At 46.8% G+C, this 57,671-nt stretch carries 58 protein-coding genes, 1 riboswitch and 1 other annotated feature (2 of these 60 running past the window's edge); of the genes, 47 read left to right on the top strand and 11 right to left on the bottom strand.

Annotation, left to right across the window (positions count from 1 at the left end; translation table 11 throughout):
- The 7 genes from M1D59_RS16525 to M1D59_RS16495 all read left to right on the top strand — a co-directional run.
- Positions 1-258 carry the 3' portion of a YtzC family protein gene (locus M1D59_RS16525; RefSeq protein WP_003184568.1) on the top strand. 15 nt of this gene lie to the left of the window's left edge, so only the last 258 of its 273 coding nucleotides appear in the window; the start codon falls outside the window, past its left edge; it ends in the stop codon at positions 256-258.
- 125 nt (positions 259-383) lie between these two features.
- Positions 384-512: a hypothetical protein gene (locus M1D59_RS16520; RefSeq protein WP_458117538.1), complete on the top strand. Its 129-nt coding sequence runs from the start codon at positions 384-386 to the stop codon at positions 510-512.
- A gap of 41 nt (positions 513-553) precedes the next feature.
- Positions 554-946, top strand: a complete 393-nt coding sequence (locus M1D59_RS16515) for a GntR family transcriptional regulator (protein ID WP_079289567.1) — start codon at positions 554-556, stop codon at positions 944-946.
- Positions 939-1,817: an ATP-binding cassette domain-containing protein gene (locus M1D59_RS16510; RefSeq protein WP_023855837.1), complete on the top strand. Its 879-nt coding sequence runs from the start codon at positions 939-941 to the stop codon at positions 1,815-1,817. Before M1D59_RS16515 ends, M1D59_RS16510 begins: the two co-directional genes overlap by 8 nt.
- Positions 1,811-2,791 carry an ABC transporter permease subunit gene (locus M1D59_RS16505; RefSeq protein WP_128823570.1) on the top strand — a complete coding sequence of 327 codons (981 nt, stop codon included), beginning with the start codon at positions 1,811-1,813 and terminating at the stop codon, positions 2,789-2,791. Before M1D59_RS16510 ends, M1D59_RS16505 begins: the two co-directional genes overlap by 7 nt.
- 25 nt (positions 2,792-2,816) lie before the next feature.
- Entirely contained in the window at positions 2,817-3,515 is a 699-nt protein-coding gene (locus tag M1D59_RS16500; protein WP_035338160.1) for an ABC transporter ATP-binding protein, read from the top strand.
- Complete coding sequence (locus M1D59_RS16495) at positions 3,505-4,836, top strand: ABC transporter permease (protein ID WP_224066683.1); 1,332 nt, start codon at positions 3,505-3,507, stop codon at positions 4,834-4,836. The genes M1D59_RS16500 and M1D59_RS16495 overlap by 11 nt, the downstream gene beginning before the upstream one ends.
- A gap of 28 nt (positions 4,837-4,864) precedes the next feature.
- On the opposite strand, the gene M1D59_RS16490 is transcribed toward M1D59_RS16495, so the two are convergent.
- Positions 4,865-5,545: a sunset domain-containing protein gene (locus tag M1D59_RS16490; RefSeq protein WP_458117537.1), complete on the bottom strand. Its 681-nt coding sequence runs from the start codon at positions 5,543-5,545 to the stop codon at positions 4,865-4,867.
- A 131-nt stretch (positions 5,546-5,676) separates the two neighbouring features.
- Positions 5,677-5,784, top strand: a riboswitch (SAM riboswitch).
- Positions 5,785-5,840: 56 nt separating this feature from the next.
- On the opposite strand from M1D59_RS16490, the gene M1D59_RS16485 reads away from it, so the two are divergent.
- From M1D59_RS16485 to M1D59_RS16465, 5 genes are all read left to right on the top strand, one after another.
- Positions 5,841-6,665, top strand: coding sequence for a MetQ/NlpA family ABC transporter substrate-binding protein (locus tag M1D59_RS16485; RefSeq protein ID WP_458117536.1), 825 nt, complete (start codon positions 5,841-5,843; stop codon positions 6,663-6,665).
- Positions 6,666-6,785: 120 nt separating this feature from the next.
- On the top strand, positions 6,786-7,967 hold the full coding sequence (locus M1D59_RS16480; protein WP_020452654.1) for an MDR family MFS transporter: 1,182 nt from the start codon (positions 6,786-6,788) through the stop codon (positions 7,965-7,967).
- Positions 7,968-8,187: 220 nt separating this feature from the next.
- Entirely contained in the window at positions 8,188-8,517 is a 330-nt protein-coding gene (locus M1D59_RS16475) for a DUF4257 domain-containing protein (RefSeq protein WP_016885609.1), read from the top strand.
- A gap of 102 nt (positions 8,518-8,619) precedes the next feature.
- Positions 8,620-8,826 (top strand) — a binding site (T-box leader).
- A gap of 112 nt (positions 8,827-8,938) precedes the next feature.
- Positions 8,939-11,353, top strand: coding sequence for a leucine--tRNA ligase (gene leuS / locus M1D59_RS16470; protein WP_023855841.1), 2,415 nt, complete (start codon positions 8,939-8,941; stop codon positions 11,351-11,353).
- Positions 11,354-11,702: 349 nt separating this feature from the next.
- Complete coding sequence (locus tag M1D59_RS16465; protein ID WP_101561200.1) at positions 11,703-12,110, top strand: VOC family protein; 408 nt, start codon at positions 11,703-11,705, stop codon at positions 12,108-12,110.
- 11 nt (positions 12,111-12,121) lie between these two features.
- Here the strand turns inward: M1D59_RS16465 and M1D59_RS16460 are convergent, their stop codons facing one another.
- On the bottom strand, positions 12,122-13,015 hold the full coding sequence (locus M1D59_RS16460) for a LysR family transcriptional regulator (protein WP_020452651.1): 894 nt from the start codon (positions 13,013-13,015) through the stop codon (positions 12,122-12,124).
- Between the two features lie 126 nt (positions 13,016-13,141).
- Between M1D59_RS16460 and M1D59_RS16455 the strand changes: the two genes are divergently transcribed.
- The 5 genes from M1D59_RS16455 to M1D59_RS16435 all read left to right on the top strand — a co-directional run bounded on the left by M1D59_RS16455 (position 13,142) and on the right by M1D59_RS16435 (position 18,637).
- On the top strand, positions 13,142-14,392 hold the full coding sequence (locus M1D59_RS16455) for an APC family permease (protein ID WP_101561199.1): 1,251 nt from the start codon (positions 13,142-13,144) through the stop codon (positions 14,390-14,392).
- A gap of 32 nt (positions 14,393-14,424) precedes the next feature.
- A complete protein-coding gene (locus M1D59_RS16450; RefSeq protein ID WP_458117535.1) occupies positions 14,425-15,312 on the top strand; it encodes a dienelactone hydrolase family protein in 888 nt (295 codons plus the stop codon).
- An 18-nt stretch (positions 15,313-15,330) separates the two neighbouring features.
- Positions 15,331-16,095 (top strand): NAD-dependent epimerase/dehydratase family protein, encoded by a 765-nt coding sequence (locus tag M1D59_RS16445; protein WP_026579044.1) that lies wholly within the window; start codon positions 15,331-15,333, stop codon positions 16,093-16,095.
- Between the two features lie 141 nt (positions 16,096-16,236).
- Complete coding sequence (locus tag M1D59_RS16440) at positions 16,237-17,115, top strand: carbohydrate ABC transporter permease (protein ID WP_023855846.1); 879 nt, start codon at positions 16,237-16,239, stop codon at positions 17,113-17,115.
- Positions 17,116-17,131: 16 nt separating this feature from the next.
- Positions 17,132-18,637, top strand: coding sequence for an extracellular solute-binding protein (locus M1D59_RS16435; RefSeq protein ID WP_458117534.1), 1,506 nt, complete (start codon positions 17,132-17,134; stop codon positions 18,635-18,637).
- A gap of 31 nt (positions 18,638-18,668) precedes the next feature.
- Here the strand turns inward: M1D59_RS16435 and M1D59_RS16430 are convergent, their stop codons facing one another.
- On the bottom strand, positions 18,669-20,978 hold the full coding sequence (locus M1D59_RS16430; RefSeq protein ID WP_458117533.1) for a helix-turn-helix domain-containing protein: 2,310 nt from the start codon (positions 20,976-20,978) through the stop codon (positions 18,669-18,671).
- Positions 20,979-21,193: 215 nt separating this feature from the next.
- Here M1D59_RS16430 and M1D59_RS16425 point away from each other — a divergent pair, with 215 nt between their 5' ends.
- From M1D59_RS16425 to M1D59_RS16380, 10 genes are all read left to right on the top strand, one after another.
- The gene (locus tag M1D59_RS16425) at positions 21,194-22,159 is read left to right on the top strand and encodes an ABC transporter permease (protein WP_020452644.1); all 966 of its coding nucleotides are present in this window, start codon (positions 21,194-21,196) and stop codon (positions 22,157-22,159) included.
- 28 nt (positions 22,160-22,187) lie between these two features.
- Positions 22,188-23,309: a glycoside hydrolase family 88/105 protein gene (locus M1D59_RS16420; RefSeq protein ID WP_075212782.1), complete on the top strand. Its 1,122-nt coding sequence runs from the start codon at positions 22,188-22,190 to the stop codon at positions 23,307-23,309.
- The gene (locus M1D59_RS16415; protein ID WP_075212781.1) at positions 23,306-23,794 is read left to right on the top strand and encodes a lipoprotein YteS; all 489 of its coding nucleotides are present in this window, start codon (positions 23,306-23,308) and stop codon (positions 23,792-23,794) included. The genes M1D59_RS16420 and M1D59_RS16415 overlap by 4 nt, the downstream gene beginning before the upstream one ends.
- A gap of 21 nt (positions 23,795-23,815) precedes the next feature.
- A complete protein-coding gene (locus M1D59_RS16410) occupies positions 23,816-25,093 on the top strand; it encodes a Gfo/Idh/MocA family oxidoreductase (RefSeq protein ID WP_195536455.1) in 1,278 nt (425 codons plus the stop codon).
- Positions 25,094-25,106: 13 nt separating this feature from the next.
- Positions 25,107-25,754, top strand: a complete 648-nt coding sequence (locus M1D59_RS16405) for a YesL family protein (protein ID WP_458117532.1) — start codon at positions 25,107-25,109, stop codon at positions 25,752-25,754.
- 37 nt (positions 25,755-25,791) lie between these two features.
- Entirely contained in the window at positions 25,792-26,151 is a 360-nt protein-coding gene (locus M1D59_RS16400; protein ID WP_023855528.1) for a DnaJ family domain-containing protein, read from the top strand.
- A gap of 104 nt (positions 26,152-26,255) precedes the next feature.
- Positions 26,256-27,374 carry a response regulator aspartate phosphatase gene (locus M1D59_RS16395; RefSeq protein ID WP_180806814.1) on the top strand — a complete coding sequence of 373 codons (1,119 nt, stop codon included), beginning with the start codon at positions 26,256-26,258 and terminating at the stop codon, positions 27,372-27,374.
- Positions 27,371-27,505: a hypothetical protein gene (locus tag M1D59_RS16390; RefSeq protein WP_023855526.1), complete on the top strand. Its 135-nt coding sequence runs from the start codon at positions 27,371-27,373 to the stop codon at positions 27,503-27,505. Before M1D59_RS16395 ends, M1D59_RS16390 begins: the two co-directional genes overlap by 4 nt.
- An 82-nt stretch (positions 27,506-27,587) precedes the next feature.
- Complete coding sequence (locus M1D59_RS16385; protein WP_020452637.1) at positions 27,588-27,902, top strand: rhodanese-like domain-containing protein; 315 nt, start codon at positions 27,588-27,590, stop codon at positions 27,900-27,902.
- Positions 27,903-28,067: 165 nt separating this feature from the next.
- On the top strand, positions 28,068-28,250 hold the full coding sequence (locus tag M1D59_RS16380) for a sporulation protein Cse60 (RefSeq protein WP_003184510.1): 183 nt from the start codon (positions 28,068-28,070) through the stop codon (positions 28,248-28,250).
- Positions 28,251-28,284: 34 nt separating this feature from the next.
- On the opposite strand, the gene opuD is transcribed toward M1D59_RS16380, so the two are convergent.
- Both opuD and M1D59_RS16370 read right to left on the bottom strand, forming a co-directional pair.
- Positions 28,285-29,820, bottom strand: coding sequence for a glycine betaine transporter OpuD (gene opuD, locus M1D59_RS16375; RefSeq protein WP_105980601.1), 1,536 nt, complete (start codon positions 29,818-29,820; stop codon positions 28,285-28,287).
- 230 nt (positions 29,821-30,050) lie between these two features.
- A complete protein-coding gene (locus tag M1D59_RS16370; RefSeq protein ID WP_458117531.1) occupies positions 30,051-31,325 on the bottom strand; it encodes an NAD(P)/FAD-dependent oxidoreductase in 1,275 nt (424 codons plus the stop codon).
- Between the two features lie 234 nt (positions 31,326-31,559).
- Here M1D59_RS16370 and M1D59_RS16365 point away from each other — a divergent pair, with 234 nt between their 5' ends.
- Complete coding sequence (locus M1D59_RS16365; RefSeq protein ID WP_020452634.1) at positions 31,560-33,188, top strand: putative polysaccharide biosynthesis protein; 1,629 nt, start codon at positions 31,560-31,562, stop codon at positions 33,186-33,188.
- A gap of 40 nt (positions 33,189-33,228) precedes the next feature.
- Positions 33,229-33,951: a pseudouridine synthase gene (locus M1D59_RS16360; protein ID WP_020452633.1), complete on the top strand. Its 723-nt coding sequence runs from the start codon at positions 33,229-33,231 to the stop codon at positions 33,949-33,951.
- Positions 33,952-34,073: 122 nt separating this feature from the next.
- Here M1D59_RS16360 and M1D59_RS16355 read toward each other — a convergent pair whose 3' ends face one another.
- Positions 34,074-34,295 (bottom strand): DeoR family transcriptional regulator, encoded by a 222-nt coding sequence (locus M1D59_RS16355; protein ID WP_003184500.1) that lies wholly within the window; start codon positions 34,293-34,295, stop codon positions 34,074-34,076.
- Between the two features lie 271 nt (positions 34,296-34,566).
- Here M1D59_RS16355 and M1D59_RS16350 point away from each other — a divergent pair, with 271 nt between their 5' ends.
- Positions 34,567-35,274 (top strand): ABC transporter ATP-binding protein, encoded by a 708-nt coding sequence (locus M1D59_RS16350; protein ID WP_458117530.1) that lies wholly within the window; start codon positions 34,567-34,569, stop codon positions 35,272-35,274.
- Positions 35,271-36,431, top strand: a complete 1,161-nt coding sequence (locus tag M1D59_RS16345; protein WP_075212775.1) for an ABC transporter permease — start codon at positions 35,271-35,273, stop codon at positions 36,429-36,431. The genes M1D59_RS16350 and M1D59_RS16345 overlap by 4 nt, the downstream gene beginning before the upstream one ends.
- Before the next feature lie 20 nt (positions 36,432-36,451).
- Here M1D59_RS16345 and M1D59_RS16340 read toward each other — a convergent pair whose 3' ends face one another.
- A complete protein-coding gene (locus M1D59_RS16340; protein WP_020452630.1) occupies positions 36,452-37,759 on the bottom strand; it encodes an NCS2 family permease in 1,308 nt (435 codons plus the stop codon).
- A gap of 107 nt (positions 37,760-37,866) precedes the next feature.
- Between M1D59_RS16340 and pepV the strand changes: the two genes are divergently transcribed.
- From pepV to M1D59_RS16325, 3 genes are all read left to right on the top strand, one after another.
- Positions 37,867-39,258, top strand: coding sequence for a dipeptidase PepV (gene pepV, locus M1D59_RS16335; RefSeq protein WP_458117529.1), 1,392 nt, complete (start codon positions 37,867-37,869; stop codon positions 39,256-39,258).
- A gap of 16 nt (positions 39,259-39,274) precedes the next feature.
- Positions 39,275-39,748 carry a DUF2691 family protein gene (locus tag M1D59_RS16330; protein WP_025810984.1) on the top strand — a complete coding sequence of 158 codons (474 nt, stop codon included), beginning with the start codon at positions 39,275-39,277 and terminating at the stop codon, positions 39,746-39,748.
- A gap of 73 nt (positions 39,749-39,821) precedes the next feature.
- A complete protein-coding gene (locus M1D59_RS16325; RefSeq protein ID WP_025810985.1) occupies positions 39,822-40,073 on the top strand; it encodes a hypothetical protein in 252 nt (83 codons plus the stop codon).
- 117 nt (positions 40,074-40,190) lie between these two features.
- Here the strand turns inward: M1D59_RS16325 and cysK are convergent, their stop codons facing one another.
- On the bottom strand, positions 40,191-41,123 hold the full coding sequence (gene cysK, locus M1D59_RS16320) for a cysteine synthase A (RefSeq protein WP_020452626.1): 933 nt from the start codon (positions 41,121-41,123) through the stop codon (positions 40,191-40,193).
- A gap of 138 nt (positions 41,124-41,261) precedes the next feature.
- Between cysK and thpR the strand changes: the two genes are divergently transcribed.
- The 5 genes from thpR (at position 41,262) to M1D59_RS16295 (ending at position 46,916) form a co-directional block, all read left to right on the top strand.
- Entirely contained in the window at positions 41,262-41,867 is a 606-nt protein-coding gene (gene thpR, locus M1D59_RS16315) for an RNA 2',3'-cyclic phosphodiesterase (protein ID WP_020452625.1), read from the top strand.
- The gene (locus tag M1D59_RS16310; protein ID WP_025810987.1) at positions 41,851-42,792 is read left to right on the top strand and encodes a hypothetical protein; all 942 of its coding nucleotides are present in this window, start codon (positions 41,851-41,853) and stop codon (positions 42,790-42,792) included. The genes thpR and M1D59_RS16310 overlap by 17 nt, the downstream gene beginning before the upstream one ends.
- A 52-nt stretch (positions 42,793-42,844) precedes the next feature.
- Positions 42,845-43,765: a YegS/Rv2252/BmrU family lipid kinase gene (locus tag M1D59_RS16305; RefSeq protein ID WP_025810988.1), complete on the top strand. Its 921-nt coding sequence runs from the start codon at positions 42,845-42,847 to the stop codon at positions 43,763-43,765.
- A gap of 26 nt (positions 43,766-43,791) precedes the next feature.
- On the top strand, positions 43,792-45,924 hold the full coding sequence (pulA, locus tag M1D59_RS16300) for a type I pullulanase (protein ID WP_458117528.1): 2,133 nt from the start codon (positions 43,792-43,794) through the stop codon (positions 45,922-45,924).
- 188 nt (positions 45,925-46,112) lie between these two features.
- Positions 46,113-46,916 (top strand): phosphotransferase family protein, encoded by an 804-nt coding sequence (locus tag M1D59_RS16295; RefSeq protein WP_025810990.1) that lies wholly within the window; start codon positions 46,113-46,115, stop codon positions 46,914-46,916.
- On the opposite strand, the gene M1D59_RS16290 is transcribed toward M1D59_RS16295, so the two are convergent.
- Complete coding sequence (locus M1D59_RS16290) at positions 46,911-47,189, bottom strand: YtzH-like family protein (protein WP_020452620.1); 279 nt, start codon at positions 47,187-47,189, stop codon at positions 46,911-46,913. The genes M1D59_RS16295 and M1D59_RS16290 overlap by 6 nt on opposite strands.
- Before the next feature lie 179 nt (positions 47,190-47,368).
- Between M1D59_RS16290 and trmB the strand changes: the two genes are divergently transcribed.
- The 3 genes from trmB (at position 47,369) to M1D59_RS16275 (ending at position 50,719) form a co-directional block, all read left to right on the top strand.
- Positions 47,369-48,010 (top strand): tRNA (guanosine(46)-N7)-methyltransferase TrmB, encoded by a 642-nt coding sequence (gene trmB / locus M1D59_RS16285; RefSeq protein WP_023855521.1) that lies wholly within the window; start codon positions 47,369-47,371, stop codon positions 48,008-48,010.
- Between the two features lie 92 nt (positions 48,011-48,102).
- The gene (locus M1D59_RS16280) at positions 48,103-48,948 is read left to right on the top strand and encodes a YtnP family quorum-quenching lactonase (protein ID WP_146873363.1); all 846 of its coding nucleotides are present in this window, start codon (positions 48,103-48,105) and stop codon (positions 48,946-48,948) included.
- Between the two features lie 73 nt (positions 48,949-49,021).
- Positions 49,022-50,719 carry an NAD-dependent malic enzyme gene (locus M1D59_RS16275; protein WP_186440062.1) on the top strand — a complete coding sequence of 566 codons (1,698 nt, stop codon included), beginning with the start codon at positions 49,022-49,024 and terminating at the stop codon, positions 50,717-50,719.
- A gap of 36 nt (positions 50,720-50,755) precedes the next feature.
- Here M1D59_RS16275 and M1D59_RS16270 read toward each other — a convergent pair whose 3' ends face one another.
- Positions 50,756-51,070, bottom strand: coding sequence for a PepSY domain-containing protein (locus M1D59_RS16270; protein WP_020452616.1), 315 nt, complete (start codon positions 51,068-51,070; stop codon positions 50,756-50,758).
- 136 nt (positions 51,071-51,206) lie between these two features.
- On the opposite strand from M1D59_RS16270, the gene M1D59_RS16265 reads away from it, so the two are divergent.
- Positions 51,207-52,280: a M42 family metallopeptidase gene (locus M1D59_RS16265; RefSeq protein WP_458117527.1), complete on the top strand. Its 1,074-nt coding sequence runs from the start codon at positions 51,207-51,209 to the stop codon at positions 52,278-52,280.
- 52 nt (positions 52,281-52,332) lie between these two features.
- Here M1D59_RS16265 and M1D59_RS16260 read toward each other — a convergent pair whose 3' ends face one another.
- The gene (locus M1D59_RS16260) at positions 52,333-52,779 is read right to left on the bottom strand and encodes a YtoQ family protein (RefSeq protein WP_020452614.1); all 447 of its coding nucleotides are present in this window, start codon (positions 52,777-52,779) and stop codon (positions 52,333-52,335) included.
- A gap of 290 nt (positions 52,780-53,069) precedes the next feature.
- Between M1D59_RS16260 and M1D59_RS16255 the strand changes: the two genes are divergently transcribed.
- From M1D59_RS16255 to M1D59_RS16240, 4 genes are all read left to right on the top strand, one after another.
- Complete coding sequence (locus M1D59_RS16255; protein ID WP_003184462.1) at positions 53,070-53,390, top strand: thioredoxin family protein; 321 nt, start codon at positions 53,070-53,072, stop codon at positions 53,388-53,390.
- A gap of 19 nt (positions 53,391-53,409) precedes the next feature.
- Positions 53,410-54,219 carry a DUF1444 domain-containing protein gene (locus tag M1D59_RS16250; RefSeq protein ID WP_020452613.1) on the top strand — a complete coding sequence of 270 codons (810 nt, stop codon included), beginning with the start codon at positions 53,410-53,412 and terminating at the stop codon, positions 54,217-54,219.
- Between the two features lie 18 nt (positions 54,220-54,237).
- Positions 54,238-54,843, top strand: coding sequence for a YtpR family tRNA-binding protein (gene ytpR, locus M1D59_RS16245; RefSeq protein ID WP_023855515.1), 606 nt, complete (start codon positions 54,238-54,240; stop codon positions 54,841-54,843).
- Between the two features lie 184 nt (positions 54,844-55,027).
- Positions 55,028-57,671, top strand: the 5' portion of a protein-coding gene (locus tag M1D59_RS16240; protein ID WP_458117526.1) for a DNA translocase FtsK. It continues 263 nt past the right edge of the window; only the first 2,644 of its 2,907 coding nucleotides appear in the window; it begins with the start codon at positions 55,028-55,030; its stop codon lies beyond the right edge, outside the window.

The raw sequence follows: 57,671 nt of genomic DNA, 5'->3' as shown, positions 1-57,671 counted from the left end.
TCCGTCGGAGAGCACATCCAAAGAAGCGAAGATGCTTATGATTATGCTTTATCTCAATTTGAAACTGCAAGCAGGCAGGAACATTACAATGAGACAGAGTACAGCGATGCGCAGCTGATGCTTGAAAACGCGGTCAATGAATTAAACAAGCTTTCGCTGTTTGCCAATGAGCAACAAAGGGAGGAAATTCACCGCAAAAGGCTTCAGCTGCAAACCCTTCAAAACAATATGATTCTGCAGAGATCGTATGAAAGATGAACCCTTTTTGAAAGGGTTCATTTTTTTGAAAAAAGTGATTGACAAAAAAGGACGATGTATTTAATGTATTAGGTGTACTATATCGAGTAATACAATTAACACACACATGTAAAGGAGTAATACTCATGAGTGATAAACATAAAAAAATAACGCCGATGGTGGTCGTGGCGTTTATCATTGCCTGTTCGTTCTTGTTTGTTCTTGCGAAGCTGGGCTATATAATTCAAGAAAATTTGGGATACGTGTTTTTTTAAAAGTGAATGACCTGAGATTGAACGAGAAAGAAGGGAGATAGATGATTCAAATCGATCCGAGAAGCTCTACCCCGATCTATGAGCAGATTATCCAGCAGATGAAAGAGCTTTGCTTAAAAGGGATAATCAAGCCTGGAGATAAACTTCCTTCTGTCAGAGAGCTTGCAACCATTATCATTGCAAACCCGAATACTGTCAGCAAAGCCTATAAAGAACTTGAACGGGAAGGAATAATTGAAACGTTGAGGGGGAGAGGAACGTATATTTCAGAAAACGCGAAAGTTACGCTTGATGAAGGGAAGATTGCGATGATTAAAGAGCAGTTAAAGCAGCTGATCATCGATGCGCATTACGCTGGGATCGACACTAAAAAGCTGCAGGAGTGGATGGCGGAAATCGACAAAGAAGTGAGAGGAGGGGAAGTGAATGATTGAGCTCAAATCTGTATCAAAAACCATTGACGGAAAACAAATACTCAAAAACATCTCCTTTAAGCTTGAGGAAGGAGAGATTTTCGGACTGCTCGGCAGAAACGGCTCAGGGAAAACGACGCTTCTCCGCCTGATTCAGCAAATCCTGCTGCCTGATGAGGGAGATATCTACTTCGGCAGCGTCAAGGTGAAGGACCATCCGCTCGTCAAGCGCAATATCGTCTATATGCCCGTTCAAAACACCTATTTCGAAAAATACAATTACAAACAGCTCGTCAATATTTTGCGAAACATTTATCCTGACTTTGATGTTACATACGCTAATGAATTAATGAACCGCTACGATATTCCCGAAACAAAAAAGTACAGGGAATTGTCTACAGGATTGAAAAAGCAAATGTCGCTGATCTTGTCATTTGCGATCCGGCCGGCGGTCATCCTGCTCGATGAACCGACAGACGGCATTGATGCCGTCACAAGACAAGATGTTCTCCAGCTGATGGTCGATGAAGTGGCTGAAAACAACACGACGATTCTCATCACATCCCACCGGCTTGAGGATATTGAAAGAATGTGCAACCGAATCGGTTTTCTCGAAGACAATACATTGTCGAACATCATGGATCTTGATGAACTGAAAGGCGATTTTATTAAAATCCAAATGGCATTTGAAGAAGATGTCAATTTGAAAATCAGGGAAAGGGAAATCCCTGTTTTGGATCACACCGGCGTGTTTTATACGGTGTTGATTCCGAAAGCAGACGATGTGAGCAAACAATTTCTAAAAAGTTTGTCTCCGAAAGTTTGGAACGAGCTTCCGGTCAGTCTTGAGGAAGTATTCATCGCGAAGTATGGAGGTAAGCGAAGATGGTAGACCGCGGACTTTTATATAAAGAGTGGAAACAGCATTTCTGGATTTTTTTAGTTGTGTTTGCAGCGGTGATGCTGAGTGAACCGTTTTCGATTTTAAATGATTATTTTCAGTATCAAGGATGTCTTGCGGAACAGAAAAAATTTCCCGATATAGAGTGCGTTTTATATAAAGATTATGAGATAAGCGGGGTCATGAGAATGTTCTGGATTGGCGGAGTCGCGCTTGCACTCAGCCAGATCGGGTTTGAACGGAGCAGAGGAACGCTTGATTTCACACTCGGGCTCCCTTATAGGCGAGGCATCATTTTCAATACGAAATATTTCTTGGGTATTACAATTCTTTTAACAGCCCAGCTATTATCTTACTTGTTATCTTATGCCTTAGTTGTTTTGTATAAGGTTGACGTCGTCAACTTTCACGAGTATTTTATCGGATCGGTCATATTCTGCTTTATGGTCTACTCGCTTGTCATGGCGGCGGGCGCGATGACCGGCAATCCGCTGGCCCAGATGATTGTTGCTTTTTCAACGTCGATTCTGCCTTATTTGCTGATCGGCCTTCCGATGGCAAACTTGCAGATTATCATGAGTTTCTTTGGGGTTAATTCTGCTTTATTTTCTCAGGATTCATATTTTTTAAATTATATAACGCCGATTGTGTACCTCGACGGTTTCGGCGTCCATAACGGCGGCTTGGCCTTTACGCTGTTGATTCCGCTGGTCATGGGGATCTTGTTTTATATAATCGGCTATTTTTGCTTTATCAAACAGCAGCTTGAACGGAACGGACATTTTTTTCTCTGGAGAAAAATGGATCGCCCGATTCAAATTCTCGTGATTTTATTTGGCATCTGGGGATTCGGCGCAGCCACTTCTTCTAGCCTGTTCAGCTATATCTTCGGTATGTTGATCGGTTCGGCAGTCGGATTCTTAATCAGTTACTTCTTGATTTTCAAAAAAATAAAACAGCTGTAATCCATAATGGAGAGGAGATTTACAAATGATCAGTGTAGAGCATATTCACCACTCATTTAAAGTCGGCAAAAAGGGGAGGGAAAATGAAATTAAAGTGTTAAAGGATGTCTCGCTTACCGTTGAAAAAGGCGAAATCGCCTGCATTGTCGGACGGAGCGGTTCCGGAAAATCGACGCTGTTGAACTTGATTTCCGGCTATATCGCCCCGACAAAAGGTAAGATCGTCATTGACGGTACGGATGTCACAAAGTACAGCGAAAAAGAATGGGCGGCATTCAGGCTTGAACATTTCGGCTTCATCTTTCAAAGTTTTCAGCTGATTCCGAGCTTGACGACTTACGAAAACATCGAACTGCCTCTGACTTTAAAAGGTGTTCATCCGTCTGAGCGGAAGCAGCGCGTCAATGAGATGCTTCACCGCGTCGGCCTTGAAAACCACGCTGGACACTATCCGAATGAGCTTTCAGGCGGACAGCAGCAGCGCGTCAGCATCGCCCGCGCTTTGATTTTGAATCCGTCAATCATTTTAGCCGACGAGCCGACCGGAAGCCTGGACTCCGAAACAGAACAGGAAATCCTCGAATTCATTCGGCAGCTGAACAGGGAGCGCGGTATTACATTCGTCATCATCACGCACGATGACGAGGTGGCATCGATCGCCAAAACGAAATTTCAGTTATCTGACGGCGTGTTAGAGAAAGGGGAAGAGACTGTTGAAGTTTAAGGATCAGTTGAAGTTCATTAGAAGAAATATGAAGAAAAACCGCCTGCGTGTATTCATGACCATTCTCGCAACAACGGTGGCCTGCGCGTTTTTAATCGTGCTCGCATCGGTCGGATTCGGACTGCAAAAATCGATGACTGAACAGCTGATGAAAGAACAGATTGTCACTGAAATTCAGGTTGTCGGAAAAGAAGGAAAGAGCGATCGGAAAGTTCAAAAGAAAGACTTGAAAGAATTCGAAAATCGCAAAGATGTGTCCGCGATTATCGAGCGCACGCAGGTGTTCGCACCTGCTGAAGCAAAGTTGGGCAACAGGACAAACAATCAAATGTCGAATATCACGATTACTGACATGGCTGCTGAACAAAAAGCCAATATTAAACTCGATCGCGGCCGCGTAGCGAAAACACCGAATGAAATCGTCGTCGGCTACCATTTCGGGAAGAATCTCTGGACGAAAAAAGAAGCCCAAGATTATGAAAAGCAGATGGAAAATAATGCTGAGGAAGTAAAAGAACCAAAAGGATACGCAGAAGATATTCTCGGCAAAACAATTGAATTAAAGATCTCAAAAATGGATGAAAAAACAGGAGAAGAAGGGAAAGCGAAAACATATGATCTGAAAGTTGTCGGAGTGACGAAAAAACCTTCTTATGAATGGGCAAGCGATTCAACGGTCTATGTCAGCAACGACATGCAAAAAGACATCACCGGATTTCTGAAGGCGGACAAAGACAACGGCACGATCGAAAAAAAGCTTTCGGTTTACGCGGATAATTTTGAACATGTCGGACAGCTGACAACAGATTTGGAGGATGAAGGCTACTACGTCGATTCAATAACGAAAAAACTCGAAAGCATCAATCTGTTTTTCATGGCTTTTAAAATCGGTCTGATCTTTGTCGGAGTCATTGCCGTTTTGATTTCAGCCATCGGGATTTTCAACACGATGACAATGGCGGTTACAGAACGGACGCAGGAAATCGGGATTATGAAAGCGATCGGGGCCAGCCCGAATGTGATCCGCCGAATGTTCCTGCTGGAAAGCGCCTATATCGGCATCTTAGGATCTGTTTTAGGTATTATCATTTCATACGGTGTCAGCTTTTTAGTGAACAAGATTATTCCTGTCATTTTATCATCGGTTTCAGAAGGAGAAGCGAGTGCGGCAGAGCTCAGCATCACCTTCTCGCATATTCCGGTCAGCCTTGTACTCATCGCCACCTTGATCAGTGCAGGCGTCGCCATTCTTTCAGGCCTGAATCCGGCCATTAAAGCGACAAGAACGAACGTGCTGACAGCATTAAGAAGAGAGCTTTAAGAAAAAAGCTGGCGGTATGCCGGCTTTTTTAACGTTTCGGAGGTCTGTACCCCGCATCACGCGCCTCCTGTTCTGTGCAGAACCAGCGGGCGACGTTTTTCGTGCGGTCATAATATGTACTTCCTGGTGTATGATAAATATGGTTGACGCTTCCTTTGATTTTGCACTCTTGTTTGCTTTCACCGCTGTTTTTCTTAGGGGAGGGCGCGCTGTGTGACGTTCCGGCCTGAGCGGTGGCGTTCTTTTCTTTTACAGTGGCTTCGGTACTGCCGCTTTTTTCTTCAGCCTTAGCCAGTTTTTCTGACAGCGATTTTGTTTTTTTCGTAAGCGAGTCTTTTTCTTTTGTCAGTTTTTCGTTTTCTTTTTTTAATATGTCATTCTCCGTTTTGGCTGCCTTCAGTTTTTCGTTTGCTTGATTGAGCTGCTGCTTTAATGCGGTTTGCTCCTTTTGTACAGCGCTGTGTTCAGTTTTCAGTTCCTGAAGCTCGGTTGTCAGGTCCTCTGTTTTTGTCTCATCGATGGCATATGTTTCCTCACTGTAATAAGGCGCAGAGATGATCAGGAGGAGAAGTCCGCCTGCAAAACAAGGATAAAAGAGTTTTCTGGAAAACCTTTTGCCTGGAGAAAAGATTCTTCTGATCAAATGAAATACAAGATAGCAGATGGAAAAAATAAAGGATAAAAACCCGATCAGCATGATAGATTCCATGATTCGTCTCCTTTCGTGTTTGATAACTATATTTTAGCTTAAAAAGAAAAAAATGTTTATACCAAAAAACTTCTTGCAAATCTAAATATTCAAACGTAAAATAAAGAAATCATTTAAAAAACCGAATATGCAGCTTATAAAGAGAGATGGAGGGACTGGCCCGGCGAAATCTCAGCAACCTGCAGCAGAGCAAGGTGCTAAATCCAGCAGAATGTCAGGCGCATTCTGAAAGATAAGTTGAACAACTCTTTCAGGCGCTGAAAGAGTTTTTTTTATTTTGGAGGAGGAGATATACATGAACAAGATATTAAAATGGACTTCCGTGCTGGGACTGTCCTTGAGCATGGCGCTTCTGACCGCATGCGGAAACAATGCCGAAAGCGATGGTAAAACGATCAAAATAGGCGCTACTGCAGGACCGTATTACGATATGGTCAAAAAAGCGATTCAGCCTGAACTTGAGAAAAAAGGCTACAAAGTTGAAGTGGTCGAATTCACCGACTATGTACAGCCGAACACGGCGTTAAGCGAAGGCGAACTCGACGCCAATTTGTTTCAACATGAGGTTTTTATGAAATCATACAATCAAGAAAACAATAAACATCTTGCTGCACTCATTTCTGTGCCGACCGCTCCGATGGGTCTCTATTCTGCCAAATATAACGACTTGAACGATGTCAAAAACGGGGCGGAAGTGGCTGTTCCAAACGATCCGGCCAATGCCGCCAGGGCATTTTTAACGCTCCAGGATCAGGGGCTGATTCGGCTGAAAAGCGATGTCGACACATTGAAAGCCTCTGTGCAGGATATTGCGGAAAATCCGAAAAAGCTGACATTTAAACAGCTTGAATCTGCCAATCTTCCAAGAGCGGTCGATGACCTGGATATCGCGGCTGTCCCGGGTAATTTCGCTCTCTCCGCTAATATGAAGTTGCAGGACGCGCTGGCGCTTGAGAACATGCCTGACCGCTACCGCAATCAAGTGGTAGTGGATGAAAAAAACAAAGACAAGCCATTCGCCAAAGATCTCAAAGAAGCGGTAAAATCCAAAGCTTTCGAAGATGCGATCGATCGGGAATTCGCCGGTTTCGGAAAGCCAAAATGGATGACGCAATCATAAAAAAATTCCCCCTTTAAAAAGGGGGTTTTTTATGTTGAAAATCGAAATCGTGTCAATTGAAAAAAATGGGCAAAACGAATAGAATCTAGAGGGAATGCTAAAGAGAAAGAAGGAAACGCTATGCCGCGCACATTATGGCTTTTGGTCATCGGAATGTTTATCAATGTCACAGGGGCATCTTTTTTATGGCCGCTGAATACCATCTATATCCATCAGCATTTGGGAAAGTCGCTGACAGCGGCCGGATTTGTGCTGATGCTGAACTCAGGGGCAAATGTGCTGGGCAACCTGTTCGGAGGATATTTATTCGATAAAATCGGCGGATTTAAAACGGTCGTACTTGGAATTGTGATCACGTTTGCGAGCCTTTCAGGCCTCGTCTTTTTTCACGAGTGGTTCCAATACATTCTTTTCTTAACATTGGCCGGTTTTGGATCAGGGATCGTGTTTCCGGCATGCTATGCAATGGCCGGATCGGTTTGGCCGGAAGGCGGCAGAAAGCCGTTCAATGCTGTATACGTGGCGCAAAATGCAGGGGTGGCAGTTGGTTCAGCGCTCGGCGGAATTGTCGCGTCTTTTTCATTTACGTATGTTTTTCTGGCGAATGCGATGCTGTATGCCGTCTTTTTCATGATTGCGATTTTCGGATTTAGACGCATCCGGTCTGAAAAAGCCATGCAGTCTTCTGTTTTGGATCATGCCGATTCAGTCAGCGGGAAATCTAGATTCTCCGCGCTTTTGGTTATATGTACGGGCTACCTGCTCGGCTGGGTCGCTTATTCGCAATGGTCCTCGACCATCGCTTCACACACCCAGGAGCTGGGGATATCTCTTGGGCAGTACAGCGTACTTTGGACAGTGAACGGGGCGCTCATTGTTTTCGGTCAGCCGCTGATCGGTTTTTTTGTGAAACGGTTTGCCGAATCGCTGAAAAACCAAATCGTGATCGGATTTGTCATTTTTATGATGGCATACGGAATTTTGTTTGGCGCTGAACGGTTTCCGGCGTTTCTTGCCGCGATGGTTGTGCTAACCATTGGCGAAATGCTTGTATGGCCGGCTGTGCCGACAATCGCCAACCGCCTCGCTCCGAGGGGAAAAGAAGGGTTTTATCAAGGGTTTGTCAACAGTATGGCGACCGGCGGAAGAATGATCGGGCCGCTTTTTGGCGGAATGCTGGTTGATTATTTCAATATGCAGCTTTTGCTTGCGGTTCTGCTCGTATTGCTGCTGTTCGCAATAGGAACGGCGTTTTTATACGACAGGAAGGAAAAGCAGCTCTCCGCTCAATCAGATGCATAAGTGGTATAGAAAAAATAGGTAATTGTAATTATATGAAAATGAATCGAAGGAATCAAGATTATCAACCAAATCTTCACATATAATGGAAGAAACAAGCTTTTTTTCTTCTCAGACAGAACACATTTTCTGTATGGTAGTATCGAATATCATCGCAAGGGGTCTAGGGGGGCTGCTCGATGGCCTGAAGTCGCTTGACTAAACTAAGGGCTTTAGGAAGGTGATGAAGATGCTGCATCAAGTTTTGGTTGCTTGTTTGATTGGAGGGATTATGGGGGTTCTCGGGCACGTTAAAAAAAGAGGGCGCCTCGAGAAACCGAGAACAACGAAACGATTCATTTACCTTGGATTTTTTGAAGATATTCTTGTCGGAATGGTTGCTTCTATTTTGCTTGTTTTATCTGCGGAACCTGATTCTGGAATTCAGCTTGTCGTGTTATCGATCATTGCCGGCTACGGCGGTGAAGCTGTATTGAGAAGCTTTGACTTTGTCAGAGAACAGCAGGCAAATGTACAGAACTCCGAACGGCAAAACAAATCTCCACACGATTAAGATCCTCACTCTTACCCTTTTTTCAGCACATTCCCATTGTATACAAACCTGCTTGCACTTATGAACAGAATTCTATAAAATACAGATAAGATTACGGTTACGGCAAGAACAGTGAAGAGGAGCAGTAAGAAGCCCATTTTGTTTCAGAGAGTTGACGGCTGGTGAAAGTCAATCAAATGAGCTTCCGAACTCGCCTCAGAGTTGCAGCAGTGATGAGCTGCTGCCGCGTATCTGCGTTACAGATATCAAGTGAGTGTGCCCCATGCACACTAACAAGGGTGGTACCGCGGGAAATCTCTCGTCCCTTCTTAGGGATGGGAGAGTTTTTTTGATTTTAGAATAATCTGAATATAACGCTGCCAGTCCCGTCCATACTTGAAGACAAAGAAGCCGTACTCATATTCAAAGGAGGTTTTTACAATTGAGTTTTGACCATCAAACAATCGAGAAAAAGTGGCAGGACTATTGGCTTAAAAATAAAACGTTCGCCACGCGTGAAGATAAATCCAAACCGAAATTTTATGCATTGGACATGTTTCCGTATCCGTCAGGCGCAGGCCTTCACGTCGGACACCCTGAAGGCTATACGGCAACTGACATTTTGTCCCGCATGAAACGGATGCAAGGGTACAATGTCCTCCATCCGATGGGCTGGGATGCATTCGGGCTTCCTGCGGAACAATATGCGCTGGATACGGGAAACGATCCTGCCGTCTTTACCGAGCAGAACATTGACAACTTCCGCCGCCAGATCAGAGCGCTCGGCTTTTCGTATGACTGGGACAGAGAAGTCAATACAACAGATCCGGACTACTATAAATGGACGCAGTGGATTTTCTTAAAGCTTTACGAAAAAGGTCTCGCTTATGTAGATGAAGTCCCTGTAAACTGGTGTCCTGCGCTTGGAACCGTTCTTGCCAATGAAGAAGTCATCGACGGCAAAAGCGAACGCGGCGGCCATCCTGTAGAACGCCGTCCAATGAAGCAGTGGATGCTGAAGATTACCGCTTATGCCGACCGTCTGCTTGAAGATCTGGAAGAACTCGACTGGCCGGAAAGCATCAAAGAGATGCAGCGCAACTGGATCGGCCGTTCCGAAGGGGCGCATGTTCATTTTGCGGTCGACGGCACAGACGAAACGTTTACGGTTTTCACAACGCGACCTGATACATTATTCGGTGCCACATATGCCGTTTTGGCTCCGGAGCACGATTTGGTTCAAAAAATCACGACGCCTGAACAGCAAGACGCGGTCGACGCCTATATCGAAGAAGTTCAATCAAAGAGCGACTTGGAGCGGACAGACCTTGCCAAAACAAAGACAGGCGTCTTCACAGGTTCTTACGCCGTCAATCCGGCAAACGGGGAAAAAATTCCGGTATGGATCGCGGACTATGTCTTGGCTACATACGGAACCGGAGCGGTCATGGCCGTCCCTGCCCATGATGAGCGGGACCACGAATTCGCATCAGCATTCGGGCTGCCGATCAAAGAAGTCGTCAAAGGCGGAGATGTTGAGAAAGAAGCTTATACAGGCGACGGCGAACACATCCATTCAGATTTTCTGAACGGCCTTGATAAAGCGGCTGCGATCGAAAAAATGATTCAGTGGCTTGAGGAAAACGGGAAGGGCGAGAAAAAGGTAACATACCGCCTCCGCGACTGGCTGTTCAGCCGTCAGCGCTACTGGGGCGAGCCGATCCCGGTCATCCATTGGGAAGACGGCACATCGACTCCGGTTCCTGAAGAAGAGCTGCCGCTGATCTTGCCGAAAACGTCGGAAATCAAACCGAGCGGAACGGGTGAGTCCCCTCTTGCGAACATTAAAGAATGGGTGGAAGTGACAGACCCTGAAACAGGCAAAAAGGGAAGACGCGAAACGAATACGATGCCGCAATGGGCGGGAAGCTGCTGGTACTTCCTGCGCTACATCGATCCGAAAAACCCGAACGAACTGGCTTCTCCTGAAAAATTACAGGAATGGCTTCCTGTCGATATGTATATCGGAGGGGCGGAACACGCCGTTCTTCACTTATTGTATGCGCGCTTCTGGCATAAATTCCTTTATGACATCGGGGTCGTTCCGACGAAAGAGCCGTTCAAACAGCTTTATAACCAAGGAATGATTCTTGGTGAAAACAACGAAAAAATGAGCAAATCCAAAGGCAATGTCGTCAATCCGGACGAAATAGTGGAGACTCATGGTGCGGACACGCTCCGGCTGTACGAAATGTTCATGGGGCCTTTGGATGCATCGATCGCCTGGTCAACGACAGGACTTGACGGCGCCCGCCGCTTCCTTGACCGCGTATGGCGTCTGTTCATCGATGACAATGGCGGGTTAAACGAGAAGATCGTTGAAGGAGCCGGCGAAACGCTTGAGCGCGTCTACCACGAAACGGTCATGAAAGTAACAGACCATTTCGAAGGTCTGCGCTTCAATACAGGTATTTCTCAGCTGATGGTCTTCATCAATGAAGCATATAAAGCTGATCAGCTTCCGAAAGAATACATGGAAGGCTTCGTGAAATTGCTGTCTCCTGTTGCGCCTCACTTGGCTGAAGAGCTGTGGAGCCGACTTGGACATGAGGAAACGATCACGTATGAAGCATGGCCTGTCTATGATGAAGCAAAGCTCGTTGATGACGAAGTCGAAATCGTCGTTCAGCTGAACGGAAAGGTGAAAGCGAAGCTGAACGTTCCAGCCGACGCCGACAAAGAACAGCTTGAAGAGCTGGCGAAAAACAATGAAAAAGTAAAAGAACAGCTCGAAGGGAAAACGATCAGAAAAGTGATTGCTGTACCTGGAAAGCTTGTAAATATTGTCGCAAATTAATGGAAAAGCCCCTTCAATCCGAAGGGGCTTTTCAGCGTGCCGACAAACCCGCGCATTCGTTGGCAGGCCTGCTAAGCCGGTGCTTACGATAGGAGAAAAGATCAGGCGGCTAACCGCCTAACACCGCCGTCACCACATCCTGTGGAAGACCGCTCCGATGCTCGGCTTTCCCAGACTGCAAGGATTGCGGGACAAAGGATGACAAAATCCCAAAACTAAAAGCCGTTTTGGGATTTTTTTTAATAATCTGAAAGCCCTGTCATTCCGCCGAAAGGATGAAAATATTTCAGCCGTTCGCTTCGTTTCAAATGATCCATGACCGCTTAAAATGGGAAAAAAGGAGATGATGATGATGCATTTTTCCGATTTTTCCGTCGCACAGGTCAGAATCGCCCGGCCTACAGACCGTTTTGACGAAATCGTTGCGTTTTACGAAAAGGGGCTGGGCCTGAAAAAGCTTGGCGGTTTTTCCGGACATCAAGGGTATCATGGCGTCATGTTCGGCCTGCCGAATGTCCAATATCACCTTGAATTCACCTCCCATATTGGAGGCAGCCCTTGTCCGGCACCGACCAAAGACAATCTGCTCGTCTTTTATATTCCTGATCAGAAGGAAATCAAGAGTATTTTAAAAAGGCTCGCTGATATGGGCCATCACGAAGTGCCGCCAGAAAATCCGTATTGGAAGGACAAAGGGGCAACAGTGGAAGATCCGGACGGCTGGCGGATCGTGCTGATGAATACCGAAGGCATTTAGATATAGGAACGTTATGCCTGTGCCCAGTCTCTTGCTTTCGTGCGGACGATATCTGTAAAAGCCGCCATTGCAGGAGAAAGCCATTTGTTTTTATGATAAGCCATTTGAGTGGAAAACAGGGCGTCGCGGACAAGCGTGCCCTGAAGCTTTCCTTCTTCGATATCAGTGCGCGTTGTGATCAAAGGAAGAAGGGATACGCCCAAACCGCACATCACGCACTGTTTAATCGCTTCGACACTCCAAAATTCCATCGTATGGTCGGCAATGACTCCCCTTTGACGTAAATACTCCTCAAAAAAATCACGGTAGCTGCAGCCGTGCTCCGTATATAAAAACGTTTCATTTGCGGTAAAAGTCAAATCATCAAGGGCCTTTTGTCCTGCCGGGTGTTCCTTTGGAAAGATGAACACCATCGGCTCATTGACCAGCTTTTCAACATGAAGGTCGTTTTCTTTCCGATCGTTGTCCAAAAGAAAAGCGACATCGATTTTTCCCTGCTTCAATTCATCTCTCAGCTGCCAGCACGTGGAAGACTTTAATGTGACCGTGACCTGCGGATATTTGTTAGTAAATTCGTGAAGAATGGCAGGCAATCTGTAAACCGTTAAAGATTCCGAGGCGCCGATGATCAAGTTTCCCGACGGCTCCTGGTCGTTTTCCGGAATGTGCCTCGCTTTTTCATACAGTTCGACCATTTCTGCGGCATAAGGGAGAAGGTGTTTTCCTGCTTCTGTCAGCATCATTTTTTTCCCCAGCCTGTAGAACAGCGGCTTTCTTAATTCTTGTTCGATTGCTTGAACGTGCGAAGTCACAGTGGACTGCGCATATCCCAAATAATCGGCAGCACGGGTAAAACCGCCGATATCCACGATGGTTTTGAATGTTTTCAAATGTCGGATCTCCATCTCGTCCATCTCCCTTTTATTTTGTATCGAAAAATTCGAAGTTGCAGATCGATAATATCTATTTTACTGATGAATTAAACAAGATTACAATCATTTTAAACGACTTTGCGAAAGGATTGTATCAGTATGAGAGAAAAAAAGCTTGGCCCTTTATTATTAAGCGGGCTGATGACGGGGCCTATTTTAGGGTCGGGAATCATTCTGCTGCCGCCGATGATTCATCAGACAGCGGGGGACTATGCGATTTTTGCATGGCTGTTGATGTTGGGAATCGGTTTTTTATTTGCCTGGATTTTTGCCAGATTGAGCGTCGAGTATCCGAATGATGCCGGGATTGCTTATGCGGCTGAAAAAGCGTTCGGTTCCCGTGTTAAAAAATTGGCAGTCTTTTATTTTATCATGGCTGCAAGCTTCGGCCCTGCCGCCGTATTAATGACGGCCGGCGAATATATTCATTCTCTTGCGGCCGGCACGGCATTTCCCGCTGAACTGTACGGCTTCATTTTTTTTATCTTTTGTATGGTAGTCCTTTGCTTTAACCTTTCATTTGTCGGCATGGTTGCACTCATTTTTTCCACTGCCGCGGCCCTCATTCTGTTTGGAAGCAGCGCGGCTTCTGTGCCTTACTTTCGTGAGGGGCCGCTCGTAGACGGAACATTTCAGTTTGCCGATTTTGGCCGCGGATTGCTGCTGCTGTTCTGGGCATTAGTTGGATGGGAAATCGTCGGCAACTACAGCATGGAAGTGAAAAACCGCGGGAAAACGATTCCCCGGGCCGTCGTGATCAGCAGCCTGACGGTAACGCTCATATATGTGGCGACTGCGGCAGCTGTTCAATGGATTGATCCGGGGTTCTTCGCAAACGGACAATTGAAGCTGGCGATGATGCTGACGCCGTTGTTCGGATCTTTTGCATTGCCGGTGATCGCTGTGCTCACCGCTGTACTCTGCATGTGCGCTTATTTTCAGGTGACAGGCGGAGCAGCCAGGCTGGTGGCATCGCAGGCCGGCGGGCTGTTTGCCCGCAGATCAAGGGGAAATCAGCCGATGGCAGCACTGGGGCTTATGTTTTTCATTCATACCGTCGTTTTTGTCTGCCTGATGTTTCACTTTCTTAATGTTGAGACACTGGTCCTGATCGCAAACGCCTTTTTCATCTGCAACTCGCTGTGCGGTCTTGCCGCTGCTTACAAGCTGCTGTCCGGTCGCGTTTACAAAATAGGCTGCCTCTTTCTCATGGGGTGCTTCTCGCTGCTTCTTTTGTTTTCATCACACTGGATATTACTGTTTATCATGCTGACCAGCGCCTTGTTTGTGGTCAACTTCCGTCAACTTATCATCTGGAAAAAGGTAAAACGCCCTTTCAAATCGTATTAATGAATCAAACGGAAAAAAGAAAGGGGAACACGATGCGCAGTCAACTTTTCAAACTGCTCGGCGATTTGCCGGAGAAAAAAAGCATTGATGTGAGTACTCTTAAAATTGAAGAAAAGTCATCTTTTATTCTTGAAACGCTTTTGCTTGATTTAAATGGAATTGAAGCGGTACCGGCCTATTTTGCAAAACCGAAACAGATGAACGGCAAGCGGCCGGCCGTGCTTTACTGTCATTCACACGGAGGACGTTACGAAAGGGGGAAGGAGGAGCTGGTTGAAGGAGCGGATTACTTGCAAACGCCGCCGTTCGCCGAGGAATTGACGGCCTTGGGATTTTCCGTGCTTGCGATTGACCATTGGGCTTTCGGAGACAGGCGGGGCAAAACGGAGAGTGAGATATTTAAAGAAATGCTTTGGACAGGACGGGTGATGTGGGGAATGATGGTCTTCGACAGCATCAGAGCCATCGATTACCTGAGCATGCGTGAGGCCACAGACGAAAGCCGCATCGCTTCACTCGGCATGTCGATGGGTGGTCTGATGGCCTGGTGGACTGCTGCATTGGATGAACGGGTCAGCGTATGCGTTGATATATGCGCGCAGGTGGACAGCGAAACATTAATCAAGACGCAGAATTTGGACCGTCACAATCTCTATTCGTATGTTCCAGGGCTGGTCAAGCACTTTTCAACCGCTCAAATCGAAAGCCTGATCGCTCCAAGGCCCCATTTAAGCCTGGTCGGAACCGCAGATAAACTAACGCCAGTTCAAGGAATTGACCTCATTGAAGAAAAGCTGTCCGATGTGTATAAAGAAAAAGGCGCCGGTGAACGCTATGAAGTGTTTCGCTCTCATTCAGGGCACTTCGAGACAGCCGGAATGAGGCATAAAGCGATCGGTTTCTTAAAAACATGGCTGTAAAACAGGAGGTGAATCACTGTGAAAAAGGTGACGATCATCGGAGGGAACGGTACGGTCGGCCGCGTGTTAGCGGGCGGATTGGCAGGCGAAGGATACGAGGTGACAGTGCTGGATTTAAAAGAACCGGATGAAAAGCCGGCTGTCCGGTTTGTCCGGGTGGATGCGGCAGATTACAATGAAGTCGTGAAAAGCATTCCTCTGAATACGGATGCGGTGATCAACCTTTTGGCTGTCAAGCCGACAGGCGATTTGCTTGACCGGCGGGAGTTTGAGAAAATGACGGATATCTTTTTTAAAGCGACATATACGATTTTGCGGGCGGCGGCGGAGCTCGGCGTGCCGAAGGTGGTATTTGCAAGCAGCAACCATGTGACAGATGTGTATGAAAAGAACGGCGATTCTCTGCTGGGGAGGAAGATCAACACGGATGACTACCCGCAGTCCAAAAGCTTGTACGGCTTGCTAAAATTGGCGTCCGAAAATCTCGGCTATCTTTTCTCGCACCAATCAGACGCCAAGGTTTCCGTGATCAATCTGCGGATCGGGACAGCCGCTGAAAATGAGCAAGAAACGCTGCGCGCAAAACCGAGGAGCAAAAAAACGCTGTTATCCCACCCCGACCTCGTTCAAATCTTTAAAGCCGCAATCGAATCCGTCAAAACATACGGTACATATTATGCTGTCAGCGACAATAAGGGGCGGCCGTGGTCGATCGATTCCGCCATTCGGGAACTGGGGTTCAAGCCGAAAGTCAGCACCTCAGACATCCTTGATGAAGACTGACGTATCATCTTCTAAGGTGATGATCTTTTTCTCCGCTTTTCTGATCCTGCTTAAAAAATGATTATAGACGCTCTCCTTTCTGTTTGCTACATTTTAGACACGATATCGTAATATTTTGACAGCGCTTACAAGGAGGGGGAAATGACGATCAGGCATTCTGCTGGAAGCCGCGTGTTTGACATATTGAATTATTCATTTTTAACAGGGTTCGGATTGGTTTGTGTGCTGCCGTTCATCCACGTTATTGCAGCCTCTTTTGCGACAGTGGAGGAGGTTATTTCGAAAAAGTTTATTTTAATACCAACAACTTTTTCGCTGGATGCGTACAGGTATATTTTTTCAACTGACATTGTGTACAGAAGCTTAATCATTTCTATTCTTGTCACAGCCGTAGGGACGGCGGTCAGCATGTTTCTTTCCTCTTTAATGGCATACGGGTTGTCGAGAAAGGAGCTGATGGGAAGGCGCCTCCTCATGTTCTTGGTCGTGTTCACGATGCTGTTCAGCGGAGGGATGATCCCGACCTTTCTCGTCGTAAAATCGCTCGGATTGCTCGATACCTATTGGTCTCTGATTCTTCCGACCGCCATCAATGCGTTTAACTTGATCATTTTAAAGAACTTTTTTCAAAATATACCGTCAAGCCTCGAGGAATCCGCCAAAATCGACGGCTGCAATGACATCGGAATCTTCTTCCGCATCATTCTTCCGTTGTCTTTGCCGGCGATTGCGACAATTTCGCTGTTTTACGCCGTCACCTATTGGAATACGTACATGCAAGCGATTCTGTACTTGAGCGATGCGACAAAATGGCCGATACAAGTTTTGCTTCGCCAGATTGTCATCGTATCAAGCGGTATGCAAGGGGATATGACGGAGATGGGGGCAGCCGCGGCGCCGCCGGAACAAACGATCAAAATGGCGGTCATTGTCGTTGCAACCATACCGGTGCTGCTCGTGTATCCGTTTATTCAAAAGCACTTTGCAAAAGGCGCTCTTTTAGGGTCAATTAAAGGATAAAAACGGAGGGGACAATATGGGGAAAAAATGGCTGATAGCGATTTTTGCGTTCGCGCTTTTGGCCGGCGGACTGTTTGGCTGTTCGAAAAGCGGAGCAGATCAGGCTTCTACAAAGGATGAGAAAGTCGATCTGAACTCGCCTTTGGACTTGAGCTGGATGGTAATCCTTTATCATCAGCAGCCGCCGAAGGATACAGCGATTAAAAAAATCGAGGAGCTCACCAATACAAAGCTCGATTTAATGTGGGTGCCTGATGCAGTAAAAGAAGACCGCTTAAACTCAGCGCTCGCCGCCGGAAACCTGCCGAAAGTCGTCACCATTCAGGACATTAAAAATTCATCTGTCATGAATGCGTTCAGATCGGGGATGTTTTGGGAGGTTGGTCCTTATTTAAAGGATTATCCGAATTTAAGCAAGATGAACAAGCTGATCAATAAAAACGCTTCAATCGACGGAAAGCTTTACGGCATCTACAGGGAGCGCCCGTTATCAAGACAGGGGGTTGTCATCCGTAAAGACTGGCTTGACAACCTTGGGCTCGATATACCAAAGACGGTTGATGAACTTTACGAAACAGCGAAGGCATTTACAGAAAAAGATCCTGACCAAAACGGAAAGAACGATACGATCGGCTTTACCGACAGAAACGATTTGATCTACGGCGCCTTTAAAACATTGGGGTCCTATATGGGCATGCCGACTGACTGGGAGATAAAAGACGGCAAGTTCACGCCTGACTTCATGACAAAAGAGTACATGGATACGATGAAATATATGAAAAAACTGTATGATGAAGGGCTGATCAACAAAGACTTCCCGGTTACGAGCAAAACGCAGCAGCAGGAGATGTTTTCACAAGGGAAAGCCGGCATTTATGTCGGAAATATGGTCGATGCCGTCAATTTAAGAGACCAGTCTGTCGATGATATAATGGAGCTTGAGATCATCAATCGGATCAAAGGACCGGACGGAAAGGAACGCGTCTGGGCATCAGGCGGGCATAACGGAATCTTTGCCTTCCCGAAAACAAGCGTCAAAACAGAAAAAGAGCTGAAGAGGATTCTGGCCTTTTTCGACCGGATCGCCGAAGAGGATGTTTACAGCCTGATGACTTACGGGATCGAAGGGGTTCACTATAAAAAAGAAGGGGAAAAACAATTCAAACGAATTGATGAAAAACTGAAAGACTGGCAGGCGGAAATTCAGCCGCTCGTCTCTCTCGTCGGCATTGATAAACAATATTTGAAAAATACGGGAGATCCGCTCCGCACAAAATATGAAGAGCTGACAGAGGACAATAATGAGATCATCGTCTCAAATCCGGCCGAAAGTTTGTACTCACCGGCCGCATCTGAAAGAGGCGATGAACTGCAAAAGATCATTGACGATGCCACATATCAATTCATCCTCGGCAAAACGGATGAAAGCCAGTTCGAGAAAGCGGTTGAAAAATGGCGGACGAACGGCGGAGATCAAGTAATAGAAGAATATGAAGAGTCATTTAAAAAAGCAGAAAAATAGAAGGCAATCCCGGGAAGCCGGGATTGTCTTTTTATGCCGAATGAGTTTTCAGCTCGCGGTATTTGCCGGGCGTGATTCCTTCCAGCTTTTTAAATGAGCGGATGAAATTCTGCGGATTTTTGTATTTCAGTTTTTCAGAAATTTCTTTTACGGACAGCGTCGTTTCTGTCAGCCAGTTTTTCGCGACATGATGCCTGTAGGATGACAAGTATTCGCTGAACGATATTTTCATTTCTTTCCTGAAGATGCTGCTTAAATAGTTGGGGTTGTAATGAAGCCTTCCTGCGATCGATTCGAGCGTCAAGTCCGTGTCGAATTCCTGCTGGATAATATGGACGATTTTTTCTGAGATGTTTTTGTATTGTGATTCTTCTCTGATGCTGAGGGTATCGATCATTTTGACGATGATCTGCGCGTTCAGCCAACTTTCGATCTCCTCGATGGTCGTCAGCTCAAAGACGTCGTCGTACAGCATCGTATTTTCGTTCGGTTCAAAAATTTCGATTCCAAGCAAATGCATAAATTCAATCAAGTTGTTCAAGAGCCTTGCAATCGCTACCTGGCAGTGATGCGGATTCATGTTTTCAGAACAAATCGATTCAAGGAGAAGGTGAAGCTGTTCGGCCGCTTGTTTACGGTTGCACGTTTTAATAGCTTCAAACAGTTCATTTTGGATCTGCTTTGGAAACTGGGTTAAAAACGCTTTGTTACGGTCAAGATGCTCATAGAAAATCACCGCGTGTTTTCCTGATTTCAGACGGTATGTCAGCGCTTCAAGCCCTTCCAAATAAGCGCGCTTCGACATTGCAAGGCTTGTAAACGGCTGGCTGATGCCGATGCTGACGAACAATCCAAGCTCCTCATGAATTTTATCCCTGATGGATGATGCTGTATGCTCCAAGTCCTCCTGAAACCTGTCCAGCGGCTGTCCGCGGTTCAGCATGATGATGGTCTGCGTTTTATCAATGACAACCGGCGGGAGGCGCTTATTCTTGGGCACAGATCGTTCGACAAGGCTGTTGATCGCAAACAGCAGGACATCAAGATCCTTTTTATCATATGATGTGTCTTTCAATGTATCAATTTGCAAGGCAAAAACGGACAGGTGGCTCCAATCTTCAGGGAAGCCGAGCCCTGTAAAGCGGTCTTTGATTTCTTCTTCGCTCAGCTTGCCGAGCAAAAGCCTTGTTAAAAAATACTGCTTCAGCTGGGTGACCTGCTGTTCGACGCGCACCTTCAGATCATGGTTTTTATTTTTCATCTCTTTAATATTCCGTTCAATCAGTTCAAATTCGTTTTTCGGTTTCTCCTGGCCGGAAGCGGCCCCCGCAGAAAAGCCTGAGACGGATTCGTACAAAACCTTGATTGGCCTGTAAAAATGACGAGAACCAAACCAGGAAAATAGGTATGAAAGCGCTAACAAAATGACGCAGATCGTAAACGTAAACCAGCCGATTGATGCCGTCTGCTGATAGAGTTCCGGAATGGTCGTTAACGAAATGTATATCCAATTATTGTAATCTGATTTCTGGTATGTAATGTTATAGGCGGTGTCGTTGACTGTTGTATCAAACTGGCCGTTTTTTTCCTGATGCCGGCGGATCGTTTTGAAATAATCGTCTTGTTTGATCGATTGCCCAATCATTGACGGGTCTGAGTGAAGGATGATCCGTCCGTTGTCATCAAGCACCATCATGCTGTTTGTTTTTGAATGATGCGGCATGCGCTTGACAAGCGAACAAGAAGGAATACTTGCGATCGCAAGGCCTCTGTTTTCCATGCTGTTCAGCGGAAGCTGTTTGACCAGATTGACGTTGTACAGGCAGTTGCCCGAAGCCCCTTCTTTTGTGGCGACAAGGTCGTTGTTTTTTTCAAGCACCCAGCTGGAGCGGCTTTTTAAGGCGTTGTAAAGCGAGATCGTGATGGCTTGTTTTCCCTGATCTAAAGGATATAAACCGGAATTGTTGATATACCACTTTTTTTCTTGGCTGATCAGCGTGATATCCGACAGATCGGTATCGAATGTCTGCAGTTTGTTTAATTCCTTGTTGATTTGGTTATACAGCTGAAAGCGTTCTGGTGTAATGGTGCGGCTGAGTGTCTGAATTAAAGGATAGGAACGGACGTAATTGGTGAAGGAATGGTCAACCGTTTTTAAAATATGCTCGATATTTAGCTGTGTCTGGCCAACGGTTTGGAGCTTTTCGTTTGTAACGTTTTGTTCAATGGTTTCCGCTGATCTCTGATAGGAAAAAAAGCCGACGATGATGACCGGAATGGTGCTCAGAACGAGAAAGAAGGTCACCAGCTTATAGTAAAACTTATATTGTTTTCTCTTCATAAATTCCCCCCCAACAAATCTTCGTTTGAGTTGTTCATATATAATTAATCCGACTTTTGTGTGAATTTGTCAATAATCATTTTCTAACCATCGTTTCATTTTATTAGGTTTTGCCGGCTGCCGGGCGAGGTGCGGCCGATGTGATGATATGATTGTAGATTTATTTTTTCATGGTGGGATAAAGTGAAAGCAAACATCACGAAGGGAGGCCGTTTATGAAAGCAGCCGATGTCCAGACCGGAAAAAATCCGGCCCATATTGTTGAAAAAAAACGAAAGACGCGTTTTTGGGAAAAGCTTCTCCAGCAAAAATATTTATATTTGATGATTCTGCCGGGACTGATTTATTTTTTGCTTTTTAAGTATGTGCCGATGTGGGGGATTGTCATAGCGTTTCAGGATTACCAGCCGTTTCTCGGCATAACGGGGAGCGAATGGGTGGGTTTTAAGCATTTTGAAAGGCTGTTCACCGAACCGACGTTTTTTATGCTTCTGAAGAATACATTGATTTTGTTTTTCCTCAACCTTGTTGTATTCTTTCCGATACCGATTATTTTGGCGCTTTTATTGAATGAAGTCAGAGTCGCATTGTTCAAAAAGTTTGTCCAGACGCTGATCTATATTCCGCATTTTATGTCATGGGTCATTGTGGTATCGCTTTCATTCGTTCTGTTGACGGTTGACGGAGGATTGATCAATGAGATCATCGCCTACTTCGGCGGAGAAAAGATCAACTTTTTGCTGAATGAAAGCTGGTTCAGGCCGATGTACATTCTCCAGGTCATCTGGAGGGAAGCCGGCTGGTCGACGATCATTTATTTGGCGGCGATTACCGCTGTCGATCCGCAGCTTTACGAAGCGGCGAAAATGGACGGGGCCAATCGCCTGAGGAGGATGTGGCATGTCACACTACCTGCGATCAGAAGCGTCATCGTTGTTTTACTTATTTTGAAAATCGGCGATACGCTCGAACTCGGCTTTGAGCATGTGTATCTGCTTTTAAATGCAACGAACCGCGAAGTGGCCGAGATCTTTGATACGTATGTATACACGGCCGGATTAAAGCAGGGGCAGTTCAGCTACAGTACAGCCGTCGGTTTATTTAAAGCAGCTGTCGGTCTCATTCTTGTCATATTTGCAAACAGGATGGCGAAGAAGTTTGGAGAAGAAGGAATATATTAATATTTTTTGATGAAAGGAATTGAATGACATGAATCAATCTCTCATCACAAAAACGCCTCTTTACATTGCCGAAGAAGCGGCCAAAACAATAATGAAAGCGTATACACCAAAGGAGCTGCCGCCGGCCGGACGCTGGCACTACCATCAGGGTGTATTTCTGTGCGGCTTGATTCGCCTCTGGGAAGAAACGGGGAAAGAAGCATATTTCAACTATGTAAAAGAATACGCCAATGAGCTCATTGACGGCTGCGGGAATTTTTATTTCAGGAGGGATGAACTGGACGCCATACAAGCCGGACTTATCCTTTATCCTTTGTATGATGAAACGGGCGATGAACGCTACCGTAAAGCCGCCAAAAAGCTGAAGGGCCTTTTTGATACGCTGAATCAAACAGAAGAAGGCGGGTTTTGGCATAAAGATAAATATCCTTACCAAATGTGGCTTGACGGGTTGTACATGGGAGGGCCTTTCGCACTTAAGTATGCAAGAGCGTTCAATGAGCCTGAACTGTACGATATGGTCATCCTCGAAGAAAAACTGATGAGAAAACATACGAAAGACTGCCGGACGGGATTGTATTATCATGCGTGGGATGAAAAGAGGGAAATGCCCTGGGCCGACCCCGTTTCAGGCTGTTCTCCCGAATTTTGGGGAAGGTCAATCGGCTGGTACGCGCTTGCACTGAGCGATATGATCGAACTGCTCCCGCAGGGGCATGACACGAGACAGGAGTGGACCCGGGTGCTTCAAGAGATGGTCAAAAGCATTGCCAATTTTCAAGATGAACGCACAGGGTTATGGCACCAGGTTGTCGATAAAGGCGGACTTCCGGACAATTGGCTTGAAAGCTCCTGCTCGTGTTTATATATGTACGCGATGACGAAAGGAGCTCGCATGGGCTATATCGATTCATCATATATTGATAGAGCCGCAAAGGCTTTCAAAGGACTCGTCGAAGAGAAAATCGAGCTGAGCGCAAAAGAAGGCTTGCTTTTAAAAGATATTTGCGTCGGAACTTCTGCAGGGACATACGATTATTATGTCGGGCGGGAAAAAAGCACCAACGATCTTCACGGTGTCGGCGCATTGATCATGGCTCTTGTAGAACTTGAAAAGACCGGCCGCTTTTCCCGCGAGGCAGCGAAGTGAAGAACTTCGCTTTCTCCGTCCTTCTATTTGCAGCAGTGCTTCTTTTTTCCTCATGCGGACAGGATGGGGGCCGGGGAACAGACGTATTGATCTTTTCGGATGCACCGGCTGAAATAAAGGAAAACGTCCAGCGCGCAGCCGGGAAAGAACAGCTCAACATCACCGTTTTCCCGGCTGCACCGGAAAAACTTCTAGTTGAAATTGCGGCGAAAGAAGGAGATCTGTTTATCGTTCCAGAAGACATGTTTAAACCTTTTTACGATCCTGAAGGACTTCAGCCATTGAAAGTTGCTTCGAAAGAAAAAGAGCCATACAGCGCTCCGGGCAAAAACGGGTACGTACAGCTGTATGCGGCTGTCATTGAAAAAGGAGAAAAACGTTTGAACGGCTATACGTTTCAGCTGAATACAGACATGGCAGCTTTCATACCGGTCTATGCGAAGAAAACCCCTGAAGCGATGGAACTCATCGAAGCGCTTCGCTGAAAATGAAAGGGGGAGGAACCGATGAAAACATATGCGATATGCGGTCTGAGCGGCCGCGCTTTTAACATGTTTATCGAGCCTCTAGTGGGAAAATACGGGGAAGAACACCGCATCGCCGCGCTCCTGGACAGCGATCCGCTAAGGGAAGAAGTCTGCAAAGACAGGTTTCCGGCGCTTCGTCCTGTCCCGTTTTTCAAGGAGAAAGCGTTTACCGAAATGCTTGATAAAATCAAGCCGGACGCCATTATTGTAGCAGGCCGTGATGATACGCATGTCCGCTATATATTGGGCGCTTTACAGGCGAATATCGATGTGGTCACTGAAAAGCCGATGGTGACAACGGCACGGGATGCGGCAGCCGTATTAAAAGCCGAAGCCGCGAGCAAAGGAAAAGTGACCGTTACGTTTAATTACCGCTGCAATCCGTACCACCGCAAGATCAAAGAGCTGATACTTGAAGGAAAGCTCGGCACGATTACGTCGGTTGACTTGAACTGGTACATCGATACGTATCACGGCGCAAGCTATTTTAAACGCTGGAACAGGATGAGAGCATACTCCGGCGGGCTTTCCGTCCATAAGTCAACCCATCATTTCGACCTTGTCAATTGGTGGCTTGCTCAAACGCCTCGCGAGGTTTTTGCCTATGGAGGCCTGTACTACTACGGACCCGGCGGCGAAATGAATCCTGAAAAAGGGGAAAAACGCTATTGCGGAACATGCCATGTCAAGAAGAATTGCCGCTATTATATGAGGTGGCAGGCAGGCGACCCGCAGGACGATCATGTCAAGACCAACGAAAGCCAGCAGCTGCTCTATACCGATTACAGGCCTGACGCGTGTATTTTCGATGAAGAAATCGATATCGAGGACACGTATGCAGCCGTTTTGAAATACGACAAAGGGGCGCTGCTGAATTACTCCGTCCATTTTTCAGCCCCGTATGAAGGCTACCGGCTTGCAATCAACGGGACAAAGGGAAGGCTTGAAACGCAGGAATATCATGCGCCGGCAAGGGTTCCATTTGAAGTTCCCGAACAGACCATCGATTATTATCCGCTGTTTGAATCGAAAGAAACGATTCGCGTCGTCAGGCAGCCCGGTGGGCATGGCGGAGGAGATCCGCTGCTTTTGGAAGAGCTGTTTGGCGGAGGAGACCCGTTGAGGAATTACGACATTCTGGCCGGTGCCGAAGCAGGCGCCTATTCAATTGCAGCCGGCGAGGCAATATGGCGCTCCATCAAAGAAAAAAAGCCGATAGGAATCAGTGAACTTCTGTATACCCGGCAATATACATAAAGGGGGGGAATTCGTGGAACAAAGCGTCTCCATGGGAAGGGTGCTGAGTTTTTGTGAATGGGTGCTGAAGTTTTTTTACGCCAATCTGCTGTGGTTTGTTTTTACGCTGCTCGGCCTTGGCGTCTTCGGGTTTATGCCGGCGACGACTGCATTGTTTTCCGTGATGAGAAAATGGATTATGGGCAAAACCGATATTCCGATATGTAAAACGTTTTGGCAGGCGTACCGCGGCGAGTTTTTTCGTTCCAACGTCATCGGTCTTATTCTAGCGGCAGTTGGCATCATCATTTATGTTGACCTTGCTTTTATTTATCCGGAGCATTTCCTATTGCACGTTCTCCGGTTCGTCATTATGATTTTTGGGTTTTTGTTTTTAATTATGATGTTTTATATGTTCCCGCTGCTCGCCCATTTCGATTGGAAGAAGCGGATGTATTTTAAGTTTTCGCTGATTCTGGGCATATCGTATTTACAGTATACATTAACAATGATGGCGGTTGCTGCCGTGCTTTATATCGCTTTTGCCTTTCTGCCCGGAATTGTTCCTTTTTTCAGCGTCAGCCTGCTCAGCTATGCGGTCATGTGGCTGGCATATCAAGTATTGAAAAAAGCGGAGGCCGTAGAACAGAGGGGAACTGTCGTAACGACAAGACACACCTGAACCTTTGCTTCAGGTGTGATGAGAGGAGATGGCCCACATGAGTGAAGAATTTGAAAAACGATATCTTCACTGGATTGATCAAGCTGTAAAGGAAAGCGAAAAGAAAGACGACTTCAAGTCCCTCCCCGGTTTTGGAAGACCGCTCAGTAAAGAGGCGCTCGAAGGGGATGCGCTTTCGTCAACTCTTAAAAACGCCCGTTATCTGCCGGAGTGGCTGAAGCTGCAAAAGGAAATTAAACAAGAGATTGAAAAAGCGATCAAATCGAATCAGCGCGAAGCGCTGATCGATGCCATCAACCTAAAAATTAAAAAATACAACCTCACCTGTCCGAACCAATTCCAAAAAGGCCTTGTTTCAGCCAAAAACCTCGAAAGCCAGCTCAAATATTGGAGCTGATGCCACTCCTTGCACTTATTCATAAAAATAATTGCCAATAACAATTATTTTCTGTAAAATAAAGTTAATAAATGTAATTTTTGTGTTTTTAAAAAGAAGAAAGGATGAATGAAGAAGTGGAAGCGAAAGCGGCATACGAAAAAGCGGCCGGGCTCTTGAATCAGTGGTACACCATGATCAAGCGCCATGAAGCGCTCCAGGCTGTATCTTTGAGATACGAGATCCGAAACCTGCTCTCTAAAATGGAGAAAAACAGAGATTTGGAGCTCTATTTTCAGCTTTTGGACTACCGCTGCAAATTGATGATGGAGCAGTTTGCAGAATCAGCCGAGCTCTTCCGGAAGATTAAAAGGCAGAAGGAAACGGTTAAGAACGCGGATGACATCATTCAGTACTATTTTTTCTTTTTTTCAGGCATGTATGAGTTTTATGAGAAAAACTATCTTGAGGCGATCAGCTGTTACAAAAAAGCGGAAATGAAGCTGCATAAACTGACCGATGAAATTGAAAAAGCGGAATTTTACTATAAGATCGCAACTGCCTACTACCAAATAGATGATCATTTCAGATCGTTGAACTACTCCGAAAAAGCGCTCTCACTTTTCAGCAAGCATAAAGAATACATAGACAAAACGATCGGGTGCGAAATGATTCTCGGGTCGGTTCAGTTTGAACTGTTCCGCATCAAACAAGCCGAGGAACACTACGGCCGGGCGCTTGATCAGGCCGTTTCCCTCCAAAACCGGCGAATCATCGGGCTGATCTATCATAATATGGGTCTGAACTACGCCAAATGCAGCATGCCGCTTTTGGCGGAGGAGCACTTTAGAAAAGCTCTTTCAATCGGTGTCCATGAGCAATCGGTCTTTGGCATTAACACCCTTTTTGAGCTGTCCCACCTCATGTACAAAAACGGTTCTCCCGAAGAAGCGAGACGTCTCTGCAAAGAGGGATTTACCAGAGCGGCGGAACAAGGAGAGGATGAATACGCGGCGAAATTCAGGCTGATTTTCGCCCTGTATGACGCGGGCCATCCGCTCGATATTGAACTTTCGCTTGAATACATGAGCGATAAACGGCTATGGCCGCATGTTGCCGAACTGACAAAAGATATAGCCGATTACTACATGAAGTCCGGCGACCATGAAAAAAGCGCGCTTTACCTGGAAAAATCGCAGCATGCCAAGAATCAAATATATAAAATGAAGGAGGGGCTCATATGAAAAAATCCATTTGTTTTTTCACCGTCATGCTTGTTTGTCTGATAGGGGGAAGCTTCACAGCCGATTCTGCAGCACAGGACGGATCGTTCCAGACATTGGGGAAATCAGTGTTTCCTGACAGTGGACGATAGAGAAAACCTGCTGAAATAGAAATTGCCTCCCGACTTTTGCTATAATAGTCTCACCTAAAGGCAATTGAAGGGAGCAGTAACGATGACGATAAAAGAGATTTCGGCTGATGAACTGAAAGACAGGCTTGCAAAAGGAGAAACGCTGAACATTATTGACGTCAGAGAAGATGAAGAAGTGGCTGAAGGAATGATCCCTGAAGCCGTTCACATTAAAATGGGGGATATTCCTGAAAAACTCGATGTCTTCCAAAAGGAGCAGCCTTATATTTTTGTCTGCCGATCAGGCAAGCGCAGCGAAAATGTCTGCCTCTATTTGCAGGATAAAGGCTTTGATGTCACCAATATGGTCGGCGGCATGCTCGAATGGACCGGAAACACAAAGCCGAAAACAAAATAAGCGGGTCCGGCTTCTTATCTGTACAGATAAGAAGTTTTTTATTTATCACATGTCAGGAAACGCTCGGAGCCTCCTGCCGGCGACCTTCAAGGTTCTTTCGATCAGGATTTTAAGCATAACTTCGGCTGTGTGCGAATACCTTTCATTATAGAAAGGAGAGAGCGTATGCTGAAGGTAGCCGTATTTGATGAAGAACACGAAAAAGATTTGCAGCATGAGATCAATGAATTCTTAAAAAAGCTGTCGGAAGACCAGCTGGTCGATATAAAATATGACGTATCAGCCGCATGCGATCCTCAAGGCGAACAGCTTTACTGTTTTTCTGCGTTAATTTTATACAGGACATAAAAAAACAGCTCTTCAAAGGAAGAGCTGTTTTCGTTTATGCTTTTTTCACTCTCGGGCTTCTTGGCTTCTGGAATTTCTCAGCCTGTTTAATTTCTTTCCGCTCTTGTGACAGAGATTTATACAACGATACAAGCATGAAAATCACGACGACTGAGAACGGCAGTGCGGCCAGGATGGCGGTGTTTTGCAGCGCCGATAGTCCGCCTGAATACAGAAGCGCTGCAGCCATTGCTGACTGAATGATACCCCATGATATCTTGACCGAATTCGCAGGGTTCAGTGAACCGTAAGTCGTTTGCATGCCGAGAACAAATGTTGCCGAGTCTGCGGAAGTGATAAAGAATACGGCAATGAGCACCAAGGCAACGATAGATGTAATCATCGCCAGCGGATAGTGGTCAAACATGCCAAACAGCATCGTGTCTGAAGACAGTTTTGCAATGTTAAAAGTCCCTTTTTGCTGAAGATCCATCGCTGAAACCCCGAAAATTGAGAACCATAGAAACGCCAGCACAGTAGGGGCAAACAATACGGCAATCAAAAATTCCCTGATTGTGCGCCCCCTTGATACGCGGGCGATGAAAATACCGACAAACGGCGACCAGGAGATCCACCAAGCCCAGTAGAAAATCGTCCATGAATTGATCCATTCACGGCTGTCCGGATCATTAGGCGCAAGGCGGAAGCTCATTTGCACCACGTTGGAGATATACGTTCCGATCGTGTCCGTAAACGAGTTCATAATCAACACTGTCGGTCCCACGAACAGCATAAAGATCATCAGGATGCCGGCCAGCACCATGTTCGTATTGCTCAAGTACTTGATGCCTTTTCCGATACCGCTCCATGCGGAAACTAAAAACAGCACGGTAACGACTGCAATAATTGCCAGCTGCACTTGAAAGCTGTTCGGTACTCCGAATAGATAATGGAGTCCGCCGTTGATCTGCGTGGCGCCGATTCCGAGACTAGTCGCTACACCGACGACGGTTGCGAAGACAGCGATGCAGTCAATCCCTTTTCCAAGCGGTCCGTTGACTTTGTCGCCGAAGACCGGAAACAGCGTCGCGCTGATCAAGCCAGGCGCGTCTTTTCTGAATTTAAAGTACGCGATGCAAAGAGCAACGATCGCATAGATCGCCCATGCATGCAATCCCCAGTGGAAAAATGTATACCTCAGAGAATCTCTGAAGGCCTGGGCTGTTTCTGTTTCACCTGATGGAGAGCTAATGGCAAAATGGCTGATCGGTTCAGCCGCGCCATAAAATACGAGACCAATGCCCATACCTGCGCTAAAAAGCATGGCAAACCAAGATAATCGAGAGAATTCAGGTTTTTCTTCAGGTTTCCCTAATTTGATCTTTCCGATCGGACTGAAGATCAAAAAGATGCTGAATGCGACAAACAGAGAAACCACCAATAAATAATACCATCCTAGTGTGTTCGTAACATAACCTTGAATCGAAGTCGTTAACGCCTGAAGGTTATCAGGAGCAACGATTCCCCATAATACAGCTGCTGCTGTGATAACAATCACAATCCAAAAAACGCTTGAAATATTTTTCAAAATCATCCTCACCCTCTAATCATTTTTCGTCCTTACTCCCATCATTATGTTTAGTATGAGTTGCACATATAAAATTCATTCTCTCTCAGGAAGTTTGACCTAGCTTCCCCTATTACCCCACAATCAGGTGAAACAAAACTCTTTAACCGTAACATACTTTTCAAAAAAGGCACAAGTCTCAGCACTGCGCTGAAACTCTGCCATTCCACATTTGTCAAGGGTTTGGAGCAATTTTATTTTTTTCTTCGGCAAATTGAAAATTCGCCTGCATTCATGCCTGCAAGTCTGCCTGTGACAAGCGCGGATGTGATATTGTACCCGCCCGTATAGCCGTGAATATCGAGGATTTCCCCGCAGAAATAAAGCCCCTCCTTTTTTTTGGACGCCATTTTTTTAGGGTCGATTTCTTTTACGGAAACCCCTCCGCCGGTCACAAAGGCTTTGTCAAGCGAAAGAGTGCCGTTCACGTTGACGGTAAACTCTTTACAGTCTTTGACGAAAGCTCTGAAACGGTCTTTGGAAAGGGATGAAAACGTTTCAGAAGGATCAATCTTGTTGCGCTCAAGAAGAAACAGCAGATACCTTTCCTGCATCCAAGGCTTCAGCATGTTTTTGAGTGATTTTTTCGGAGCGTCCTTTAATTCTTTATGCATGTTTTGAAAAAGCTGTTCTTCATGAATATCAGGGAACAAGTCGATTTTCAGCCTGACGTTTTCCTGCTTTTTCAACTCTTTAACGACAAATTGGCTGCACCTGAGGACAGCGGGCCCAGAAAGTCCAAAATGGGTAAAAATCATATCCATTTGGTGGGTGATGACCGGTTTTCCTTTTTTGTTCAATACGCTGAGAGCGACGTTTCTCAATGATAGGCCTTGCAATGTTTTCTGCTTGATAAAAGGCTCGTCAGACGTAACCGGAACTTCTGTCGGGAACAGTTCCGTAATCGTATGGCCGGCTTTTTCCGCCCATTCATAGCCGTCTCCGGTCGATCCTGTATGCGGGACACTTTTCCCGCCGACAGCGATAACGACAGAGCCCGCTCCAATTTCTTCGCCGCTGCCTGTCACGATCCCGCACGCTTTTTCTTCATTGTATAGGACTGTTTTCACTTTTTCGTTTGTCCGCACGCTTACATGAAGCTGTTCAAGCCTTGTTAAAAGTGCATCCACTACGCTCTGCGCCTTGTCGGAGACAGGAAACATTCTTCCGTGATCTTCCTCTTTCAGCTTGACGCCCAGGCGCTCAAAAAATTTGATGATGTCCTCGTTGTTAAATTCAGAAAAAGCGCTGTACAAAAAGCGTCCGTTTCCGGGAATATGCCGGATGATCTCATCAACCGGCAAGCGGTTCGTCACATTGCACCGTCCGCCTCCCGAAATGGCCAGCTTGCGGCCGAGTTTGTTTCCTTTGTCAATCAAAAGAACGTCCGCCCCCTGTTCACCGGCCGCGATGGCGGCCATCAGCCCGGAGGGGCCTCCGCCGATGACGATGACATCAAAATACTTCATACCAATATCCTCAACTTTCCTGTCTTGTAGAGCCTGCATTCTGTGCAGGCGGGAGGGATTTCATCAGATAATATCCGCGCTCCATCTTCTTATTATAACGAAAGATCGGCAGGATGAAAAAACGTTAAAACATGGGGATGTTAAAATTTAGCCATGTTATTATTACCTGAGTAATGCGCCTGTATGTTAAAATAGAAAAGTTGAATCTATTGAAGAAAAATGGTGATTGGGAACATGTCAAGCAAACTGTTAAGAGGCACCTTTGTATTAACGCTTGGTACCTATATTTCAAGGATCCTCGGAATGATTTACTTGATTCCGTTCGGAGCCATGGTCGGTGCCACCGGCGGTGCCCTGTTCCAGTACGGTTATAATCAATATACGATTTTTTTAAGCATTGCGACCATGGGATTTCCGGCGGCCGTGTCCAAATTTGTTTCAAAATATAACTCGATGGGCGATTATGAAACAACGAGAAGGATGCTGCGCGCCGGAATGTCGATGATGCTCGTCACAGGCATCATTGCTTTCTCCATTCTATATTTGTCTGCCCCGTTTTTTGCGGAGATGGCCCTCGGCGGAACAGAAAACAACGGGCTGACGATTGAACATGTCGTGTATGTCATTCGCATGGTCAGTCTCGCTTTACTTGTTGTGCCGATCCTGGCGCTGATCAGAGGCTTTTTCCAAGGTCACCAGATGATGGGGCCGACAGCCGTTTCACAGGTCGTTGAACAAATTGCCAGAATCGTCTTTCTATTAACGGCTACTTATTTGGTGATCAAAGTATTAGACGGCGGGCTTGTCGTAGCTGTCGGCTATGCGACTTTTGCGGCTTTGATCGGCGCATTCGCCGGGCTGTTCACGCTTTATTTTTCCTGGCAGAAAAGAAAAGGGGCGCTTTTGGCGCTGAAGCCGAACCTGGTTCCTTCCGCCAATATTACGTACCGGCAGATGTTTAAGGAGCTGTTCAGCTATGCCGCCCCATACATCTTTGTCGGATTGGCGATACCGCTTTACCAGTACATTGATACGAATACGTTTAATAAAGCGATGATTGCAGCCGGCTATCAAAACATCAGCCAGGATTTGATGGCGATCGTGACGCTGTACGTGCCAAAGCTTGTGATGATACCGGTATCTCTCGCGACGGCATTCGGCCTGACATTGATCCCGGCGGTGACTGAAAACTTTACCAACAAAGATTTCCCTGCTTTAAATAAACAGATTGATCAGGCGATGCAGATCATTCTTTTTATCGTTCTTCCTGCATCAGTCGGTATGGCTCTTTTATCGGGTCCGGTTTACACGTTCTTTTACGGCTCGGAAAGCCTGCTCCCTGAAATGGGACGAGATATTTTGTTCTGGTACGCGCCCGTGGCGCTGTTATTCTCGCTCTTCACCGTCAACGCTGCGATTTTGCAGGGGGTGAACAAGCAGAAATTTGCGGTTGTCAGCCTGATGATCGGGATTGTAATCAAAATCGGGCTTAACGTTCCGCTCATCAAGCTGTTTCAAGGAAGCGGATCGATTTTGGCAACGGCGCTCGGCTATTCAGCGTCACTCCTGTACGGATTTATTATGATTAAACGTCATGCCGGCTATTCGTATCGCAAACTGTTTAAACGGTTTTTGCTGATGCTGATCCTGACGGCGGTCATGGGCATCATGTTGCTGCTTGTTCAGGCGCTACTCAGTCTGTTTATTTCATATGAAGGCGGGCAGATCAAATCTGCTGTCGTCATTTTCATCACAACCGCGGTCGGCGGATCGGTTTATCTGTACTTGGCTTACCGTGTGAAACTGCTCGAAAAAATGTTCGGTCAGCGGTTGAATCGCTTTTTCAAAAGAAAGGCCTCCTAAAAAGGGCTTTTCTTTTTATGTAAAAAAAGGGAGTGTCTTCATGAGATTGGATAAACTGTTGTCAAACAGCGGCTACGGTTCGAGAAAAGAAGTCAAAAAAATGCTGAAAAACGGGGCGGTACGCGTGAATGATCAACTGATCAAAGACGCAAAAGAGCATGTAGACCCGGAATCAGACGACATCACGGTTTACGGCGAACCCGTCGTTTATCAGGAATTTATTTACTTGATGATGAACAAGCCGCAAGGCGTGCTGTCAGCGACAGAAGACAGCCGCCAGGAAACGGTTGTTGATTTGCTCGATCCGGAGCTGTTGAGGTTTGAGCCGTTTCCGGTCGGAAGGCTTGACAAGGATACCGAGGGGCTGCTGCTTTTAACGAATGACGGCCAGTTGGCACACCAGCTTTTATCGCCGAAAAAACACGTGCCTAAAACGTATGAAGTACATGTCGATAAGCCGATTGATCAGGCGGCTCTCGATCAGCTTGAAAAAGGGGTCGATATCGGTGAAGGATATGTCACAAAACCGGCTGAAGCGTCGCTTTTGGCAAGCAAAAACGGCGTGGAACGTCTGCTTTTGACAATAACGGAAGGAAAATTTCATCAGGTTAAAAGAATGCTGAAGGCGGTCGGCCGTGACGTCATCTATTTAAAGCGGCTGAAAATGGGGGATGTCGATCTTGATGGAGAGCTTTTGCCGGGGGAATACAGAGAGCTCTCTGAGCACGAGCTTGCCGCATTGCAAAACAAAAAGACACTCTGATTCGTCGAGTGCCTGTAGAGCTGGTTTATGGGGCATCAAACTTCATCGGGTTTGATGCTTTTTATGTTTGATGGCTGTCCTATATGATATTCAGCGCTAAAGTTCAATTTTTCAGAATATTACTATGAGGAGATTTTCACTTTTTTTCTTGTAGTCTCCCATTTGCCTCTGCTGGGGCTGTGTACTAGATCGTTGTATGCCAACACATTCAGATCACGCTGGATTGTTCTCGGTGTAGTGCCAAATTCATCAACCAGTTCCTGGGTTGTAACGAGTCCTTTTTCTTGAATGAACATGTATACTGATTTGATCCTGGTTAGCATTCGGTTTGTTGAAGGTTTCAAACAACCACTCCCTATCGTATGATCGAATGGACTTGACTACCACAACTTACGACTCCAAAATGCAGCATGGACGGTTAGCGACCATTTCTTGAAAATGATCAATAAATATTATACACGATCTCTTTGCCAAATATCCAGAAAAAAGCCGGAGCCAAATTAATGAAAAAATGAAAATCGTGAGCAGAACATGCAGTACGATCACGTTTTTTTGCCAAAAAAATTTTAAACTTTTTCTAGCTTCATACGTAGTAAAAGAGAGGTGGTAAAGATAATGAAATTAAAAGTGCATATTGAAAAATCCGGTTATGAAGAAAAGGAATCGGCGATCGAAAATATATCGTTTACTGTGGGGGAAGGCGAGCTTGTCGGATTAATCGGACCGAATGGAGCGGGGAAAAGCACGACAATTAAAACGATACTCGGTTTAACAAGGCATATGGCCGGGCAGGTTGAATGGGCTGAAACGTCAAACTATGCATACATACCTGAACAGCCCAGTTTTTACGACGAATTGACTTTATGGGAGCATATCACGGCTTTAGGGACGTTTTTGCAGGAGGACGAGTCCTCGTTTTTGCCGAGGGCGAATCGGCTCATCGAGCGATTCGCGCTGGAGCATGCGCTTCATGATTATCCGGGGAGCTTTTCGAAAGGGATGCAGCAAAAGCTGATGCTGATCCATGCTTTTCTCATGCAGCCTGATCTATATATTATCGATGAACCGTTTATCGGGCTCGATCCGATCGCAAGCCGCCTCTTTTTGGATATGCTGAAAGAAGAGCAGAAGCGGGGAGCGGGTATTTTGCTTTGTACGCATGTGCTGGATACCGCCGAGAAGATCTGTGACCGTTTTTTGCTGATTTCAAATGGCCGTCTGATGCTGGAAGGTACGCTCGAAGAGCTGCAGGAGAAAACCGGCCTTTCGGGTGGCTCGCTGCTTGACTGCTTTTACTTTGCTGTAAAAGGTGCGCCCGCATGAGCGGCCGGGCTCTGTTTATCAGCAGGCTGAAAGCGGACTGTCTTTATCAGCTCCGGATCATCAAACTGGTCATCGATTGGACGGTTGCGCTGTATATTGTACTGCCTGCGGCTGGAATCGGCGTTTATCAATATATCAAATGGCTGAATGGAGGGTCGTTTGATAACGGATGGCAGGCCGGATTGATTGTGCTTGCTCCGGCCGTTTTTACGCTGTTTGGGTCTGTGAGGACATTTTTAATGGAAGCTGATCAGCTTTATTTGTTGCAAAAAAAGACACTCGTGCTGGACATGAAAAGGTGCGGCTATTTATATTGTCTGTTTATCCAGTTTTGCAAATGGCTGTTGGCGGCGGCCGTGTTTACTCCTCTGTTCGTCAGACAATTTGGGATTGAACTGCCCGCTTGTCTCGCCGTATTCTTTTTTTATTTCTGTCTCAATTCCTTGATCACCGTCTTGAAGAGGCGGAACATCGGATGGCAGTACAAGCTGAAACACCGGGTGCTGAACGCCGGACTGATCTTTTTCGTGTGGCTGTCGGCTTGTGCAGTTGTTTTGTTGTTTTCCTGGCCGGTTGTAATCTTGAGCGGCATGGTGCTGTCTGCGGCCGCGCTGAAGACCGCCTGCGGCACTCTCGGCAACATGTATCTATTTTATGAAGAGGTTGAATTTGATAACAGAAGAAAGCTGAGACTCGCAAAATTTTTCCTGTCGCTGAACCTGGATGGAAGCGTGCCGAAGCAGGGGAAACGAGGGGCAAAAAGGCCGCGGCTGTTCTTTAAAAAATCTCGGAACATCTTTAAAGCCCGTACAGTGCAAAATGGCCTTAAGGAAATCTTTTTTAAAGTGATGCTGCGCCATCCGGACTATAAAAGACAGCTTATGCAAATGATCGGCATTTTTACGGCGCTGATCATGGTTGGACCGATCTGGATGAAAGCGGGCGCTCTCCTGGTTTTTGCCTTCGCTTATCGAAGTCTGTTGTCCGTCCATTTTGACAAGGTGATGGAACGCGTTTTTTTGCTGGGGGCAGACAAAGAAAGCGACGCTTTTTATGAAGCCAGGCGGAATTCCATTGACTGGTTTTTCTATCCGGGGTTAATCTGGTGCTGCCTCGTCATCGCGCTCAGCCTGATGCTGAAAACCCCGTCTTTTTAAAAAAGACGGGGTTCAGTCGTTTAATGCCCTTCCAAAAAGAAGAGGTGTATGAAAAAGAGAACGGCAAACACGAAGACAAGCGGATGAATTTCGCGCCATTTGCCTTTCGCGGCTTTGACAATCGGATAAGAAATAAACCCGAGGGAAATGCCTGTCGCAATAGATGATGTCAGCGGCATTGTCAAAATGACGAGAAAGGCCGGGAATGCTTCGTCAAGCTCTTTCCAGCGAATGTTGGTGACAGCGCCGATCATCATGCTTCCTACAATGATCAATGCCGGCGACGTAATCGCCGAGATCCCGGAGACCGCGCTCACAAGCGGGCTGAAAAACAGCGCCGCTCCGAAAAGCACAGCGACTGTTAAAGACGTAAGCCCTGTTCTTCCGCCTGCGGCCACCCCTGCGGATGATTCGATATAAGCGGTCGTCGGGCTTGTCCCGAACATTGCGCCGATCGTCGTCGCTGTCGAATCGGCAAGAAGGGCTTTTCTTGCATTCGGCAGTTTGTTGTTTTTCATGAGTCCGGCTTGTTCGGCGACACCGATCATCGTTCCTGTCGTATCAAAAATCGTGACGAGCAGGAACGAGAAGACAACCGAATAAAGGCCGTAGTGGACGACATCTCCAAAAGCGGCGAAAGGGTTTGTGACGATCAGTTTTTCCGGCAGATGAGGCATTGACAGAATCCCTTTGGTAAACTCAAGCTGGCCGGTAAAAAAGGCGATCAGGCCGGTTAAGATCATACCGAAAAATAGAGCGCCGTTCACATTCATGACCATCAAAACGACGGAGAAAGCCAAGCCGATTAGTGCCAGGATCACTCCGGGCGAGTGCAGATTGCCGAGTCCGACCAAATTGGATTCATTGGCGGTAATGATTCCGGCTCCTCTCAGACCGACAAAAGCGATAAACAAGCCGATTCCGGCGGTAATCCCGTATTTTAGATTAGCCGGAATGGCTTCGATCAGTTGTTTTCTAAGAGGTGTTAGCGATAAGATAATAAAGAGGATGCCGGCCGCGAAAACAGCGCTGAACGCTGTCTGGTAAGAAATTTCGCCGTTGGACGAGCCGACGACTGACACTGCAAAATACGCATTCAGCCCCATCCCGGGTGCAATCGCGATCGGAAAGTTGGCGGAAAGCGCCATCCAAAGCGTTCCGACGACGGCAGCAATGATTGTGGCAGTGAACACTTGATCAAACGGGACGCCTGTACCGGATAGGATACTAGGGTTGACCACGACGATATAAACCATTGTAAAGAAGGTTGTAATACCGGCGAGGATTTCTTTTTTGACTGTGGTTTGGTTTTCTTTTATGTTAAACATCATTTCCTCCAATAACGAACATTATAGCAAAACAATATCTATATTATTCGTTATCGGGTGTTTTTGCAAGGGTTTTTGGCTAAACTGAAAAAAGAAGGGGCGAAATTATGAACTGGGAACAGGAAGTGTCAAAAAGACGGAATGAGATCGTAGAGGATATTCAAGGTTTTTTAAAAATCAACAGCGTCCTTGATGAAGAGACGGCGGGTCCGGGTCGGCCGTTTGGAAAAGGAATTCAAGAATGCCTGACAGCGCTTTTGAATAAAGGGGAAGAAAGCGGATTTACGGTCAAAAATCTTGACGGGTATGCAGGCCATATCGAATGGGGGAAAGGCGAGGAGATCATCGGCGTGCTTTGCCATATTGATGTCGTTCCGCCCGGAGATGGCTGGACGAGCGATCCGTTTGCTGCAGAAATTAGAGACGGCCGCATCTATGCAAGGGGAGCGCTTGATGATAAAGGGCCGACAATGACCGCGTATCATGCATTAAAAATTGTCAAAGACTCCGGCCTCCCATTATCAAAGCGAATCAGAATGATTATCGGCACTGATGAAGAAAGCGACTGGCGCTGTGTGGAGCATTATTTTAAACACGAAGAGATGCCTTCGGCTGGTTTTGCGCCTGATGCTGATTTTCCGATTATCTATGCGGAAAAAGGCCTGATTGACGCGGCTTTAAAAATTGAAACTGATCAAGCGGAAACAGGTGCGGACTTAACATTGGAGACTTTCCGGTCCGGCCGGCGTCTGAACATGGTGCCTGATGACGCCGAAGCCGTCCTGGAGGGGTCTGCCCCATCAGGATTTGAAGAGTCATTTGTCCGGTTTGTAAAAGAAAAGCGCGCAGAAGGGCGTATTCTTCAAGAAGACGGCAGACTGACATTAACCGTGTACGGCAAATCAGCTCACGCCATGGAGCCTAATAACGGTGTCAATGCCGGCCTCATTTTGTCCGAGTTTTTACACACCCAATCCCTTGACAGAGCCGGGCTCCAGTTTGTTCAAACGGTTAGCGGGGCTTTTGCCGGAGATACGAGAGGGGAAAAAATCGGCATCGGCTGCCGCGATGACATCAGCGGAGAGCTGACGTTGAATGTCGGCCGGCTGCAGTATGAACAGGAAAAAGGCGGAGAAGCCCATATTAACATCCGCTATCCTGTGACTGAAGAGAGCGATCGGGTGAAATCCGGGCTTTCGCAAATAAAGGGCGCCCGGCTGGTGAGCTTTAAAGACAGCAAGCCCCATCATGTAGCAAAAGACCATAAGCTGATCCAAACGCTGCAGCGGGTCTATGAGGAGCAGACAGGGGAAACGGCACAATTAATTTCGATCGGAGGGGCGACATATGCACGGTCACTGGAAGCCGGCGTGGCATTTGGACCGCTGTTTCCAGGCCGTCCCGACGTTGCCCATCAGAAAGACGAGTATATGGAAATTGATGATCTGCTGAAGGCTGTATCGATATATGCACAGGCCATTTATGAATTGGCGAAGTAGCAAAGAGAGTGATGACATGAGTCATAAGCGAGGCGTTTTATTTGAAATCCCGAACGGGTACGGGCGCTTTCTTCTCGATATGCTGAAGCCGGTTGAACCGGCCGATTTCAATTGGCTGCTTGCCGATGGCGAATGCTATCTCGTGGAAAACGGTGAATTGTCAGATGAAAATCTTTTTCCTCAAGATCCGCAGGTGATGACAGGAGAAGCATTTAAAAAAAGGCTGGAAGACGCAAGGTACTATCTCATCTTCGCCGATCTGAAGGCTTTTCCGAAGGATGGCCATCCTGAAGATGTCAGCACATATGAATCATATATGAAAAGCAGCTGCGAGCTGATTGTGCTTACAGCCGATTCGAGTTTTGTCACGATATACTGCAAAGATCAAAAAAAACTGGAGCTTCTATATCAAAATGCAAAGGACTGCGGTTTCAAGCGGATTGAATATATAACGGATCACAACGATGCCAGGACAGGAATGTATGTGTAGCATAACGAAGACGGCCGCTCTCTAGAGCGGCTTTTTTGCTGTTAAACATTGCTGTTTTCAGGAGAGGGGCTTTTTGAAGCAGGAAAAGGAATTGCTGCATGTGAGGAAACGGTTTTATTCATTTTATTTTTTGTTCTTTTTCGGTTACGGGCGTTTTATCCGCTTCTTTCCGTGTCGGCAGACCCTCGCATTCGTTGTCAGGCCTGCTAAGTCGGTGCTCACGAACAAAAGAGAAACGGCGGCTAACGGAGCAGGCGTCGTCCTACCTGAACACTGCCGTCATCACAATCCTGTGAAAACCAGCTCCAATGCTCGGCCTTCCTAGACTGCAAGGGTTGCGGTTCACGCTAAAAAGATGAAAAAATCCCAAAACGTCTCTTGGCTTTGGGATTTTTTCAACAATCTGAGCCTGATTTCACAACAGAAACCAGGCTTTTCTCTCTTAATCAAATTGAAATAAATCGCTTGATAAATAGCGTTCTCCTGTATCGGCTGTCATACAGACGACCACTTTGTCGGGAGGGAGCTTCTTAGCTGTTTCAACAGCGGCGAAGCAAGCGGCCCCAGAAGAAGGGCCGACAAGGATTCCTTCTTCCCGCGCCAATCTGCGCGTCATCTCATAGGCTTCTTCGTCCTTGATCTTTAAGATTTCGTCATAGACGTTTTCGTTTAAAATGTTTGGAATAAATCCCGGACTTGTCCCGACAAGCTTGTGCTTTCCCGGTTTGCCCCCGGATAAAACAGGCGACCCTGCAGGTTCTGCCACATGAACGGTTATCCCCGGAAATAACGCTTTCAGCTTTTCGCCTGTTCCGGTAATCGTTCCCCCTGTTCCTGCTGTTGCAACAAATGCGGCAAGTGGTTTGCCGATTTCTTCTATTGCCCGGGCAATTTCCAGAGCGGTTGATCTCCGGTGAGCCTCCGGATTGGCTTCATTATCAAACTGCATCGGAATAAAGCTGCCCGGGATTTCCCGAGCAAGCTCCTGCGCTTTTTTGATGCTGCCCGGCATCCTTTCATCCCCCGGCGTCAGGACGACCTCAGCACCGTACGCTTTCAGAAGGTTGATCCGCTCTTTTGTCATCGTATCAGGCATAACAAGAATGGCTTTGTAGCCCCTTGCCGCTGCGTTCATCGCAAGGCCGATGCCGGTGTTTCCGCTCGTCGGTTCGATGATGGTTGAACCCGGTTTCAGCAGGCCTTTTTCTTCGGCATCCACAATCATTTGGTAGGCCGCGCGGTCTTTCACGCTTCCGCTCGGATTAAAAGATTCAAGCTTGATATAAACTTGGGCTGCGTTTTCGGGCTGAACGCGGTTCAACTTGACAAGGGGCGTTTCCCCGATTAATTCTGCAATATTGTGAACGGCTTTCACGGCTGTGCACCCTTTCTAAAAACATGATTCTGTCATTATCCTATCATAAGGCCTCGGAAAGTGGAAAATAGAGAGGTTATAAGTCCTTATATTTTTTGTTAAAATATAGAGAAGACGAATGAGGAGGAAGCCATACATATGTCAGTCAAACCGCATTACTTTATTGGAATTCCAATTCCGGCGGAGCTTAGTGAGCCGCTTTATCGAACAGTCAGCAGCCGTCCGGAATTTTCTTTTCATAGATGGGTGCATCCTTTGGACTATCACATCACCCTCGTGTTCCTCGGCTCCGCTGAAGAAGAGCAGCTGGCTATGCTTGCTGACAGCCTCAAGCTGATCTCCGCTGAGACGGCTCCGTTTCAGATTGCCTTGAAACGTTTCGGAACCTTCGGCAAGCCGTCCGAGCCGAGAATTCTTCATGCGGAACCGGAATACTCAGACGCTCTCTTTCACGTGAGGGAACGGGTGAAGCATGCTGCAGATGCGGCGGGATTTGAAATTGAAAAACGGCCTTTTCATCCACATATGACGGTTGCTAGAAAGTGGAATGGATCGGCTTCTTTTAACGGCCGCCTGGAGCCTCTTGAAGACGCGGTGTCTTTTACGGCCGGGCATTTCACCATCTTTCAAACTCATTTAGACAGGCTTCCCAAATATGAGCATCAAGCCGTTTTCCATTTCGGTGAACGGCCGGCTGCAGAAAAGCAGGATTCGGAGATGAACGCAGATGGCACAGATTATTAAAATACAGGACTGCATTTCAAGGTATGAACAGGATCCTTATCATTATATCAACCAGTTTATCCGCTTGAAAAAGCAGCGCTGGCAGTCAATTAAAGAGATGGCTGAGAAAAAGAAAGACAGCCTTCATTACGATAAAGAAGCCGCCGATGATGAAACGGTCGGAAAAAGAAAGAAGACATTTACATTAAAGAGAAAAAAAGAAGCATCCGATATTAATAAAGGAAAAGAAGCCGATGAATGGTTTAACGGACTGGACGGAGAAACGGATGAAAGCTTGATTGCAAGAATTCCTGCGGCACGGGAGGAACTCGTGTCGTTTTTCAAAGAATACGTGTACGAGTTTCAGCTGAAATGGGCAAGCTCGACAATCTCTGACATATCCAGGCTTTCCCGGGAAATAAAAAGCGATAAAATCCTGCACATTTTGGCACAGCAGCTGCCGGATTCATATTTCATCATGTATCGGCCGGTGCTGCAGGTAAATCAGGCTGCGGTAGAGCTCAGCGTCTTGATTCTCACACCTCTTGAGATCTACTGTATATCATTTCTCGAAGGCGAGAAGGACAGCGCATTTATCGGTTCCAAAGATCGTTTTTGGAAAGAAAAAACGGTAAGGGGAAGGGAACGGTCACTGTTAAATCCGGCTGTTGAGCTTCTCAGGACAGGCACGGTTCTTTCCGGCTTGTTAAAGGGATCGGGAATTGAACTGCCTGTGCGCAAAGTTGTTGTCAGCCGGACATCGTATATCGATTATCCGGAACCTCCTTACGGAATCGGCATTTGCGACAAAAGACACTGGAAAGAGTGGCTGGAGAAGCAGCAAAAGAACTTCGCCCCGATTAAAAGCCAGCAGCTGAAAACGGCGAAAATTCTGTTGTCGCACGGCGTCTCCGACTCGATGCGGAGACAGGAATGGCTGAGCTGACCGCCAGAACGTTATCCCGGCTTTTTCATACTATAAAATGGAGAATGGAATCATGAGCGATTGGTATATCATCATAAATCCAAAGGCGGGAAATGCGACGGCCTTCAGAGTATGGAAATCATTGCAGAAAGACCTTCAAAAGGCAAATATATCGTACCGCTCATTTATGACCCAGCATCCCGGGCATGCTGAAGTGTTGGCAAGGCAAATATCAACGATGCAGGATGACAGGCTGAAGCGTCTGCTGGTGATCGGCGGGGACGGAACCGTCCATGAAGTGCTCAACGGCTTAGTCAGCTTGCGGGATATTCAGCTGAGCGTCATCCCGTCGGGCTTAAATAATGATTTTAAACGCGGCTTTGCCGTGAAAAAATCGAATGTCATTAAAGAAATGAAGCGAAAAGGGCAATCGCTGACCCGGACCTATGCCCTCGGAAGCTTTCATACGAAAGACAGTGAAAACGAACTCTATTTTGCCAATCATCTCAGCCTAGGATTTGATGCCTGCGCCGTCAAAAAGATGACTGCTTTGCCGAAATGGACGGCTGCTCTCAGGCTGAATCATTTGATTCAGCCGCTGATTTTCTTTGTTACGGCGTTTACGTTTAAACCGTTTGTTCTTTCGTATGAGAACGGGGATGACAAGCGTACGTTTAAAAAAATCTGGTTTGCGTCGGTTTCAAATCACCCCTACTATGGCGGAGACATGAAGATTGCACCGAACGCGAATCCGCGGGATGAGTTTTTAGACGTGATCATTATTGAAGACCGCTCCGTATTGAAAAAAGCCGGCCTCTTGTTTGCAATGATATTCGGCAAACACATCGGTAAAAACGGTGTTACGGCGTTTAAGACGAAAGAAATTTATTTTCATACGAATGAGCGGGTGCTCTTTCAAGCGGATGGAGAGGTGATCGGCTGGGCGCCCGTTTTCATCAAAACAGGGACCGAATCTCTTCGGTTAAGAGCATAAATCTTTCGAATGAAGGAGAGACTGAGATGCCGGGTATCAGCCGCCCCTTTGAAGCTTATCTCGATGAAATGAGAACGATCACTGTTTTAGTTCCGAAGAGCCGCGCCTCAAGCTGCAGCCCCCCTTTTCTACTTGAAGATGATCAAGGAGGGAAGATAGAGCTTTCGGTAAAAGCGACGGAGGAGCTTGAGGAGAAATTCAAGTATGTTCTCGAAAGCAGCCGCCCCGTTCCATTCGGAAGAGTTCATAAAGTATGCTGTGAAGAAAGCGTCTGGACAGACCTGCAAATTGGTTCTGTTACGCGAAGTGCGGCGTTTGACAAGGCTTTTTTTTATGACGGCCGTCTCGGTGCTTTTTATTCAAAAGAGCGGACTTTATTTAAGGTATGGGCGCCGACCGCGAGTACGGCAGCGATCAAGCTGGAGAGCCCTGATTTGCTTCAAACAAATACTTTTCAAATGATGCGCAGAGAAAAGGGTGTTTTTGAGGTAACGGTCGAAGGCGATCTGAACGGCTGGTCCTATTTATATAAGCTTTATGTAAACGGGACGCCGTTATTGACAGTCGATCCTTATGCGAAAGCTGTTACGGTAAACGGGGAAAAGGGCGTTGTAATAGATCCTGAGGAAGTCAAAGTGAAAAAATACCGTGCGCCAAGCCTTCACAGTCCGTGTGATGCGATTATATATGAGGTTCACATCCGCGATTTTTCGATTCATGAAGACAGCGGTATGCGCCATAAAGGCAAATATCTTGCTTTTACAGAGGACGGAACTGAAACGTCCGGCGGCTTCTCAACGGGAATTGCCTATTTGAAAGAGCTCGGCGTCACCCATATCGAGGTTCTGCCCTTTCACGATTTTGCCGGAGTTGACGAGCTGTCTCCGGACCAATCCTATAATTGGGGCTATAACCCTCTTCATTTTAATGCGCCTGAAGGAAGCTATTCGCTCGATCCGCAGAACCCCAAAAGCAGAATCGCCGAGCTGAAAACGATGATTCAGACGCTGCACAAACACGGCTTCTCCGTGATCATGGATGCCGTATATAATCATGTGTACAAGAGGGAAACATCCCCTTTTGAAAAAACGGTTCCCGGGTATTTTTTCAGACATAATGAATACGGTTTTCCAGCCGACGGAACAGGCGTCGGAAATGACATTGCATCTGAGCGGCTGATGGTGCGAAAATATATTCTCGATTCTGTCCGCTATTGGCTTGAAGAATATGATGTCGACGGAATTCGTTTTGATTTAATGGGCATTCTTGATATTGAAACCGTCCGCCAAATCAGTAAGCTTGCCGAGAATGTGAAGCCGGGCGCGCTCCTGTTCGGAGAAGGCTGGGATTTAAATACCCCGCTTGAAAGCGGGCAAAAAGCAACATTGCAAAATGCCGGGAAAGTTCCGGCGGTCGGCTTTTTTAATGATCGGTTCAGAAACGCAGTCAAAGGGAGTACATTTGAGCTCGGTGACCGCGGATATGCTTTAGGGGACACTGGAAAAAAAGCTGAGCTTCAACATGGAATTGCCGGCTCACCGGGATTCTTGCTGCCGCCACAGTCAATCAATTATGCGGAGTGCCATGACAATCATACGTTTTGGGATAAGATGGCCTTCTGTTCGGAAGAAGATGCCTGCACAAAACGGCTCAGGCAAAGGCTCGCGCTGTCGATCGTCCTGCTTTCGCAAGGCGTTCCATTTCTTCATGCCGGGCAGGAATTTTGCCGAACAAAGAATGGGGACAGCAACAGCTACAGGTCGGGAGATGGCATCAACAGGCTCGATTGGGAAAAGCGGGCGGAGCTTTGCGAGGAAGTCGAATATGTGCGCCAGCTGATCAGGCTGCGGAGAAGCCATCCCGCTTTTCGTCTGCAAAAAGAGGAGGAAGTCAAGGAACATCTTTCTTTTATGAGCGGTACAGGAGAAGTGACGGCCTACAAGCTGAAGAACATTGCAGCATTTGATCCCTGGAACGAAATCATAGTGGTGCATTGTCCGTCTGCAAAAAAGGAAACGCTTGAGCTGCCCGCCCAGAAACAGTACTTGCTGCACTGCGATCCTTTTACGTTCTTCAATGGGAAGGTTCAAGCGGAAAAAAGGCTTCGGCTGAACGGCATCGGAACCTATGTTCTATACGAACCAAAAGGGATTTTTTAGTTTTGCTTGACGAAGTTTGGCGTCTAGCGCTAAAATTTAAAAGACGGCTATTGTTTAGCACAAATGACTCTCAATAGCCGTCTTTTTATTTGAATATAAAGAGACGACAATACAAGCGGTTTGCTGCCCGCTCTAGGGAGCAGATGCTTTTTAAAATCTTTTAATGAAATGATGGGTTGAAAATCGATATGAACTGGTTGGGACAATTACTAGGTAGCGAATGGGAGATTTCCCCCGCAGGAGGAGCTACAGGAGACGCATATTATGCAGAACATAATGGACAGCAGCTTTTTTTAAAGCGCAACAGCTCTCCTTTTTTGGCTGTCCTGTCCGCGGAAGGAATTGTTCCTAAGCTCGTTTGGACAAAACGAATGGAAAACGGGGATGTGATTACAGCACAGCACTGGCTCAAGGGAAGAGAACTGAAGCCGAAGGATATGAACAGCCAGGCGGTGGCTGAGATGCTTCGGAAAATTCACAGCTCCAAAGAGCTTTTAGACATGCTGAAGAGACTCGGCAAGCAGCCTTTTCAGCCAAACTCTGTAATCACTCAATTGAAGCAGTTTATCCAGGCCCGGCAATATCCGATACCGCAGCTTGACCAAGCCCTTTTGTATCTGGAGCACCATCTCGATGATGTACAGTCCGGAGAAAAGGTCGTCTGTCACTGCGATGTGAATCATAACAATTGGCTTCTTACAGATCAGAACCAGCTTTATTTAATCGATTGGGATGGAGCGATGATTGCAGACCCCGCGATCGATCTGGGGCCGCTTCTTTATCATTACGTTGAAGAGCGGGAATGGGGAAGCTGGCTCGAACGCTACGGCTCTTCGTTAACGGACAATCTCAGGCTGAGAATGGCCTGGTACGTATTGGCGGAAAAAGCAATGACAACACTCTGGCAAGAAGCGAAAGGCAATCAGGAAGGCTTTCACCAAGGGCTGGAACAGCTTCACGCATTAATGAAGCGTCTCGCCGGAGCTTCATGAAAATGAGCCGATATCTTCCACCCATTGTGTGAGATGATCCTGGTGTTCCTGAATGTGGCTGTTGATTGAAGCGGACGATTTTCCCCTCTGGCTGTACAAATAAATGTCTTCGAGAACGCCTTTCAGGCCGGCGTCAAGATTCGTATTTGCCATTAAAGACTTGATAATCCGCTCCATCTGTTCGCACTCAGCGACGGTTCCGGTGCAGTCTGCCTGATGGTCTGAGAGAATATCTTTTAATAGATGAATCTGATTTTGCTGATTTAAGCCCATAATATTGGCACTTCCCTTCATTCTCGGAGTATATGGATTAAAATGTTCAGAAAGCTGTAATTTATACGCGAAAGACCCGGAGGCCGATCTTCGGTCTTTTTTGCTTTGGAAGAGGCCTTGCGGGATTCCGGGATTTCATGGTATGTTGTAAGACGATATAACAAATAGAGGTGTAGTACATGCGAATGCGTCACAAGCCTTGGGCGGATGACTATCTGGCTGAAAACTCTCATATTGTGATCAGCGAGCCGTCTCAATGTAAAGGGAAATGGCATTCCATTTTTGGAAATGACAACCCGATCCACATCGAAGTAGGAACCGGAAAAGGGCAATTTATTTCAGGAATGGCCCTGCAAAATCCGGATGTAAACTATATCGGAATCGAATTATTTAAAAGCGTCATCGTAACCGCTGTTGATAAAGTAAAGCAGACAGAGGCGCCGAATGTAAAGCTTTTGAACATTAATGCCAATATGCTTTCAGACGTTTTTGCAGATGGGGAGGTCGACCGGGTCTATTTGAATTTTTCCGACCCGTGGCCGAAAAAACGCCATGCAAAGCGCCGTCTGACCAATCAAGCGTTCTTGAAAAAGTATGAGCAGGTGCTCGGAGGCAAGGGAGCGATTCATTTCAAAACCGATAACCGCGGGTTATTTGAGTACTCCCTTACCAGTTTTTCCGAATACGGACTCGTTTTGACGTTCGTCAGCCTTGATCTGCATCAAAGCGATTTTCAAGGAAACGTGATGACCGAATACGAAGAAAAGTTCGCCGCTAAAGGCCAGCCAATCTACAGAGTAGAAGCTGAATGGCGAACATAAAAAACAGACTGCTTCCGGCGGTCTGTTTTTTTTGCTTTCAAATGAAGCTTCGGGTTGCGTTTTTTGCTACGATAGGAGAAGGAGGGATGATCATGGAAACTTTAACAATCGGACGAATCAAGCTGACATGGCTGAACGGAGGCGTCACACACATGGACGGAGGCGCCATGTTCGGCGTTGTGCCCAAGCCGCTTTGGTCTAAAAAGTATGACGTCAATGAGAAAAATCAGATCGAACTGAGAACAGACCCTATACTTGTTCAGAAAGACGGCACAAATTTGCTGATCGATTCCGGTATCGGACGCGGCAAACTGACGGATAAGCAGAAACGAAATTACGGGGTCACCGAAGAATCGTCAATTGCTAACTCGTTAAAAGCACTCGGGCTCTCAACGGAAGATATCAACGCCGTTCTGATGACACATCTCCATTTTGACCATGCATGCGGATTGACGCGCTATGAGGGAGAAAGCCTTGTTTCCGTGTTTCCGAATGCAGCGATTTACACGTCTGCGATCGAATGGGAAGAGATGAGAAATCCGAATATCCGCTCCAAAAATACATATTGGAAAGAAAACTGGGAAGCAGTTCAGCATCAAGTGAGGACCTTCGATGAGAAGCTCGAAGTTTTGCCGGGAATTACGATGCATCATACAGGCGGCCACAGCGACGGTCATTCCGTGATCGTTCTTGAGGATGCCGGCGAAACGGCCCTTCATATGGCTGATATTATGCCGACGCATGCCCATCAGAATCCTCTCTGGGTGCTGGCGTACGACGATTATCCGATGACATCGATTGCGGCGAAGCAAGCATGGCAGGCGAAAGCCGCCGAGAAAAACGCCTGGTACATTTTTTACCATGACGCCATTTATAGGGCATTAAAATGGGATGAAAACGGCGAGATTGCAGAGTCAGTAAAGAGAGAAAGGCGCTAAGCTATTTTGGTGAATGGTTTGCTTTGTAGTTATCCATCCTAAGGATAACTAACTTTTGAAAGGAAGACGACGGGTGAGCCACAATAATCTGAATGAACAAGTGATCGAGACGCAATTAAGAGGATTTGAAGTCCTTGCAACGCCCCTGCTGAACAAAGGGGTTGCCTTCCCTCCGGAGGAAAGGGAAGCTCTCGGCTTGACAGGATTGCTTCCTCCCAAGGTGCTGACGCTTGAAGAACAGGCAAAACGGGCGTATAAACAGTTCCAATCACAACCTGATGACTTGAGCAAAAACGTCTATTTAACGGCGCTTCATGACCGAAATGAAGTGCTGTTCTACAGGCTTCTGAACGACCATATGACAGAAATGCTGCCGATTGTTTATACCCCGACTGTCGGAACGGCAATCCAGCAATACAGCCATGAATACAGAAAGCCGCGGGGGCTGTTTTTGTCGGTTAATGACCCTGAAGGCATGAAAACGGCATTTGAAAATCTGGCCGCTAAAAAAAGCCGGATCGATTTGATTGTGGCCACTGATGCTGAAGGGATTCTCGGAATCGGGGATTGGGGAGTCGGAGGCATCGCCATTTCGATCGGAAAGCTTGCCGTTTATACTGCGGCTGCGGGCATCGATCCTAATAGGGTCCTTCCCGTTGTCATTGATGCGGGGACGAACCAGGAAAGGCTTCTCAATGATCCGCTTTATGTCGGGAATCAGCATTCAAGAATCAGAGGCGAGCGTTATGAATCGTTTATTGATCAATACGTTCAAATCGCAACCGAGACGTTTCCGGGCGTTTTGCTGCATTGGGAAGATTTCGGAACGCAAAATGCACGTCAGATTTTAAAAAAATACAAAGACAAAATTTGCACCTTTAACGACGACATTCAAGGCACAGGAGCAGTCACCCTTGCAGCGGTGCTTGCGGCCGTCAAAATATCGAAAATGCCCCTAAAAGATCATAAAGTGGTCATATTCGGAGCGGGGACGGCCGGGATCGGCAACGCAGAGCAAATTCGCGCCGCTCTTGTTCAAGAGGGGGTGTCGGAAGAGGAATCATACCGCCGTTTTTGGTGTGTTGACCGGAACGGTTTGCTGACAGATGATATGAACGACTTGCAGGACATTCAAAAGCCGTATGCACGGCCTGCCGACGAGGTCAAAGACTTTAGCCGGAACGGCCCGGGGGATACAATCGATCTGCTTGAGGTGGTAAAACAAGTGCAGCCTACCATTTTGATTGGAACCTCTACTGTATCGGGCGCATTTACAGAAGAAATCGTAAAAGAAATGGCAAAGCATGTGAAACGGCCGGCTATATTTCCGATGTCCAATCCGACGCCGTTATCTGAAGCAAGACCAGAAGATTTGATCAAATGGACGGAAGGGCGGGCGCTCGTCGCCACAGGAAGCCCGTTTGCGCCTGTCGATTACAACGGCACCCGTTATGCGATCGGCCAGGCGAACAATGCCTTTGTATTCCCCGGTCTCGGTCTCGGAACGCTCGTATCAAAAGCAAGGCTGATTACGGACAACATGTTTTACGCCAGCGCAGCTGCGATCGCGGGTATGGTTGACACCGGACGGCCCGGCGCAGCGCTCCTTCCGGAGGTTGAGGATTTGCGCACGGTTTCCGCAACAGTGGCAACGGCTGTCATTAAAGCAGCCATAAAAGACGGAGTTGCAGAAAATGAGCCGGGCGATGTGATTCAAGCTGTACAGGATGCGATGTGGCATCCGGTCTACCGGCCGATTCGCGCCATATAAAAAAATGCGGCCATTTCAGGCCGCATTTTTTTGATGCTATGCTGCGGTATCAATCACATCTACGATCATGCCTGTCTTCGCATCAACCATGACTTCGTACTGTTCAAGCTCTCCGAAAGCAGAACGTGTAATGCCTGTTTTGTACACCATGACGGTTTCGCCGTTTACGGTATAGGCTTCCGGAACGGTATATATCCATGAACCGTCGATCGGGCCTCTCTGTTTAAAAGCGGACTTGACGATGCGCAGCGCTTTTTCAGAAGAAATGTAAGGCTGCATGACATATTGTTTGACAACAACGGCCGCGGCAATGCCGATGCCGGCCCCAAGAAGAAAATGGCGCAGTTTCATCTTTTCAGCACCTCCAAAGCTTGTTTTTTTCATTATACAGAACATGTCCGTCCGTGTTAAGGATGGGCTCTCTTCTGGAAACACATCGCACACTTATGTAAAATGTAGAGAGATACATAAGAAAAGAGGGAAACAGATGAATCAGGAAACGAGAACGCTTTTTCAAACGCTGACGGAGCTCCCCGGCGCCCCGGGAAATGAACATCTAGTCCGCCGTTTCATGAAAAAAGAGCTTGAAAAATATGCTGATGAGATCCTCCAGGACAGACTGGGAAGCGTGTTCGGCGTTAAACATGGACCTGAAGACAGTCCGAAAATTATGGTGGCCGGCCATATGGATGAAGTGGGATTTATGGTGACATCAATCACAGACAACGGACTGCTTCGGTTTCAAACACTGGGCGGCTGGTGGAGCCAGGTTTTATTGGCTCAGCGGGTGGAAATCCATACGGACAATGGGCCGATCCCCGGCGTCATCGCGAGCACGCCTCCTCATCTTTTAACAGATGAGCAGAGGAGACGTCCAATGGATATCAAAAACATGATGATTGATATTGGTGCGGATGACAGGGAAGATGCCGAACGCATCGGTGTCAAACCAGGCCAGCAAATCGTGCCGATCTGTCCGTTTACCCCGATGGCAAATGAAAAGAAGATCATGGCGAAAGCATGGGATAACCGCTACGGCTGCGGACTCAGCATTGAGTTGCTGAAAGAACTGCAGGGAGCAGAACTTCCGAACACGCTTTACTCAGGCGCGACCGTTCAGGAAGAGCTCGGCACAAGAGGCGCGCAAACTGCGGCCAATATGATACAGCCTGACTTGTTTTTCGCGCTTGATGCAAGTCCGGCAAACGATGCGAGCGGCGACAAAAATCAATTTGGCCAGCTCGGCAAAGGGGTGTTGTTAAGGATTTTCGACCGGACGATGGTGACGCACAGCGAAATGAGAAATTTTGTGCTGGATACGGCAGAGACTTATGACATCCCGTATCAATATTTTGTTTCCCCTGGAGGAACCGATGCCGGTCGTGTTCACATCTCAAATGAAGGCGTTCCTTCGGCCGTGATCGGCATTTGTTCAAGATATATCCATACATCTGCTTCCATTATCCACGTTGATGACTACCTTGCTGCAAAAGAATTACTGCTCAAGCTTGTCAAAGCTTGCGACAGTTCTGCCGTACAATCGATTTTGCGAAATGATTGAACAAAGAGACCCTGTGCCGCTTTACGCACAGGGTCTCTTTTTGATGATACAGCTACCGGCTTTCAAATACGTACGACAACGATTTAATCGCCTGATTGACAGTTTCTACGGTAATGTTCGCTTTGTTTGACAGTTCTTTTAACGGATGATGGAGTGACTCAGGACGGATGATGATCAGCGGCTTGCCTTTGGCAATCGCGTATGAAGCATCCATCGCCGTGTTCCATTGCTTGTATTTTTCCCCGAAAAGAGCGATGACCACATCCGCTTTGTTCATTAAAACGGAAGTTCGAAAATTATTCAAATCCGAGGCTGCATCATCTTTCGCGATCGAATCAGCCTGCTTGCCCATAATTTCTTCACCGATGTTGTCGGAGCGGTCGTGATTTTCCATCGGTCCGACAAACGTGATCGGCAGCTTGAGCGATTTTGCTTTTTCCTTCACTTCTTCACGCCAATTGCTATGTATTTCTCCGGCAAGATAAACGATAAATTCCATACATGCTCCTCCTGACTGTCATGGGATCACGGCGCAAGGCGCCTTAACGGATATTTTTACCCTATTACTTACCATGTTAAACGAGAATGGCTTGATAAAGCAAAAAAATTATGCTTATGATATGAAAGAGGATCGGATCGTTAAGATTTTCCCTTTTTAAAACGGGTAAGATACATAAAGAATCGTCCATCTTTTAAAAAAGCAGGTGGACAGCAAAAGGCTGGATATGGAGCCGGTTGTCTGGTATGATCCGAATGGATGATAAGAACATATATTGGAGGCGTTGAGTGATGAAAACGATCGAGACGAATGAAGAACTGCAAAAAGTTGTGAAAGACGATTTATCCTTGTTGATGTTTTCGGCTGACTGGTGCCCGGACTGCCGTTTTGTAGAACCGTTTTTGCCCGAGCTTGAGGCGAACTATCCGGAATTTACATTCTATTATGTTGACCGTGACAAATTTATTGATACGTGCGCGGAGTGGGACATTTTCGGAATCCCGAGCTTCCTCGTATTTAAAGAAGGAAACGAAATCAGCCGCTTTGTCAGCAAAGACCGAAAAACGAAAGAGGAAATCGAGCAATTTTTGACAGATTCCCTGAATAAGTAGCCGAAAGGAGAGTTCCTCTATGAAAATGACGTCAAGGAAACTTTCCGATATATTAAAAAAACGTTTGCAAAATGACAACTGGTCCTTTCATTTCGACAGGGAAAAAGACACCTTGAGAATCGAGGATAAAAATACAGGAAAAGGCATTACACTCGAACTCCCGGGGATCATCGCCAAATGGGAGCAGAAAAAAGATGATGCGATTGACGAAGTCGTCTATTATACTGAGGAAGCACTCAATGCCATGAAAGGCCAGTCGCAGGAAATGGAAGGGCGGGAAAGTCTCATCTATCCCGTCATCCGCTCGACTTCCTTTCCCGAGAAATCCAGCGCAGGCGTTCCCTTGATTTTTGACGGCCACACGGCTGAAACACGAATATACTACGCGCTCGACCTTGGCAACACATACCGGCTGATCGACGAAAAAATGCTGGAAAAAGAGGGCTGGACAAAGGAAAGGATTCGGGAAACGGCTTCCTTTAACCTTCGCTCGCTCCAAACCGTTGTCAAAGAAGACGCAGTCGCCGGCAATCACTTCTACTTTTTCAGAGCAAATGACGGCTATGACGCCAGCAGGGTGTTGAACGAATCGATTCTCGCAGAGTATGAGAAAAGCGCGGAAGGGACACTGGCGGTGTCAATCCCGCACCAGGATGTGCTGATTATTGCCGACATCCGCAACAATGCCGGATACGATATTCTCGGGCAAATGTCGATGAGCTTTTTTGCAAACGGAACAGTGCCGATCACTGCGCTTTCTTTCCTTTATGAGGATGGAAAGCTTGAACCGATCTTTATTCTGGCTAAAAACCGCCCTAAAAAGAAATGATAGAAAGGAATTTTTCTCATGAACGCATTTTATAATCCAGAAGGCGTAGGCGATACGCTGCTCATCTCATTGAACGATATTCCGCGCGAAGAGATCGCTTTTGAGCGCTGCGGAGACGTCGTGAAAATTTTTCATAAAGACACAAAGGAAACAGGAGGCTATAACATTTTTAATGTCTCCTCATATTTAAGCATTGAGGAAAGCGGAGCTGTTGCGCTTTCCGAATCCTTTGTCCAGGATGTGAATGAAATCCTGGTCCGCAACGGTTTGAAAGATGAGCTGACCGTCGATCTTTCTCCGAAGTTTGTGGTCGGATATGTCGAAGAAAAAGAAAAGCATCCGAATGCCGATAAACTGAGTGTCTGCAAAGTGAATGTAGGGAGCGATACGCTGCAAATCGTCTGCGGAGCTCCTAATATTGAAGCCGGCCAAAAAGTCGTCGTAGCCAAAGTTGGAGCCGTGATGCCGAGCGGTATGATTATTAAAGATGCGGAACTTCGCGGAGTGGCGTCAAGCGGTATGATTTGTTCTGCCAAGGAACTGAACCTCCCAGACGCGCCGAAGGAAAAAGGCATTCTTGTCCTTGATGACAGCCGTAAAGCAGGAGAAGCTTTTACATTTTAACGGCATAAAATGAAAAAAACTTTCGAATAGATGTAAAAAAGAAGCCGCTGGGTAGATAAACTTGGCGGCTTTTTTATTCGGAGGGCGGACACATGAGAAGGACTTGTCCTTTTCTGGGTGGGGAAGCAGTGGTATACTTAAAACCGTCCCCGAAAAATTTAAGGGAGTTAGAGAGTGATGATTCATGAGCTGGTTTAATAAAATGTTCAGCCTGTTTTTAGGCGATGATGAAGATAATGAAAAACAAAAAAAGCACATAGATGAGTTTGAGGCGGATTCATTTATAGAGAAAGACGAAGAAATGCCGCAAATTTCCGACGCAAAAGTCGTATATGAATATCCAAAAGGGAAATTCCGCTTCCCGGTTATACCTGATCAAAACTCGCGGCCGCGGGAAAAGGATGACAGCCGCGAACAAAGGACCCGCCGCCCGGCAAGCCGGCACACAGCTTCTCAGCCGAAACCCGGAAATTCCTATCATCATGAAGAGAAAGCGGCGAAAAAACCCTTTAGGCCGTCCGTCATCCCGTCACCGGTTTACGGCTTTCATGAACAGAAAAGAGCCAAACCGGAAAATTATACATATCGTGCAAACAAACAAATGGAAGCGCGTGTCACGCTGTTTAACGAAGAAATTGAAAAAGAGCAGAAGGTTGCCGGAAATAAGCAGCCGGTACGAGAAGAACCTTCCTTGCAAACTGAAAAGAACGGCCGTCCGCTGACTAAAAGCGAGAGTCGCAATCCGACATGGCGAGCCGAATTTGAAGATGTCCCGCATATGTCGGAGGAAACGGATTTCCGCCGAGAGCAAATCACAGAAGGTGGCGAAGCCGCTGAAGAAAAAGCGCTGCGGCATGAATCCGAACGAACGGAAACCCCTGTCTCAACACGTACTCCGGAAGAAACGGAAATCCGCCAAGAGCGAATGACAGAAGACTCTGGGCTCGCCGAAGAGAAAGCGCTGCGGCATGAATCCGAACGAACGGAAACCCCTGTCTCAACACATACTCCGGAAGAAACGGAAATCCGCCAAGAGCGAATGACAGAAGGCGGCGGGCTTGCCGAAGAGAAAGCGCTGCGGTATGAAGCTGAAGAAGAGACAGCCACCGCATCATGGAACATAACGGAAGAAGAAGCAATTCCCGCCGAGCAAACGCCGGAACAAATCGAAAAGCTTTTGGATCAGATCGAGGAAACCGGAGAAGAGAAGGAAACTGCAGAGGATGCAGAAACCATCGTAGAAGAACATGGGGAGACTAACGGCTCGGACGAAATGCTGCCTGACCCGGAAGCTTCAATTCCAGAAAAGCAGTACACTGGCCGCAGTTCTGAAGTATCCGACCAGAGCGATGGTCCTTCCGATAACAAAAACCGGACAGATTCCAACACGCCGGCTGACGCTCGTGAAGAAACAAGCGGAAGCAGCCAGGCTGGCTGGAGACATGAGCATGCATCATTTTCACCGGAACCGGAAGAGACAGCGTCAAGCGCGGGTGAACCCGAAAACAGCGAACAGGACCGGGAGAGTACAGGGACAGTTGAGGGGCGGCCTGAGGCTCCGCGGAAACGGGAAACAGGAGCTGCTCCGGGATCGAAGAAAGGCTCTGTTCCGTTTAATGTCATGATGCTTTCATCAGATAAACAAAAAGAAAAAGCGCCTCAAGGATATCAGTTCCCGAATATGTCTTTGCTTGATGTGCCTCCGGCGCAAAAGCAGGATGATCAGGCCTGGATACACGAGCAGCGCGAGCTGTTGGACGTCACGCTTGAGAACTTCAATGTCAAAGCAAATGTCGTTCATGTCACCCAGGGGCCTTCTGTGACAAGATTTGAGGTGCATCCTGAACCCGGAGTGAAAGTCAACAAAATTACAAATCTGTCAGATGATATTAAACTCAGCCTGTCAGCGAAGGATATTCGGATCGAAGCGCCGATTCCGGGAAAAAATACGATCGGAATTGAAGTGCCGAATCTGCATAGTAAAATGGTTTATTTGCGCGAAATGATCAGAAGTTCGGAATTCAGAACGAATCCGTCTCCTCTGACCGCAGCCCTCGGACTCGACATTTCCGGAAAGCCCGTCGTGGCAGATCTGAAAAAAATGCCCCACGGGTTGATTGCCGGGGCTACGGGATCAGGGAAAAGCGTATGCATCAACACGATCTTAGTCAGTCTGCTGTTCAAAGCGGCGCCGAGGGATGTCAAGCTTCTGCTTATCGATCCTAAGATGGTGGAGCTTGCTCCGTATAATAAAATTCCTCATCTCGTCAGTCCTGTCATCACAGATGCCAAAGCGGCAACTGCTGCATTAAAATGGGTTGTCGAAGAAATGGAGCGGCGCTATGAATTATTTGCCCATTCCGGTGTTCGGGAAATTGAACGATTTAATGAAAAAGTCCGGGAACAGAACATGGGTGAAAAACTTCCTTATCTTGTTGTCGTGATTGATGAACTTGCCGACTTAATGATGGTCGCTCCGAATGAAGTGGAAGAAAGCATCTGCCGAATCGCACAAAAAGCAAGAGCATGCGGCATCCATCTTCTGATCGCGACGCAGCGGCCTTCAGTTGATGTCATTACCGGCTTGATTAAAGCCAATATACCAACAAGAATAGCGTTTTCTGTATCAAGCGCCGTCGATTCAAGAACGATTATCGATATGGCGGGAGCTGAAAAGCTGCTTGGAAAAGGGGATATGCTGTTCTTGGAGAACGGTTCAGGCAAACCGGTCCGCCTGCAGGGCAACTTTGTTTCCGACCGGGAGATTGACCGTGTCGTTTCACATGTCAGACGGCAGCAGGAGCCGAACTATTTATTTGAACAAGAAC

The organism is Bacillus sp. PK6-026, from assembly GCF_054161455.1.
The sequence above is the reverse complement of the archived record's forward strand: the minus strand, read 5'-3'. Positions and strand labels throughout refer to the sequence as shown.

Bases quoted from the DNA above. Each gene is read 5' to 3' on its own strand.
- M1D59_RS16520 (WP_458117538.1), top strand. From the start codon at position 384: ATGAGTGATAAACATAAAAAAATAACGCCGATGGTGGTCGTGGCGTTT.
- M1D59_RS16515 (WP_079289567.1), top strand. From the start codon at position 554: ATGATTCAAATCGATCCGAGAAGCTCTACCCCGATCTATGAGCAGATT.
- M1D59_RS16510 (WP_023855837.1), top strand. From the start codon at position 939: ATGATTGAGCTCAAATCTGTATCAAAAACCATTGACGGAAAACAAATA.
- M1D59_RS16505 (WP_128823570.1), top strand. From the start codon at position 1,811: ATGGTAGACCGCGGACTTTTATATAAAGAGTGGAAACAGCATTTCTGG.
- M1D59_RS16500 (WP_035338160.1), top strand. From the start codon at position 2,817: ATGATCAGTGTAGAGCATATTCACCACTCATTTAAAGTCGGCAAAAAG.
- M1D59_RS16490 (WP_458117537.1), bottom strand. From the start codon at position 5,545: ATGGAATCTATCATGCTGATCGGGTTTTTATCCTTTATTTTTTCCATC.
- M1D59_RS16485 (WP_458117536.1), top strand. From the start codon at position 5,841: ATGAACAAGATATTAAAATGGACTTCCGTGCTGGGACTGTCCTTGAGC.
- M1D59_RS16480 (WP_020452654.1), top strand. From the start codon at position 6,786: ATGCCGCGCACATTATGGCTTTTGGTCATCGGAATGTTTATCAATGTC.
- M1D59_RS16475 (WP_016885609.1), top strand. From the start codon at position 8,188: ATGAAGATGCTGCATCAAGTTTTGGTTGCTTGTTTGATTGGAGGGATT.
- M1D59_RS16465 (WP_101561200.1), top strand. From the start codon at position 11,703: ATGATGCATTTTTCCGATTTTTCCGTCGCACAGGTCAGAATCGCCCGG.
- M1D59_RS16460 (WP_020452651.1), bottom strand. From the start codon at position 13,015: ATGGAGATCCGACATTTGAAAACATTCAAAACCATCGTGGATATCGGC.
- M1D59_RS16455 (WP_101561199.1), top strand. From the start codon at position 13,142: ATGAGAGAAAAAAAGCTTGGCCCTTTATTATTAAGCGGGCTGATGACG.
- M1D59_RS16450 (WP_458117535.1), top strand. From the start codon at position 14,425: ATGCGCAGTCAACTTTTCAAACTGCTCGGCGATTTGCCGGAGAAAAAA.
- M1D59_RS16440 (WP_023855846.1), top strand. From the start codon at position 16,237: ATGACGATCAGGCATTCTGCTGGAAGCCGCGTGTTTGACATATTGAAT.
- M1D59_RS16435 (WP_458117534.1), top strand. From the start codon at position 17,132: ATGGGGAAAAAATGGCTGATAGCGATTTTTGCGTTCGCGCTTTTGGCC.
- M1D59_RS16430 (WP_458117533.1), bottom strand. From the start codon at position 20,978: ATGAAGAGAAAACAATATAAGTTTTACTATAAGCTGGTGACCTTCTTT.
- M1D59_RS16425 (WP_020452644.1), top strand. From the start codon at position 21,194: ATGAAAGCAGCCGATGTCCAGACCGGAAAAAATCCGGCCCATATTGTT.
- M1D59_RS16420 (WP_075212782.1), top strand. From the start codon at position 22,188: ATGAATCAATCTCTCATCACAAAAACGCCTCTTTACATTGCCGAAGAA.
- M1D59_RS16410 (WP_195536455.1), top strand. From the start codon at position 23,816: ATGAAAACATATGCGATATGCGGTCTGAGCGGCCGCGCTTTTAACATG.
- M1D59_RS16400 (WP_023855528.1), top strand. From the start codon at position 25,792: ATGAGTGAAGAATTTGAAAAACGATATCTTCACTGGATTGATCAAGCT.
- M1D59_RS16395 (WP_180806814.1), top strand. From the start codon at position 26,256: ATGAATGAAGAAGTGGAAGCGAAAGCGGCATACGAAAAAGCGGCCGGG.
- M1D59_RS16390 (WP_023855526.1), top strand. From the start codon at position 27,371: ATGAAAAAATCCATTTGTTTTTTCACCGTCATGCTTGTTTGTCTGATA.
- M1D59_RS16385 (WP_020452637.1), top strand. From the start codon at position 27,588: ATGACGATAAAAGAGATTTCGGCTGATGAACTGAAAGACAGGCTTGCA.
- M1D59_RS16380 (WP_003184510.1), top strand. From the start codon at position 28,068: ATGCTGAAGGTAGCCGTATTTGATGAAGAACACGAAAAAGATTTGCAG.
- M1D59_RS16370 (WP_458117531.1), bottom strand. From the start codon at position 31,325: ATGAAGTATTTTGATGTCATCGTCATCGGCGGAGGCCCCTCCGGGCTG.
- M1D59_RS16365 (WP_020452634.1), top strand. From the start codon at position 31,560: ATGTCAAGCAAACTGTTAAGAGGCACCTTTGTATTAACGCTTGGTACC.
- M1D59_RS16360 (WP_020452633.1), top strand. From the start codon at position 33,229: ATGAGATTGGATAAACTGTTGTCAAACAGCGGCTACGGTTCGAGAAAA.
- M1D59_RS16350 (WP_458117530.1), top strand. From the start codon at position 34,567: ATGAAATTAAAAGTGCATATTGAAAAATCCGGTTATGAAGAAAAGGAA.
- M1D59_RS16345 (WP_075212775.1), top strand. From the start codon at position 35,271: ATGAGCGGCCGGGCTCTGTTTATCAGCAGGCTGAAAGCGGACTGTCTT.
- M1D59_RS16340 (WP_020452630.1), bottom strand. From the start codon at position 37,759: ATGTTTAACATAAAAGAAAACCAAACCACAGTCAAAAAAGAAATCCTC.
- pepV (WP_458117529.1), top strand. From the start codon at position 37,867: ATGAACTGGGAACAGGAAGTGTCAAAAAGACGGAATGAGATCGTAGAG.
- M1D59_RS16330 (WP_025810984.1), top strand. From the start codon at position 39,275: ATGAGTCATAAGCGAGGCGTTTTATTTGAAATCCCGAACGGGTACGGG.
- thpR (WP_020452625.1), top strand. From the start codon at position 41,262: ATGTCAGTCAAACCGCATTACTTTATTGGAATTCCAATTCCGGCGGAG.
- M1D59_RS16310 (WP_025810987.1), top strand. From the start codon at position 41,851: ATGGCACAGATTATTAAAATACAGGACTGCATTTCAAGGTATGAACAG.
- M1D59_RS16305 (WP_025810988.1), top strand. From the start codon at position 42,845: ATGAGCGATTGGTATATCATCATAAATCCAAAGGCGGGAAATGCGACG.
- pulA (WP_458117528.1), top strand. From the start codon at position 43,792: ATGCCGGGTATCAGCCGCCCCTTTGAAGCTTATCTCGATGAAATGAGA.
- M1D59_RS16295 (WP_025810990.1), top strand. From the start codon at position 46,113: ATGAACTGGTTGGGACAATTACTAGGTAGCGAATGGGAGATTTCCCCC.
- M1D59_RS16290 (WP_020452620.1), bottom strand. From the start codon at position 47,189: ATGGGCTTAAATCAGCAAAATCAGATTCATCTATTAAAAGATATTCTC.
- trmB (WP_023855521.1), top strand. From the start codon at position 47,369: ATGCGAATGCGTCACAAGCCTTGGGCGGATGACTATCTGGCTGAAAAC.
- M1D59_RS16280 (WP_146873363.1), top strand. From the start codon at position 48,103: ATGGAAACTTTAACAATCGGACGAATCAAGCTGACATGGCTGAACGGA.
- M1D59_RS16270 (WP_020452616.1), bottom strand. From the start codon at position 51,070: ATGAAACTGCGCCATTTTCTTCTTGGGGCCGGCATCGGCATTGCCGCG.
- M1D59_RS16265 (WP_458117527.1), top strand. From the start codon at position 51,207: ATGAATCAGGAAACGAGAACGCTTTTTCAAACGCTGACGGAGCTCCCC.
- M1D59_RS16260 (WP_020452614.1), bottom strand. From the start codon at position 52,779: ATGGAATTTATCGTTTATCTTGCCGGAGAAATACATAGCAATTGGCGT.
- M1D59_RS16255 (WP_003184462.1), top strand. From the start codon at position 53,070: ATGAAAACGATCGAGACGAATGAAGAACTGCAAAAAGTTGTGAAAGAC.
- M1D59_RS16250 (WP_020452613.1), top strand. From the start codon at position 53,410: ATGAAAATGACGTCAAGGAAACTTTCCGATATATTAAAAAAACGTTTG.
- ytpR (WP_023855515.1), top strand. From the start codon at position 54,238: ATGAACGCATTTTATAATCCAGAAGGCGTAGGCGATACGCTGCTCATC.